At 49.7% G+C, this 41,653-nt stretch carries 40 protein-coding genes and 1 pseudogene (1 of these 41 cut by a window edge); 17 read left to right on the plus strand and 24 right to left on the minus strand.

All coding sequences use genetic code 11. From position 1 onward, the window contains the following. Positions 1-1,541: pseudogene (gene leuS, locus EHW58_RS12690) on the minus strand (leucine--tRNA ligase) (its annotated part extends 1,018 nt beyond the left edge of the window); the annotation flags it as partial. 106 nt (positions 1,542-1,647) lie between these two features. Between leuS and EHW58_RS12695 the strand changes: the two are divergent. Beyond that, complete coding sequence (locus EHW58_RS12695; RefSeq protein WP_046073731.1) at positions 1,648-2,133, plus strand: zinc ribbon-containing protein; 486 nt, start codon at positions 1,648-1,650, stop codon at positions 2,131-2,133. A 66-nt stretch (positions 2,134-2,199) separates the two neighbouring features. Here EHW58_RS12695 and EHW58_RS12700 read toward each other — a convergent pair whose 3' ends face one another. The 4 genes from EHW58_RS12700 to EHW58_RS12715 are packed head-to-tail and all read right to left on the minus strand — an operon-like array spanning position 2,200 to position 5,116. Continuing rightward, a complete protein-coding gene (locus tag EHW58_RS12700; protein ID WP_046073730.1) occupies positions 2,200-2,613 on the minus strand; it encodes a DUF2069 domain-containing protein in 414 nt (137 codons plus the stop codon). A gap of 33 nt (positions 2,614-2,646) precedes the next feature. Continuing rightward, positions 2,647-3,240, minus strand: coding sequence for an NAD(P)H:quinone oxidoreductase (gene wrbA, locus EHW58_RS12705; protein ID WP_077578608.1), 594 nt, complete (start codon positions 3,238-3,240; stop codon positions 2,647-2,649). Further along, a complete protein-coding gene (arsC, locus tag EHW58_RS12710; protein ID WP_077578607.1) occupies positions 3,237-3,593 on the minus strand; it encodes an arsenate reductase (glutaredoxin) in 357 nt (118 codons plus the stop codon). Before arsC ends, wrbA begins: the two co-directional genes overlap by 4 nt. Before the next feature lie 23 nt (positions 3,594-3,616). Further along, entirely contained in the window at positions 3,617-5,116 is a 1,500-nt protein-coding gene (locus tag EHW58_RS12715) for a M48 family metalloprotease (protein ID WP_152796845.1), read from the minus strand. Positions 5,117-5,241: 125 nt separating this feature from the next. Between EHW58_RS12715 and EHW58_RS12720 the strand changes: the two genes are divergently transcribed. The 3 genes from EHW58_RS12720 (at position 5,242) to EHW58_RS12730 (ending at position 8,093) form a co-directional block, all read left to right on the plus strand. After that, the gene (locus EHW58_RS12720; RefSeq protein ID WP_046073727.1) at positions 5,242-5,460 is read left to right on the plus strand and encodes a sulfurtransferase TusA family protein; all 219 of its coding nucleotides are present in this window, start codon (positions 5,242-5,244) and stop codon (positions 5,458-5,460) included. Positions 5,461-5,470: 10 nt separating this feature from the next. After that, positions 5,471-6,550 (plus strand): AI-2E family transporter, encoded by a 1,080-nt coding sequence (locus tag EHW58_RS12725; protein ID WP_046073726.1) that lies wholly within the window; start codon positions 5,471-5,473, stop codon positions 6,548-6,550. Between the two features lie 106 nt (positions 6,551-6,656). After that, positions 6,657-8,093 (plus strand): FAD-dependent oxidoreductase, encoded by a 1,437-nt coding sequence (locus EHW58_RS12730; RefSeq protein WP_077605822.1) that lies wholly within the window; start codon positions 6,657-6,659, stop codon positions 8,091-8,093. A gap of 153 nt (positions 8,094-8,246) precedes the next feature. Here the strand turns inward: EHW58_RS12730 and bcp are convergent, their stop codons facing one another. Further along, the gene (bcp, locus tag EHW58_RS12735) at positions 8,247-8,717 is read right to left on the minus strand and encodes a thioredoxin-dependent thiol peroxidase (RefSeq protein ID WP_046073724.1); all 471 of its coding nucleotides are present in this window, start codon (positions 8,715-8,717) and stop codon (positions 8,247-8,249) included. A gap of 267 nt (positions 8,718-8,984) precedes the next feature. On the opposite strand from bcp, the gene dapA reads away from it, so the two are divergent. From dapA to purC, 3 genes are read left to right on the plus strand one after another with little or no spacing between them, the layout of a single operon-like run. Next, a complete protein-coding gene (gene dapA, locus EHW58_RS12740; RefSeq protein ID WP_046073723.1) occupies positions 8,985-9,863 on the plus strand; it encodes a 4-hydroxy-tetrahydrodipicolinate synthase in 879 nt (292 codons plus the stop codon). Between the two features lie 15 nt (positions 9,864-9,878). Further along, entirely contained in the window at positions 9,879-10,907 is a 1,029-nt protein-coding gene (gene bamC, locus EHW58_RS12745; protein WP_046073722.1) for an outer membrane protein assembly factor BamC, read from the plus strand. 58 nt (positions 10,908-10,965) lie between these two features. Further along, on the plus strand, positions 10,966-11,679 hold the full coding sequence (gene purC / locus EHW58_RS12750) for a phosphoribosylaminoimidazolesuccinocarboxamide synthase (protein WP_152796847.1): 714 nt from the start codon (positions 10,966-10,968) through the stop codon (positions 11,677-11,679). Between the two features lie 68 nt (positions 11,680-11,747). Here purC and EHW58_RS12755 read toward each other — a convergent pair whose 3' ends face one another. The 4 genes from EHW58_RS12755 to EHW58_RS12770 are packed head-to-tail and all read right to left on the minus strand — an operon-like array spanning position 11,748 to position 14,141. Continuing rightward, positions 11,748-11,942 carry a DUF2897 family protein gene (locus EHW58_RS12755; RefSeq protein WP_046073720.1) on the minus strand — a complete coding sequence of 65 codons (195 nt, stop codon included), beginning with the start codon at positions 11,940-11,942 and terminating at the stop codon, positions 11,748-11,750. Next, positions 11,930-12,697 (minus strand): M15 family metallopeptidase, encoded by a 768-nt coding sequence (locus EHW58_RS12760; RefSeq protein ID WP_046073719.1) that lies wholly within the window; start codon positions 12,695-12,697, stop codon positions 11,930-11,932. The genes EHW58_RS12755 and EHW58_RS12760 overlap by 13 nt, the downstream gene beginning before the upstream one ends. After that, positions 12,625-13,758 (minus strand): succinyl-diaminopimelate desuccinylase, encoded by a 1,134-nt coding sequence (dapE, locus tag EHW58_RS12765; RefSeq protein WP_152796849.1) that lies wholly within the window; start codon positions 13,756-13,758, stop codon positions 12,625-12,627. The genes EHW58_RS12760 and dapE overlap by 73 nt, the downstream gene beginning before the upstream one ends. A gap of 38 nt (positions 13,759-13,796) precedes the next feature. Beyond that, positions 13,797-14,141: an ArsC family reductase gene (locus EHW58_RS12770; RefSeq protein ID WP_152796851.1), complete on the minus strand. Its 345-nt coding sequence runs from the start codon at positions 14,139-14,141 to the stop codon at positions 13,797-13,799. Positions 14,142-14,365: 224 nt separating this feature from the next. Here EHW58_RS12770 and EHW58_RS12775 point away from each other — a divergent pair, with 224 nt between their 5' ends. Further along, positions 14,366-14,644, plus strand: a complete 279-nt coding sequence (locus EHW58_RS12775; protein ID WP_152796853.1) for a helix-turn-helix domain-containing protein — start codon at positions 14,366-14,368, stop codon at positions 14,642-14,644. Here the strand turns inward: EHW58_RS12775 and EHW58_RS12780 are convergent. Next, positions 14,641-15,024: a DUF1499 domain-containing protein gene (locus tag EHW58_RS12780; RefSeq protein WP_172969990.1), complete on the minus strand. Its 384-nt coding sequence runs from the start codon at positions 15,022-15,024 to the stop codon at positions 14,641-14,643. The two genes, EHW58_RS12775 and EHW58_RS12780, sit on opposite strands and share 4 nt — an antisense overlap. A gap of 65 nt (positions 15,025-15,089) precedes the next feature. After that, positions 15,090-15,440: a DUF2956 domain-containing protein gene (locus EHW58_RS12785; RefSeq protein WP_046073715.1), complete on the minus strand. Its 351-nt coding sequence runs from the start codon at positions 15,438-15,440 to the stop codon at positions 15,090-15,092. Between the two features lie 121 nt (positions 15,441-15,561). On the opposite strand from EHW58_RS12785, the gene EHW58_RS12790 reads away from it, so the two are divergent. Further along, the gene (locus EHW58_RS12790; protein WP_158011352.1) at positions 15,562-16,011 is read left to right on the plus strand and encodes a DUF2919 family protein; all 450 of its coding nucleotides are present in this window, start codon (positions 15,562-15,564) and stop codon (positions 16,009-16,011) included. Positions 16,012-16,083: 72 nt separating this feature from the next. On the opposite strand, the gene crr is transcribed toward EHW58_RS12790, so the two are convergent. The 5 genes from crr to cysZ all read right to left on the minus strand — a co-directional run bounded on the left by crr (position 16,084) and on the right by cysZ (position 20,884). Then, on the minus strand, positions 16,084-16,593 hold the full coding sequence (crr, locus tag EHW58_RS12795) for a PTS glucose transporter subunit IIA (RefSeq protein ID WP_046073714.1): 510 nt from the start codon (positions 16,591-16,593) through the stop codon (positions 16,084-16,086). 39 nt (positions 16,594-16,632) lie between these two features. Continuing rightward, positions 16,633-18,360: a phosphoenolpyruvate-protein phosphotransferase PtsI gene (gene ptsI / locus EHW58_RS12800; protein WP_077578600.1), complete on the minus strand. Its 1,728-nt coding sequence runs from the start codon at positions 18,358-18,360 to the stop codon at positions 16,633-16,635. 50 nt (positions 18,361-18,410) lie between these two features. Then, positions 18,411-18,668 carry a phosphocarrier protein Hpr gene (ptsH, locus tag EHW58_RS12805; RefSeq protein WP_046073712.1) on the minus strand — a complete coding sequence of 86 codons (258 nt, stop codon included), beginning with the start codon at positions 18,666-18,668 and terminating at the stop codon, positions 18,411-18,413. A gap of 317 nt (positions 18,669-18,985) precedes the next feature. Continuing rightward, positions 18,986-19,954 carry a cysteine synthase A gene (gene cysK, locus EHW58_RS12810; RefSeq protein WP_046073711.1) on the minus strand — a complete coding sequence of 323 codons (969 nt, stop codon included), beginning with the start codon at positions 19,952-19,954 and terminating at the stop codon, positions 18,986-18,988. A gap of 171 nt (positions 19,955-20,125) precedes the next feature. Then, positions 20,126-20,884, minus strand: a complete 759-nt coding sequence (gene cysZ / locus EHW58_RS12815) for a sulfate transporter CysZ (protein ID WP_046073710.1) — start codon at positions 20,882-20,884, stop codon at positions 20,126-20,128. Positions 20,885-21,193: 309 nt separating this feature from the next. Between cysZ and zipA the strand changes: the two genes are divergently transcribed. The 3 genes from zipA to gltX all read left to right on the plus strand — a co-directional run bounded on the left by zipA (position 21,194) and on the right by gltX (position 25,876). Next, positions 21,194-22,156, plus strand: coding sequence for a cell division protein ZipA (zipA, locus tag EHW58_RS12820; protein WP_152796857.1), 963 nt, complete (start codon positions 21,194-21,196; stop codon positions 22,154-22,156). Positions 22,157-22,267: 111 nt separating this feature from the next. After that, positions 22,268-24,283 (plus strand): NAD-dependent DNA ligase LigA, encoded by a 2,016-nt coding sequence (ligA, locus tag EHW58_RS12825; protein WP_152796859.1) that lies wholly within the window; start codon positions 22,268-22,270, stop codon positions 24,281-24,283. 168 nt (positions 24,284-24,451) lie between these two features. Then, the gene (gltX, locus tag EHW58_RS12830) at positions 24,452-25,876 is read left to right on the plus strand and encodes a glutamate--tRNA ligase (protein ID WP_152796861.1); all 1,425 of its coding nucleotides are present in this window, start codon (positions 24,452-24,454) and stop codon (positions 25,874-25,876) included. 71 nt (positions 25,877-25,947) lie between these two features. Here the strand turns inward: gltX and EHW58_RS12835 are convergent, their stop codons facing one another. Next, on the minus strand, positions 25,948-27,198 hold the full coding sequence (locus tag EHW58_RS12835) for a uracil-xanthine permease family protein (RefSeq protein ID WP_046073706.1): 1,251 nt from the start codon (positions 27,196-27,198) through the stop codon (positions 25,948-25,950). A gap of 260 nt (positions 27,199-27,458) precedes the next feature. Here EHW58_RS12835 and EHW58_RS12840 point away from each other — a divergent pair, with 260 nt between their 5' ends. Beyond that, positions 27,459-28,628 (plus strand): DUF2066 domain-containing protein, encoded by a 1,170-nt coding sequence (locus EHW58_RS12840; protein ID WP_152796863.1) that lies wholly within the window; start codon positions 27,459-27,461, stop codon positions 28,626-28,628. A gap of 95 nt (positions 28,629-28,723) precedes the next feature. Here EHW58_RS12840 and EHW58_RS12845 read toward each other — a convergent pair whose 3' ends face one another. The 6 genes from EHW58_RS12845 to miaB all read right to left on the minus strand — a co-directional run bounded on the left by EHW58_RS12845 (position 28,724) and on the right by miaB (position 34,851). Then, the gene (locus tag EHW58_RS12845) at positions 28,724-29,302 is read right to left on the minus strand and encodes a YSC84-related protein (RefSeq protein WP_152796865.1); all 579 of its coding nucleotides are present in this window, start codon (positions 29,300-29,302) and stop codon (positions 28,724-28,726) included. 74 nt (positions 29,303-29,376) lie between these two features. Next, a complete protein-coding gene (gene lnt / locus EHW58_RS12850) occupies positions 29,377-30,942 on the minus strand; it encodes an apolipoprotein N-acyltransferase (protein WP_370517862.1) in 1,566 nt (521 codons plus the stop codon). Next, the gene (gene corC, locus EHW58_RS12855; protein ID WP_152796867.1) at positions 30,929-31,801 is read right to left on the minus strand and encodes a CNNM family magnesium/cobalt transport protein CorC; all 873 of its coding nucleotides are present in this window, start codon (positions 31,799-31,801) and stop codon (positions 30,929-30,931) included. The genes lnt and corC overlap by 14 nt, the downstream gene beginning before the upstream one ends. 18 nt (positions 31,802-31,819) lie before the next feature. Next, positions 31,820-32,290, minus strand: a complete 471-nt coding sequence (gene ybeY / locus EHW58_RS12860) for an rRNA maturation RNase YbeY (RefSeq protein WP_152796869.1) — start codon at positions 32,288-32,290, stop codon at positions 31,820-31,822. After that, complete coding sequence (locus tag EHW58_RS12865; protein ID WP_152796871.1) at positions 32,287-33,372, minus strand: PhoH family protein; 1,086 nt, start codon at positions 33,370-33,372, stop codon at positions 32,287-32,289. The genes ybeY and EHW58_RS12865 overlap by 4 nt, the downstream gene beginning before the upstream one ends. A gap of 54 nt (positions 33,373-33,426) precedes the next feature. Further along, complete coding sequence (gene miaB, locus EHW58_RS12870; RefSeq protein ID WP_046073700.1) at positions 33,427-34,851, minus strand: tRNA (N6-isopentenyl adenosine(37)-C2)-methylthiotransferase MiaB; 1,425 nt, start codon at positions 34,849-34,851, stop codon at positions 33,427-33,429. Between the two features lie 283 nt (positions 34,852-35,134). Here miaB and EHW58_RS12875 point away from each other — a divergent pair, with 283 nt between their 5' ends. The 4 genes from EHW58_RS12875 to EHW58_RS12890 all read left to right on the plus strand — a co-directional run bounded on the left by EHW58_RS12875 (position 35,135) and on the right by EHW58_RS12890 (position 41,066). Continuing rightward, positions 35,135-36,295 (plus strand): 2-octaprenyl-3-methyl-6-methoxy-1,4-benzoquinol hydroxylase, encoded by a 1,161-nt coding sequence (locus EHW58_RS12875; RefSeq protein ID WP_152796873.1) that lies wholly within the window; start codon positions 35,135-35,137, stop codon positions 36,293-36,295. Between the two features lie 21 nt (positions 36,296-36,316). Continuing rightward, positions 36,317-36,901: a hypothetical protein gene (locus tag EHW58_RS15870; RefSeq protein ID WP_227986318.1), complete on the plus strand. Its 585-nt coding sequence runs from the start codon at positions 36,317-36,319 to the stop codon at positions 36,899-36,901. Between the two features lie 275 nt (positions 36,902-37,176). After that, the gene (locus EHW58_RS12885; RefSeq protein ID WP_152796875.1) at positions 37,177-38,904 is read left to right on the plus strand and encodes a dsDNA nuclease domain-containing protein; all 1,728 of its coding nucleotides are present in this window, start codon (positions 37,177-37,179) and stop codon (positions 38,902-38,904) included. Beyond that, the gene (locus tag EHW58_RS12890) at positions 38,889-41,066 is read left to right on the plus strand and encodes a DEAD/DEAH box helicase (RefSeq protein WP_152796877.1); all 2,178 of its coding nucleotides are present in this window, start codon (positions 38,889-38,891) and stop codon (positions 41,064-41,066) included. The genes EHW58_RS12885 and EHW58_RS12890 overlap by 16 nt, the downstream gene beginning before the upstream one ends. The last annotated feature ends 587 nt before the right edge of the window (positions 41,067-41,653 follow it).

Raw genomic sequence — 41,653 nt, forward strand, 5'->3', positions numbered from 1 at the left:
GGGTCGAGCATCTGATCGGCCTGCGGCGAGCAATAGCGAGCATAGTACCAAGACGATTCCATAAAGGTATCGAAGGTGTCGGTTTCACGCAGCGCAGGCTCGCCTTGATACTGGGTTTGTGCCCATTGCTTGTCAGCTTTAATCGGGCTTTGCACCCCGTCCATTACTACATCTTCTGGCAGGATAACCGGTAGCTCATCCGTCGGAACAGGGACCACGTCACCGTCTTCGGTGTTCAGCATTGGGATAGGTGCGCCCCAATAACGCTGACGAGAAACGCCCCAGTCACGCAAGCGGAAGTTGACCGTTTTTTGCCCTTTACCCAAAGACTCAAGCTTAGCGGCAATCGCATCAAACGCGGCATCAAAGTCTAAGCCATCGAATTCACCAGAGTTAAATAGCTTGCCTTTTTCGGTATGTGCTTGCTCAGACAAATCAGGTGCGTTGCCATTTTCATCCAGGATCACAGGCTCAATATCGAGGCCATATTTGCTGGCAAATTCAAAATCGCGTTGGTCGTGTGCAGGCACGGCCATGACTGCGCCCGTCCCATAATCCATCAACACGAAGTTGGCGACAAAGATAGGTACGCGGCGGCCGTTTAATGGGTGCGTGGCGTACAAGCCCGTCGCCATGCCTTTTTTCTCCATGGTGGCCAGCTCAGCTTCCGCTACCTTGGTGTTACGGCACTCTTGCACAAACTCCGCCAAGGCTGGGTTGTTCTTGGCCGCGGCATCGGCCAGTGGGTGACCGGCGGCAATACCGACATAAGTCACCCCCATCAGGGTATCAGGGCGGGTGGTGTAGACGCCCAGCGCAGGGTGATCGCCCTCAACATCGAAGGTCAGCTCAACGCCTTCTGAACGGCCAATCCAGTTGCGCTGCATGGTTTTTACCATCTCTGGCCAACCATCCAGTTTGTCGATGTCTTGCAGCAGCTCTTCTGCATAATCGGTGATTTTGATAAACCACTGTGGAATTTCTTTTTGCTCAACCGGGGTATCGCAGCGCCAGCAGCAGCCTTCATGCACCTGCTCGTTCGCCAACACGGTTTGATCGTGTGGACACCAATTCACTGACGAGGTTTTTTTGTATACCAAGCCTTTTTTATAAAGCGTGGTAAAGAATTCTTGCTCCCAGCGGTAGTAGTCAGGGCTACAGGTTGCGATTTCGCGATCCCAGTCGTAACCAAAGCCCAGCATTTTCAGCTGGCCTTTCATGTAATCAATGTTTTCATATGTCCAAGGTGCAGGGGCGGTTTTGTTTTTGATAGCGGCCCCTTCGGCCGGCAAACCAAATGCGTCCCAACCAATAGGTTGCATCACATTCTTGCCTTGCAGGCGCTGATAACGCGAGATCACATCACCGATGGTATAATTACGGACATGCCCCATGTGAAGTCGGCCACTGGGGTAAGGGAACATAGAAAGACAGTAGAATTTTTCTTTGTTAGGGTCTTCATGAGCCACAAAGGTTTTATTGTCGTCCCAATGGGCTTGAACTTTTTGTTCAATATCTTGCGGGCTATATTGTTCTTGCATCGATGGCTTCCGAGATTCTGTGAGAAAGGTAAAACCTGAAAGAGAAATATCGTCATAGAATAACGAAAGGCAGAGACCGCAACAACACTTGAATCAGGACAGAACCATGAATAAAGAGAAAGAACCGCAACAAAGTATCATTGAGCGGGTAAAAGAGGCACTGGAAAACAGTCCAGAGGCTTTGTCTCGCTGGGTCGAGTTGTCTGATCAATATCTCAAAGCAGCTGCGGATCTTACCAAAGATGAGTGGGCGCTGATTGAGGCTTACTTCAAGCGCGATGTGAAAGCGTTTGGTGAGCAGTACGACAAATCTCAAGGCGAAGACATGGACAGTCAGGTATTTAACGATCTGATTGCCAACTCTATTTGGGAACAGCTGGCAGAAATCACCGATCGCACTCAGCTAGAGTGGCGTGAAGTGTTTGACGACCTTCAGCACCATGGCGTGTATGAAGCGGGTGAAATTGTTGGGCTGGGCGTATTGCAATGTGAGCAGTGCCACCACCAGTCACGCCACAGCCGGGTGGATGTGATTGCGCCTTGTAGCAAGTGTGGCCACCGGTATTTCTCTCGCCGCCCGTACCCGGTGTAAGCCAAGCACGGTGCTTGGCTTAGCCGAGGCGGTTAAGATACCAAGGGCGAGGATAACGGTCAGTTATCAGTCAGACGAGGCGTTATCTTTGCCCTCAAAGCGTTGGCGCTCTTCGCGTTCCACTTGAGACAGGCGTGGCAGTTTTAGCCCTTGTGATTTTCCCATCCAACGCGCGAAGACGATATTGCTGGCGAACGCACAGGCGACCAAGACAAGCTCGATAGCGGCCAACCAGCGTTCCCCCTCATCGACATAAATAAGGGTCAATGCGTGCAAAAAGTAAAACATCAAAATAAAGTTCGCCCACGCATGAGTAAAGGCCTTTCCTTTCAAGATCCCCGGTAGCGGAAGGAGCAGCGGGATGGTCCAGCCGATCGTTACCGCCCAAGCATTGAGGTGTGGGTGGGGCGATAAAGACGCATGCCAGATTATTACCCAACCAATCAGGCCGAGGTTACTCAATAGCGAGAGCCTACGCATTAATGCAAGCCGAGAGTCAGTCACAGTACTATCCTATTGTCCCAAGTGGTGGTGAAAGGTTTGTGCAAAACGTGCAAGACGTTGACCTAAGGTTTTGGCGATTTGTTTCTCGTCTGCGATTAAAGGCAGGTTCGGCTCTGCCACACTCGACGCACCATAAGGCGAGCCGCCACCTTGCGTGGTATGTAGCGCACGTTCGCTATGTGGCACACCGAGCAACACCATACCATGATGAAGCAGTGGCACTGTCATGGTGAGCAGGGTGGTTTCTTGTCCGCCATGCAGCATTGATCCGGCGCCAAACACGGCTGCAGGTTTATCGATCAGGGCGCCTGATAGCCACTCCCCACTGGTACTGTCGATAAATTGCTTCAAAGGCGCGGCCATGTTGCCAAAACGCACCGGACTGCCGAGGGCTAGGCCATGACAGTCCAGCAAATCTTGCCGAGTGACAAACGGGTCTTTCGCGGTTGTGTCTGGCACTTGGCCATCAGGGTAAGCGGGCAGCTCGGGCACCGTGCGCAATACCGCTTCAGCGCCTTGCGCCTCGATACCACGGGCGACTTGCTGGGCGAGTTTGCGTGTATTCCCCGAGCGGCTGTAGTAGAGCACTAATACTTTCGTCATTTTATTAGCGTGAGGACGTTTTCAGGTGGACGACCAATGACCGCTTTTTCGCCCTTGACGGCGATTGGACGTTCGATCAATTTGGGATTGTTAACCATGGCGTCGAGTAATTGCGCTTCGTCCACGGAGGCATCGCCCAAGTTTGCCGCTTTATAGTCTGCTTCTTTGGTTCGCATCATCTCCCGAAACGAGCTGAGTCCGAGTTGCTGTTTTAACATCGTCAACGCCTCAGCAGACAAAGGGGTGTCGAGATACTTGATGATGGTCGGCGTGACACCGTTGGACTCCAACAACTTGAGGGTTTCACGACTTTTTGAACAACGGGGGTTGTGGTAGAGGGTTATAGCGGTCACAACAATGATCCTTTTTGAGTGAATTAACGGTCGCTAAGCGCTTTAAAGCGGGCTTGTTGGCGACGAAGTTGATCAAGACGCGCATCATACCGTGCCTGCGCCAAGCTACCTAGTTCTGCGAGCTGGGCGGCTTGGGTATAATTGCGAATGGCTTTGTCCCATTGTCCGCGTAAGGCATACCGCTCACCTTGGGCGGCCAGCTCACCGTCTCGATGCGTCCCGGTACTTTCGTACGCTTGTTGTAACAAAAACCAACCGTTGCTGTCATCTGGATGCTGGTGTGTATATCGCTCCAGCATGGAGATCGCCTCGCCTCCTCGCTTGGCTTTGACGAGGGTATAGGCACTATTGAGCAATAATACGCGGTTATTAGGTTGATGGTTCAATGCGTTTTCAAGGCGCGTCAATGCCTTGTCGTACTGTTTCTCACCGATGTTTAAATCGGTCATCGCATCAAGGAAAAATCGATTATTAGGTTGCGCCTTGATAAGTGGGGTTAATTTTTCTCGTGCATCTTCAAAACGACGGGCATCAATATCAAGCAACGCCATCCCGTAGTTGAGGCTTTGCTTTTCGGCCGGCGAGGCCTCTTTATGACGCCGTTCAAACCAATCCATCGCCGAGCGGCTGGCGATGCCGCTGTAACGTGCGACGATACGGGCGCGCGCGAGTTGATAATCGGGCGAGACAGGTACCCGTTTTTGTGGGTATTGGCGGGCACGAGCGCGAGAGTCAGTGATCCGTGAAGCCGGTAAAGGGTGGGTGCTGAAGTACTCGGGCATTTGGCTGGCGTAACGGTACTCATCCGCCAATCGTGAGAAAAATCGCGGCATGGCTTGCACGTCAAAATCAGCACGTGCGAGGGTTTCAATGCCTATCCGATCGGCTTCTTCTTCATTGCGACGGGTGAAGTTTATTTGGTTTTGCATACTGCCCGCTGTCGCGGCGTGTGCCGCTGCAATCCCGGCTTCGGGAGAGGCAATCGCGAGCATCAACGATCCCACTAAGGCGGCGACGGTCAGCGGCGAGGTTTGCGCTTGCTCCTCCATGCTTCTTGCAAGATGACGCTGGGTGACATGGGCGATTTCGTGGGCCATCACCGATGCTAATTCGCTTTCCGTTTTTGCATGGAGGAACAGCCCAGAGTGCATGGCCACGTAGCCACCGAAAAAGGCAAAGGCGTTGATTGCCTGATTATCAATTAAAATAAAACGAAAGGGTGTGCGAACATCGTTGGCATTCGCCACCAGTCGATGGCCCAAGCCATTAATATACTCGTTGAGTAGAGGATCGCTGATGATGGGCTTGCTGGCTCTTAGCATCCGCATGTAGGCACCACCAAACTCTTTCTCTTTGGCAACCGATAAGGTACTGACGGCGGCGGTACCGATATCAGGTAAGTCACTTTGATATGACTCAACACGTGCCGACACAGGTGCGCTCGCTAAAACCCCCGCTAGTGCATAACAGAGCAGGCGGCGAGCGTTGTTGCCTTTGTGAGAGCCAAGTGCGCGAGATGACATAAGTATGATGACCTTTAAATGCAGGGTGTACTTAGGTACAGACCGATAAAACCCGTTAGGGTTTCGTTGGCGTTCTATCTAATGTCCATTACAATACTGACGATAATACCGACCGGTGAGCCAGAATGGAATCTCAAACACTTGATTTGCGAGAACATGTTTGTCCAATGGCGCTATTGCTGGCAAAGCGCGCCGCCGCGTTATTGCAGTCAGGTGAGCAATTGGTGATTTTACTCGGTGATCAAGGGGCGAAAGACGATATCCCCAAGTATTTTAAACGCGAAGGCTTCAGCATGAGGTGGTTAGACACGCCAGCTTCGCGGCTACTCATCACAAAGAAATAGCGGGCTTTTTATGTTTGATATGTTACATCGCTGGTATCGGCGACGTTTTTCTGACCCACATGCCGTGAGCCTGGTGGCGATCCTTCTTTTTGGTTTTATAACCATCTACTTTTTTGGCAATTTGCTCGCCCCATTATTGGTCGCGATCGTGATGGCCTATCTACTTGATTGGCCGGTAAATCGTCTCTGCCGGCTGGGTTTGCCCCGCATTTTGTCAGTGCTGGTGGTACTGACTGTGTTTGTCAGCTTAACCTTGATGGCGTTATTCGGGTTGGTGCCGACCATATGGAACCAGGGGGTCAGCTTGGTGGCCGATGTGCCAAATATGTTTAATAACATGCAAGCACTGATGCTGAGTTTGCCAGAACGCTACCCAGAGCTGATCAATCCCCATATGGTCAATACCTTTGTCGATACCTTGCAAAATAAAGTGCTCAACCTTGGCGAAACATTGGTAAAAGGTTCATTGGCGTCTTTGGTGAACTTAGTCGCGGTGGCGGTATACCTGATTTTAGTGCCCCTGCTGGTGTTCTTTTTGCTCAAGGACAAAGCACAAATGTTGGCGATGTTCAAAGGCTTGTTACCACGCAACCGTCGTCTTGCCTCTCGAGTCGGCCATGAGATGAATCAGCAGATCTCCAACTACATCCGCGGCAAAGTGACTGAAATCATTATCGTCGGGGTGACCAGCTATTTGACCTTTAGCCTGTTAGACCTTCGCTATGCGGTCCTACTCAGTGTGGCGACGGGCTTCTCTGTCTTGGTGCCTTATATTGGTGCGGCGATTGTCACCGTTCCGATAGCCATTGTTGCCTTGTTCCAGTGGGGGCTTGAGCCTGGTTTTTGGTATGTAATGATCGCCTATGGCGTTATCCAAGCGCTGGATGGCAATGTGCTTGTCCCCGTGCTTTTTTCAGAAGCGGTGAATTTACATCCAGTCGCCATCATAATAGCCGTACTGGTTTTCGGTGGACTCTGGGGCTTTTGGGGGGTATTTTTTGCTATTCCATTGGCGACCTTAGTGAAAGCGGTGTGGCAAGCGCTGCCAGTGATTGAGCTGGATGACGATCCCAAGACAGATATTGAGTGATCCATCTTGTTTTCACGCCCCTAATAAAAGGGGCTGAGCGGCAGGTAAACATCGACACGTCGTGATCAGTTTGGCCCACAGAAGTAGTAATGAAAACAGGGTTGGCATGGCACAACACAGGCAAGAACAAACGCAAGTAGAAAAGTTTCGCGTCGCGGTGATAGGTGGCGGTGTTGCGGGAACCACAGCGGCAATGCGCTTGGCTGAGCGCGGGGTGGACACCCAGGTGTTTGAGGCGGGCACCGGCTTGGTGAGTGGGCCGCCAATTTGCCATCTGCACGCGGGCGGCAATTTGTATCGTGAAATTTCACTCGATCAATGCCTGACCTTACTCGAACAGTCGGTGGCCACGGTGCGCATGTATCCGCATTCGGTCAATCGTCGACCGACTGTCCTTGCCGTTCCTCAGCAAGACCCAGGCTCATTAGACAGTGTGATTGCACGTTTAGAAACCCTGCGTGAGCGTTATGCGCAATTGGTTGAGATCGATAGCGATAATAAAGTCATGGGTGAGCCGAGTGATTATTTCCGTTTGTATCAGCAAGAGGAACTGGAAGCATTGCGCGCTCAAGACTACCACAGCGTGATCGATGCAGCCGATCGATGGATGTGGCCCGTGGCGCAATCGCTCGATTTAAGTGCAATGAAATACCCTCTGGTCCTGGTGCAAGAATACGGGCTTAGCGTGTTTCGTTTGGCGGCGGAAGCGCAATTGACCCTTGCCGACGCGCCTCATTGTCAGCTTAATTTCAATCACAAAGTGATGGATACTCAGCCCATCTCGTCAGGGTGGCGGGTAACCTATCAAGACCAGTCAGGGCAGATACAGACCACCGACGTTGACTATCTTATCAATGCGGCCGGATTCCGTACGGGGACAATCGATGATATGGCCGGGTTTGGTCGCGAGCGTTTGGTCGAATACAAAGCCGCGTATATCGCGCATTGGACACGGACTGAGTATCAGTGGCCGGAAATCATTGTCCACGGTCAACGGGGCACCCCACAGGGAATGGCGCAGTTGACCCCTTACCCGGATGGTTTTTTCCAGCTGCACGGTATGACTCAAGACGTCACCTTGTTTGAGCGTGGTTTAGTGAAAAGCTCTGCGGAGTCGGCGCAACCGACTGTCGATGCACGTTATGTGAAAAACATCGATAAAGGCTGGGACTGGCAAGAAGTGTGTGAACGCACTGATCGTGCGATTGACCATTTTGGCCAGTGGTTACCGGCATTTAAACAGGCCGAAGTAGGTGGCAAACCCTTGTGTGGTGCACAGCAAATCCCCGGGGATGATCCTTCGTTACGTGCCTCGGATGTGTCGTTTGATGGTGAACGTTATGCGCGTTTGGAAATTGTCAAAGCATCGTCGGCGCTGACGGCCATCAATAAAGTACTGACGCAATTTGAAGATTCAGGTTGGATATCTCCTACCTCTTATCAGCCACTGTCTCGTCCCAACACCGCGAAGATAATCGATACCGCTTGCGAGCTTGCGACACGCCGCGGATACCCTGAGGCGTTGGCAAAGCCTGTCGGCTAATCATACAAAAAAGCGCACGGTGTTCGTGCGCTTTTAGTCAGCAGCATGTAGGCTGCTTTGTCGCCAAAGCTAACGTGTCGCCAAAGCTAACGTGTCGCCAAAGCTAACGTGTCGCCAAAGCTAACTTGTCGCCAAAGCCAACGTGGACTGACGTTACGCTTGGTTTAAGTAATCAAGCACCACTTGGTGGTGATCCTTGGTTTTAAACTTATTGAACACATGTTCTATCTTACCGTCTTTGCCAACCAAAAAGCTTAGACGATGAATCCCATCGTATTCTTTGCCCATGAATTTTTTCGGTCCCCAGACACCGAACGCATCGGCGACGGCATGATCTTCATCGCTCAACAGCGTGAAGTTAAGTGCGTCGCGTTCAACAAAACGGGCCAGTTTTTTCACCGGATCGGGACTTATGCCAAGCACCACGGTGTCAAGTGCATCCAACTCGGCTTTCGTATCGCGTAGCGAGCAGGCCTGCGTTGTACAACCCGGTGTCATCGCCTTTGGGTAGAAATAAACCAGAACACGTTTGTCGCCTTTGAATTGGCTAAGCGTGACGGTGTCGCCATTTTGATCTTGCAGTGAAAAATCGGGCGCTTGTGCGCCTTCGGTGATTGTTTGCATGCGCTGCGTTTCCTTTTTGTCGGTAAACCGAATTCACGATGATAGAGGGTGCTCGCGATTACGCAAGTTTTTGATAATAGGATCACTGACTTGACAGGATTTGACTGCCCATTGACGCAGACTCACCCCTTCCTCGATTATAACGATAAGACACATTACCTATCGATGAAAAAATGTCGATTAAGACATGCCTAGACGCAGGGTTATTCTTGTGTTTGCCCAGCGCCAAAAGTAACATTGCAAGCATCACTAATAAGGGAGACGAACATGGTTTCTGGAAGCATTGTGGCGCTCGTCACACCAATGGATGCACACGGCGAAGTTGATTACGTTAGCCTGGAAAAACTGGTCGAGTTTCATATCCAATCGGGCACTGATGCGATTGTCGCAGTGGGCACGACGGGTGAGTCGTCGACAGTAACCGTGGATGAGCACATTAAAGTTGTGCTGAAAACCTTGGAATTTGCTAACGGGCGTATTCCGGTTATTGCGGGAACTGGCGCCAATGCCACCCATGAAGCAATCACTTTCAGCAAAATGTTTGCTGGCTCAGGTGTGGCCGCCTGCCTAAGCGTGACCCCTTATTATAATAAACCGACCCAGGAAGGTTTGTTCCAGCATTACAAAGCCATTGCTGAAGCCACCGACCTGCCACAGATTTTATATAATGTTCCCGGGCGTACCGCGGTCGATATTCAGCCTGAGACAGTGGCGCGACTGGCGGCATTCGACAACATCATTGGTCTGAAAGATGCCACCGCTGATGTAAGCCGAGTGGCGATTCATCGGGAACTTTGTGGCGACGATTTCCTCTTATTCAGTGGCGATGATTTAACGGGCTTGGATTTTGTCTTGGCCGGGGGGCACGGCGTTATCTCTGTAACCAATAATGTGGCGGCTGCGCAAATGGCTAAAATGATCAAACTGGCGCGCGCAGGTGAAGCAGAGCAAGCGCATGCTATTAACGAAACCTTGATCCCCCTACATCGTCACCTGTTTGACGAAGCCAATCCGATCCCTGTGAAGTGGGCAGTCCGCGAGATGGGCTTGATTGCGGATGGGCACCTTCGTCTGCCATTAACTGAGTTAAGCGAGCACTTGCGTCCAGATGTTCGTGAGGCACTGCGTGTCGCAGGTGCTGTTTAAGCCGTTGGAGTGTCAATGAAACCAGTATTTAAGCTCGGCCTATGTGCCATCATGGCCACCAGTGTGGTGGCCTGCAGTGGTGGCGTCGAGCAGCGCCGTCAAGCCAAAGATGACTTTGACTATTTGCAAACAACCCCGTTGTCGCCATGGCAAACCTTGCCGGATCAAGCGCCGTATTTTTCCACTAATTATCAAATCCCGACACAAGATTTTAATGGTGAAGTCGGTCAGAACGTTGATATTCGTCCGCCGCGCCAAGTGCTGGATCTGATCCCGGGCGCACGGATACAACGTGATAGCCGTGGCGTCACCCTTGCCGTTGCCAATGAAAAGCAACTTGATAAAGTATGGCAAACGGTAGAGCGTTTGGTTAGCGAGCAGACCATCCCAGTGTCGTCGCAAACGGCAGACCAAGTAGAAACCGGTTGGATTGCTTGGGAAAAAGAAGACAGCGCCCATCAAGCACGCTTCCGTTTATCGCGCCTTGAGCAAGGTCGCCGCTTTGCGTTAGGGGTGAATATGATTGACTCGCGTGCGAAAGCCAGCGATGAACCGCTCACCCCTGCGTTGCGTGAGCGCTACAACACCCTGATGACTAACCTTATCACGGTGAGTCACGATGCGGCATTGCGTGCCGAAGCGCGCCGTTTGGCGGAGCAGCGCCAGTCTGATATTCCGATTAGCTTTGGTACCGATCGCAGTGGGTTGCCGGTCATTATCGCGCGCGCCCCATATGACGTGGTTTGGGAAAAGCTGCCCGCTATCATCAAGCCTTTAGGGTTCACGGTAGAAAGTCGTAATCAGTCGCAAGGCACGGTGAAAACCCGTCACGTCGCGCCAAATGATGAGCGTTGGCAATCCCTTGGCGTTGATCCGATTTCGTTCCCGGACAACAGCTATACCTTGTTGCTGGGCGATCTAGGCAACCGCACGTCACTTAACGTGACCAACAGCGATGGTAAGCCTGTCGATGAGGCGACGTTAGAAGCGCTGAGCCCAGCGCTCAAAGCGGTCATTGCTCAAGTGAACCAAGCATCAGAGTAATTTTATAGGGACGCGGTGAGCGTCCCTTACTTTTAGCGCCTAATGGAGAGTATAGGTAATGGAAAAACGTGCTGAGTTGTATCGCGGTAAGGCAAAATCTGTCTATGCCACAGATGATGAGCACCGCTTTGTTCTGCACTTTCGCAATGACACGTCGGCTTTTGATGGCGAGCGTGTTGAGCAGCTTGAGCGAAAAGGCGAAGTGAATAACAAATTTAATCACTTCATCATGCAAAAGCTTGAGCAGGCGGGCATCCCCACCCAAATGGACCAATTGTTGTCCGATACCGAGTGTGTGGTGAAAAAGCTAGATATGATCCCTGTAGAGTGTGTGGTGCGCAACATTGCAGCCGGCTCACTTTGCCGTCGCCTTGGCGTCGAGGAAGGGACGACACTGACGCCGCCCACCTTTGAGTTGTTTTTAAAAAACGACGCGCTGCACGATCCCATGGTCAATGAATCCTTGTGTGAGTCTTTGGGCTACGCCACGCAAGCGCAATTGGCGACGATGAAATCACTGACCTACAAGGTGAACGATGTCCTCAAAGCGCTGTTTGCGGAAGGAGAGCTGTTGTTGGTCGATTATAAACTTGAGTTTGGTGTTGATCATCAAGGTAATATTGTTCTGGGTGACGAGTTTAGTCCTGACGGTTGCCGATTGTGGGATGCCAATACCCGAGAAAAACTGGATAAAGACCGTTTCCGTCAAGGCCTAGGTGGTGTTGTGGATGCTTACATCGAGGTGGCAAAGCGTATCGGCCTTACCTTGTAATTTTTGGTTTTAAAAAGCAAACGTTTGCTTTTTGCGCGCGAAAAATAGCGCCATCAATATGGCGCTATTTACTCTTTATGCTCGTCTGATTGCGCTTGATCATTCCCCGCATCGCTTTCTTTGGATGACGACTGTTTATCCGGCTTCTCTTTGTACTTAAGGCCAAACTTTGCGTTGGCGGTGTACTTGAGTGCCATGATATTACTGACCACCACGGCAACCACGATGGCAATAATGACATAAGGGTTGGTTAGCCATTCCATTGTTCCACCTCGCAAAGATTGGTGACGTAGGTTGAATATATCCAATCCAATTGGTCAAGAATAGTACGTTTACCACAAATAGGCGCATTGCCGATCGCGTTGGCAAGCATGTCTTGGCTAAATGCTGACAAAAGGGTGGCGCTGGTGGCGATATGGCTGATATGCCAAGGCTCCCTCGCAACACCGCCCTTATCCTCGGCATAAGGAAGGAAGAACCCCCATTGCGGGGCGTGGGTTTTAAGCCACTGAGAAAACGCGGCCTGAGGGCCATCATCATATTCCGGTGGGGTGAGCGCCAACCTTTGATGTGGAGCCAGTGCACGCTTGTCATACACGTCTAAATCTGTTCCCCAATGATGGCGGCTTGCCCCAGGCAAAGCTGACCAACGCAATATTGCCTTGACGCGCGCATCATCAGACAGTTGCGTGATATCCAGTGGCTGGCTGTCGGCATCTAGCACCGGTTTTTCGCCATTAAATTTACCATTCCAGATAGCCAACTGACGGGCAAACGAGCGATAGCCGCTGGCGACCATTAGGGTAAAGCCCGCTTGTGATGCCGCCTGTTGTAAGGCGGCAAAATCAGCCAGTACAGCCTGATGCAAGCATGGTGCATTAGGTTGGTTGTTGATCGGTGCGAGCACTGAGCCGTCTTGGCCAGTGAGCTGTGCGGACGTTGGGGTCAAGGGAGTGCTTTCTCCAACACCTTTTGATACATGTCCGTCAGCTTTTCTAAATCCGGGATACTGACACATTCATTCACCTTGTGGATAGTGGCATTCACCGGGCCCAGCTCAATCACTTGCGCACCCATTTGCGCAATAAAACGTCCGTCGGAGGTGCCGCCAGTGGTCAGCAGTTCCGGTGTTTGATGATTCACCTCTTCCACCGCCGCCACCACCGCGTCCAATAACGTACCTTTATCGGTTAAGAAAGGGTCACCACTATGCGTCCACTCAAGGGTATAGTCGAGCCCATGGGCGTCTAAAATCGAGTAAACCCGCTCTTTGATGGTTTCACTGTCCAGCTCTGTGCTGAAGCGGAAGTTAAACTGCGCATGGCATTCCCCTGGGATGACATTGGCCGCGCCTGTGCCAGCCTCGATATTGGGGATTTGGAAGCTTGTGGGGGGAAAAAACGCATTGCCTTTGTCCCAGAGTGTTTGCGCAAGCTCGGTGAGCGCTGGCATCGCCTGATGCACTGGGTTGTTGGCAAGATGCGGATAGGCGACATGGCCTTGTGTCCCTTTGACGTAGAGATCCCCGGTGATGGACCCGCGACGGCCGTTTTTCACCACATCACCGACATGGTGTGTGCTAGACGGTTCGCCAACAATACACATATCGATCTTCTCGCCGCGCGCCATTAGGGTATCGACGACGCGGGTAGTGCCGTTAATAAACGGGCCTTCTTCATCTGAGGTGATTAAAAACGCGAGAGAGCCAGAGTGGTCAGGGTGCTGGGCAATAAAACGCTCAACCGCGACAACCATGGCGGCCAATGAGCCTTTCATATCCGCGGCGCCACGCCCATGGAGGTGATCGTCAATCACTGTCGCTTCAAACGGCGGTGTATGCCATTGTTCGCGCGGCCCTGAGGGAACCACGTCAGTGTGGCCGGCAAAAGCAAACAGAGGGCCTTCCGTCCCCCGTCTGGCCCAAAGGTTAGTAGTATCTTCAAACACCATGGTCTCAATGGTGAAGCCCAAGGCTTCTAACCGCGCAATCATTTGATCTTGGCAGCCGGCATCTTCCGGCGTGACCGATTCTCGGTTTATCAGATCTTTCGCTAAAGCCAGCGTGGCAGAGTCAGTCATCGGGGTTTCCTTACAACAAAAATGAATCGACTATCACATTACGCGAAAATATCAGCGTATTGGTTCTCTTTAAAGCCGAGGTAATAGCTACCTTTGTGTACGAGCAATGGGCGTTTAATGATCGCTGGGTTGTCGAGCATGATTGCGATAGCGCTGGCTTGGTCTAAATGGGCTTTTTGCTCATCGCTTAGTTGGCGGTAGGTGGTGCCACGTTTGTTGATTAACGCTTCCCAGCCCAGTTCGGCAACGAAAGTTTGCAGCATTTGTGCGTCTAAGCCATCTTTCCGGTAGTCGTGATATTGGTAGTCGATACCTTGGTTATCCAACCACTCTAGGGCTTTTTTTAGGGTGTCGCAGTTTTTAATCCCAAATACAGTTGTCATGGTCTTATCGTGATTGTTGGCAAAGGTTTAAGAGTGACACCACTGGTTAATGAACGCAATACTTGGCGCGGCAGGGATGTACGCCATGTGATGGCGCAAAACCGTGTGAAATGCGTGGGTAAATGCGCCTGCAGCACGTCGATTTGATGGCGTTTTGATCAAACGCAAAACCTCTTAGCAGGCGCCATGAATAATGGGATCATTCGTAATTGTTGGAGGTTCGTATGGAACTCAACCCGGTATTCGCTCGGCGCTTGTATCTCGCCGCACTGGTAGAAGAGATGGAGCGCCCAAATGTTCCGCGTTTGATTGAGGCAACAGGCTGGCCGCGCCGCACTATCCAGGATGTGCTCAAATCTTTGTCAGGGCTAGGCATTGATATGACATTTATCCAAGATGGCAAGCGCCATAACGATGGTTATTACCAGCTAAAAGACTGGGGCCCGTTTCGTCGCGATTGGGTCGCGGATAAAAAGCGAGACATTCGCTCGTATATCAACTAGTGATCGCCTGAGGGACGACGGACCAGTTTCGCCTCGACCAGTGTGCGTCGAATGGCATCAGCACGCCGACGGTTTGCGCCAAAGTCGTAATAGCCAATACGAGAGGCAGAGCGAAGCGCGAGCTGGTTATCACTGAGTGAGACTTCAACATCATCGACAAAGCGCAGCACCCGGGTGGTGAAGCGTAAGTGTGCGTAGTTTTCTTGGGCTGCAACCACTTGAGCACCTGGCATTGAGGCAATTTTCTCAACAATGGTCGCCAAGGCAACATCGGTGTTAGCCAGCGGCAAGGGCGCTAACTGAAATGTCGCGCGCGTGTCTTCTGTTGAAACACAATTAGGGCTGTCACCACAGGCAGTGACAGGCGGTTGTTTTGCCATGGGGCCTCCTTTCGAGCAGCCGAACAGTGTAAAAAGTACAATGAGGCCGAGCAGATTTTTTCCCATTATGCCCCCACGAGCGTGTAACCAATAAACCCTATCCAGCTTACGACGAGTAAAAGCCAAGGTAAACGGCTGTGCCCTTTATCTTGTGCAGTAGGCTGCGGTGAAGAGGCAGGCTCGCTGAGTTGGTCGACAGCCGGTGTCGGTTTTTGCTGTTTCTTGCGCGCTTTGTCCTGCGCCCGCGCCTTTGCTTTTTGTTCTTTTTTGTACTGCGCAATCCCTTTCTCAATCCCTTGAGCAATCAGTTTCGTCTGAGCCTTGGTTTGTCCAGGCTTTTGCGTGGCTTTGGCAACGCGCATGGCGTCTTGTTGCGTCTCTGGCGAAATCGTTGCTTTGGCTTTTGTTTTGGCCATGAGGGCTCCATGTAACGCTAAATAAATGGCTCGTCCCTAGGATAACAAATTTTGCTTTTGCGCTTGCAGTTTTTATCGCATGTCGCCATGGTAAATGCGTGACTTCTCAATCAAAAATCTTATGGACACGTTTCATCATTTCGACGACAAAGGGTATATCAAGGCCCCCCAGATCGCCGTACTGTGCCTGCTACTGTTAAGTCGCGCATGGTGGCTACTGGCGATGGCCGGTGTCAGCCGAGAGCAGGGCAGCGAGCTGCTTGCGCTGGTTTATCCGGACACCGCTGCGTTTTATCTCAGTTTAGGGATTGGCCTGGTGCCGCTTGGGCTATTACTGTTGGTGGGGAACTGCGACAAGGCGCCTGAATGGTTAACACAGCATTGGCACTTAGGTTATTGGTGGGTGTGGCTATTGTGGACGTGGGAAGCCTATCAAGTGGTGCATACGCTCACGATGACGGGGGGACGGTTTGATTGGTTGCTTGCCTTGCACGGGCTTTGGTTAGTGTGGGCAAGCCTTTATTGGCTGAGAAGCCAGCGCGTAAAGCGCTTTTTTTATCAGTTCACATAAACTGGGCAAACTCGGCCGGGCATAAAAAAACGCAGCACGAGGCTGCGTTTTTTCCTCACTAAGTAAACCTAATTACTTAGTAACGCGCAATACAGATGTTTCACCCACAGTGACGGCACCAGAAAGCTTAGTCAGCTCTTTGATTTCGTCCATGTTAGAGATAACAACCGGCGTTAGCGTTGATTTGGCTTTCTCTTCGAGCATGCCTAAATCAAATTCGATCACGGTATCACCGGCTTTCACCGTTTGACCTTCTTCCGCAATGCGCTTAAAGCCTTCGCCTTTTAGCTCGACAGTGTCGATGCCAAAGTGCACGAACAGCTCTACGCCGTCATCAGACTCAATTGAAAAAGCGTGGTTGGTTTCGAAAATCTTACCGATTGTGCCGTTTACTGGCGCAACCATCTTGTCGCCCGATGGTTTAATCGCAACACCATCACCGACGATTTTCTCAGCAAACACAACGTCAGGCACGTCTTCGATGTTGACGATCTCACCCGACAATGGGGCGATAATTTCAATGGCACTAGCGTCGTTGCTGTCTTCAGACACCAACTTCTTCAGTTTGTCGAACAGACCCATAGTGTTGCTCCTAAGCAGTGATTCTTTGCTGATTGTATATTAGCAAGCGGTTTTTTCCGCAATAAATTTTTCGACATAGGCCTCGATTTCTGCCGCAGTTGGCAGAGTGAGTGCTTTGTCGGCCATCGCTTTCACATCAGCAAAGTTGGCATTACGGATAATCTTCTTGATGCGAGGGATAGAGATGGCACTCATACTAAACTCATCCAAACCCATTCCCATCAATAGTAACGTTGCTTTCTCGTCACCTGCAAGCTCTCCGCACATACCCGTCCATTTACCTTCCGCATGTGAGGCATCAATCACTTGCTTGATAACCGTCAATACAGCAGGAGACAGTGGGTTATACAGGTGCGAAATCAGCTCGTTACCACGATCGACCGCCAAGGTGTACTGGGTCAAATCGTTGGTGCCAATGCTGAAGAATTCCACTTCTTTTGCGAGGTGGTGAGCGATCGCAGCCGCGGCTGGCGTCTCAACCATCACACCGATTTCCAGATCAGCGTCGAAGTCGTGACCTTCTTGGCGCAATTCTGCTTTATAGGTCTCGATCGCTTCTTTCAGCTCTCGGATTTCTTCCACAGAAATAATCATCGGGAACATCACACGGATTTTACCGTGTGCCGATGCGCGAAGAATGGCACGAAGCTGATCGCGGAGAATTTCGCGACGATCGAGGCTAATACGGACTGCACGCCAACCCAAGAATGGGTTCATTTCTTCCGGCAAGTCCATATAAGGCAGATCTTTGTCACCGCCGATATCCATGGTGCGGATGATCACTGGGTGACCATCAATCGCTTTCGCTACCGCTTTATAAGCTTGGTATTGCTCTTCTTCGGTAGGAAGCGAGTCGCGATCCATAAACAGGAACTCGGTGCGATAAAGACCGACACCTTCACCGCCGTTACGGTTCACGCCGTCACAGTCTTTGACTGTACCTACGTTACCGCACACTTCGACTTGGTGACCGTCCAGCGTGATGGCTGGCAGATCTTTAAGCTTAGCCAGTTCCGCTTTTTCGGCGATATGTTGATCGCGAATCGCTTTGAACTTGCTGAGCTCTTGGTCTGATGGGTTGATAACGATTTGGTTGTTAATCGCATCAAGCACCAGCATGTCGCCGTTTTTTACTTTGCTGGTTGCATCATTGGTGCCTACAATCGCTGGTAGCTCAAGCGAGCGCGCCATGATTGAAGAGTGTGAAGTGCGACCACCAATGTCGGTGATGAAACCAAGCACATAATTCAGGTCAACCTGTGCTGTTTCTGAAGGCGTCAGATCGTTTGCAACCAGGATCACTTCTTCGTTGATAGCGCTCAACGACACCATGTTGATGCCAAGTGCGTTTTTGACGAAGCGTGAACCGATATCACGGATATCCGCGGCACGCTCTTTCAGATAATCGTCGTCGAGTGACTCAAGCGTCACCGCTTGTTCTTCGATAACGCTGTAGATTGCGTGATCAGCGGTTGCTAGGTTTGACTTAATGAAGCTGACGATCTCTTCTTCGAGTTCTTCATCTTCAAGCAGCATGATGTGACCTTCGAAGATAGCTTCTTTCTCTTCGCCAAAGGTCTCCCTTGCTTTGTCTTTGATCGCTTCAAGTTGCGTCTTAGACTGTTCGCGAGCATCCAATACGCGCTGAATTTCTTTGTCGATTTGAGACGCAGCAATCTTATCTTTATTGATGACAACGTCTTCTTCTTGCAGCAGCAGTGCTTTACCAAAAGCAATACCAGGTGATGCCAGGATGCCTGAAATCATAGCTTTACCTTACGTTTATCCAACTTAAAACCGATAGAAAAAGAGCCGGATTACTCCAGCTCGTCCATCAGTTTTACTAGGTGATCAACGGCCTGTTGTGCTTGCGCACCTTCAGCAGAGATAGTCACCTTAGTGCCTTTGGTCAAGCCAAGGGTTTGAAGTTTAAATAGGCTTTTTGCGCTCGCGCTCTTACCGTTAGATTCAACAGTGATGTCAGCGTCGTAGCTTTTCGCTTCTTTGACGAACTGCGCCGCTGGACGAGTGTGTAGGCCGTTTTCTGCAGTAATCTCAACTTGCTTCTGATACATGATTCACCCCGTTTCTCTATTTTTTTAAATCTATGTATTAAATATAAGGTTAGCTTAACCGCTAACGGGCGACTTCGCTATCCGTTGACGCTAACCTAACCAAGAAATCGACCCGATAGCTTAATCCATGTCAATTTCGTGTCATCTTTTTGCCATTTTTGACCTTCCACTCATTAGGCGCGAGGGCTTTTATTTTGATGCGGAAAATAAAAAGGCAGACGTGTTTTACTAAAGCTTAATATAAAAATCAAACAAAAAAGGCCCAATTTGGGCCTTTGCGAATAGGGGGTTATGGAGGCTGGTTGGCTAACCTGCTGTTACTGCTCGGTTTCCAGCTCGGTGAACATCCCAGCAAACAGTGGCGAGCTGAGATAACGCTCTGCTGCACTTGGCAAAATTGTGACGATCTTCTTATTTGCGAACTCGGGAAGCTCAGCAATTTTGTTTGCCGCAACCACGGCTGCACCTGAAGAAATCCCGCCCAAGATGCCTTCTTCTTCCATCAAACGGCGAGCCATCGCAATGGCTTCGTCTGAGCTGACAGAGACCACCTGGTCAACAAGCGTGACATCCAAGTTTTTTGGCACAAAGCCCGCGCCAATACCTTGAATTTTGTGAGGGGCAGGCTGCACGTCTTGGCCCGCGATCGTTTGTGCAATCACTGGCGATTCAGCGGGTTCGACCGCGACCGTGGTGATGGCTTTGCCTTTGGTGTTTTTGATGTAGCGGCTAACACCGGTTAGGGTGCCACCTGTGCCAACACCGGCAACAAATACATCGATTTCACCGTCGGTGTCTTCCCAGATTTCAGGCCCTGTGGTTTTTTCATGGATCTCAGGGTTGGCGGGGTTATCAAACTGTTGCAGCATCAGGTATTTGCCTGGCTCTGCTGCCATGATTTCTTCGGCTTTGGCAATCGCCCCTTTCATGCCTTTTGGCGCTTCGGTGAGCACCAGCTTCGCGCCCATGGCTTTAAGCAGTTTACGACGCTCAAGGCTCATTGACTCCGGCATGGTAAGGGTCAGCTTATAACCACGTGCCGCCGCGACATAAGCGAGTGCGATCCCCGTGTTACCACTGGTTGGCTCAATCAATTCGATACCGGGTTTGAGGGTGCCTTTTTTCTCTGCGTCCCAGATCATATTGGCGCCGATACGGCACTTGACGCTGAAGCTTGGGTTGCGTGCTTCAACTTTGGCTAACACGTTTGGCTTCGCCACGCGGTTTAGGCGAACTAGCGGTGTGTTTCCGATGGTTTGTGTATTGTCTTCGTAAATCTTGCCCATTGTATCGTTCCTTCATGACACCGATTTTAATCACACTCCAAGCATATCTCTGCTGCTTGGTTTTGAAAGGATCGGTTGGTTATATCTTATTGTGACATTAACCAATAACTGATTGGTTAACCGAAAAAAGCCCACACCGATGATGTGAGCGTTCGCGTAGACGATCACAGACTAATTGCGTCCCAATGACGCTTTGTGCTTATCCACCCACATGGCGGTCGCGCCGCATACGGCCGCAGGCATCACCAGTAGATTGAGAAAAGGGGTCATGGTAAATAGCATCACCACGGCGCCAAAGCCAAGCGATGCGCCCCGCTGTTGATTTAAGGTCTGGCGCATGGCGGGAAACGATACCTTGTGATTGTCAAACGGGTAATCACAGTATTGAATCGCCATCATCCACGCGCTAAACAAAAACCAGATCACTGGCCCCACAGTTTGTCCGACCGCTGGTATCCACAGCAGTAACAAAAAACCTATTGCTCTGGGGATGTAGTAAGCGAGCTTTTGCCATTCTCGTTTCATCACCCGCGGGATATCTTTAATGATGCCAGCCAAGCCATCATCAGGCGCACGCGTTCCCGACAGCTTTGCCTCCACGTGTTCGGCCAATAGACCATTGAACGGCGCCGCTATCCAGTTGGCCAACGTGCTGAACACATAGGAGAACACGACCAAGATAGCAACCACCACCAAAGGCCAAATCAAAAAAGAGAGCCAGGACAACCACTCAGGCAGGCTGGCCATCCAATGATCGATCCAGTCACCAACTTGTGAAAGCAAATAGATGAACGCGCCGCCAAGCAGCAACACATTGATCAAAATAGGAATGATCACAAACCGGCGTAAGCCGGGGGCCATCATCAGAGAAAAGCCTTGGAACAGGTAGCCAGCACCACTTTGGGGACGGGGGCGAGCATTATTCGCCATGATATCTCCTTGAGAACAATGTAGGTCACAACAATCCGCATGCATGCGGTCGATACAAAAATAACGATGTGCGCTATATTACGGGGGGAATCCTTGCGATGACAACGACCCAATAATGGGAAAGTTTAACGATTTGTGTGTCTTGATTCGTTAAATTCTCCCCAACTTTTGATACAGTTAACTAAGTTGACCATTAACGCATTGCGTCAGCCAACGGGCCCCGCTTATGATCACACAAACCTTTGCAAACTGGTTGGCGTTGTGACATAAGCGAATCAAAACGCTGAACATAGATAGATTTGAGAATCGATGATGCAGGAATTGCGCCTTGTACTGATTGTGTTGGGAGCACTAGCAATCGCAGCTTTGCTTTTGCATGGCCTCTGGACAAACAAGAAAGAAAAGACGACCAAGTTTGGTGAAAAGCCGTTGGGAAAACTGGATGACGACAGTGACGAACAAAAGTTTGACCAAGATGGTATTGGTGCCGTCAGAGTTGTCAGTCGCGCTAAAAGCGAGAGCGATAAGCCTGCGCGCCAAGAGCCCGCGATGAACTTTGGTGATAAACCTGAAGTGGATCCATTATTCGCAGGGCAAACTGGCACCGTGTCTGAATCTGAACAGACCCTGTATCCTTCAATGTCTGCGACTGATGATGAGCCTTCGCTTTCAGCCGCCACTCCGCACGTAACCGGTCAAGCTCACGAAGAACCAGAGGCGCCGCAGGCACACGCTACGGTGGCCGATGATGAGCCATCAGAGCCTGCGCCAAGCGTGCATCAAGGTGATACAGAGACGGCTGAACAGGGCGAGCCGCAACCCAGTGATGAACCACCAAAGGCAGATGAACCCGCGGATGAGACCGAGGTACTTGTGTTGCATGTGCATGCGAACAATAGCGACGTGTTCAGTGGTCTTGAGCTGATCCCGACCCTTGAGCAATATGGCCTCCGTTTTGGTGATATGGGCATTTATCACCGTCACTCTGATCTATCGGGGAGCGGAAAAGTCTTGTTCAGTGTGGCCAATATGGTCAAACCCGGTACGTTCGATGTCAGTCATAGCGAAAGCTTTGAAACGCCTGGCATTAGCTTTTTTATGACGCTGCCGTGTTACGGTGAGCCAGAGCAAAACTTTAAGCTTATGCTGCAAACGGCCCAGCAAATCGCGGATGAGTTAGGTGGATTAGTGCTGGATGACTCACGCACGATGATGACGCCATCACGATTGGATGAATATCGCGAGCGCGTCAAAGCCTTCATGGCCAAATAGCCTGCGCTAACGCGACCACGGTTTAAGCATACAGCGGGACATGGCTCCCGCTGTATGTGATTTACAGATATACTTGCCCGCAACCGACTCTGCTCAGACGACGAATCAAACATGGCTTACACCAAACAACAACTCGATGATTTAAAGTATCAGCTCAACTATCATGCCTATCGCTACTATGTAGAAGACAGCCCAGAGCTGCCCGACGCTGAATACGACCGCCTGATGCAAACCCTATTGGCCATCGAGGCCGAGCATCCCGAATGGGTAACCAGTGACTCGCCAAGCCAACGGGTAGGGGGCGCGCCCCTGAGTGCATTTGAAACCGTGACTCACGAGCTGGCGATGCTGTCACTTGATAATGCCTTTGAACCCGCTGATTTGGATGCGTTTGAACGTCGTTTGAAAGAGCGCCTATCGCTAGACGCTGAGCAAGCGGTGACCTACACCTGTGAACCCAAGCTCGATGGCTTAGCGGTGAGCCTGATTTATGAAAACGGTGAGCTGGTGCAAGCGGCGACGCGGGGAGATGGCACTACCGGCGAGAACATCACCCACAACGTCAAAACCATTCGCAATGTTCCCCTCACGCTACAAAAAGGGGATTGGCCAACGCGGCTCGAAGTGCGCGGTGAAGTCTTCATGCCGAAAGCGGGCTTTGAAGCACTCAACGAAGCGGCATTGAAACGAGGCGATAAAACCTTTGCCAATCCGCGCAATGCGGCGGCAGGCAGCCTGCGTCAACTTGACCCCAAAATTGCCGCCAACCGACCATTGAGTTTCTATGCCTATGCGGTGGGTGTCATGTCGACCCCGTTTGGGCAAGGGCAAAGTGAGCGCTTACAAAAGCTGAAAAAATGGGGTCTAGCGCTCAGTCCGGAAGTGAAACGGGTGGAAGGGTTAGACGGCGTGAAAGCCTATTACCAAGACATTATGGCGCGTCGTGATGCGCTGCCCTACGAAATTGATGGGGTGGTGATCAAGGTTGATAGCATTACCAGCCAAGAACGATTAGGTTTTGTGGCGCGGGCACCGCGTTGGGCCATTGCTTACAAATTCCCGGCGCAAGAAGAAATCACCACCCTTAACGATGTGGAATTCCAAGTGGGCCGTACCGGGGCGATTACGCCCGTCGCTAAGCTTGAGCCGGTATTTGTAGGCGGCGTGACGGTCAGTAACGCCACCTTGCACAACGGTGATGAAATCGAACGATTAGGCGTTCATATTGGTGACACGGTGGTGATCCGCCGTGCCGGTGATGTGATCCCGCAAGTGGTGGGTGTGGTGGAAAGTCGACGCCCTGAGCAGGCGAAACCGATTGTGTTTCCCGATGCGTGCCCCGTTTGTGATTCAGCGGTCACTCGCATCGAGGGAGAAGCAGTGGCACGATGCACCGGTGGTTTGATTTGTCTGGCGCAGCGCAAAGAAGCGATCAAACACTTTGCGTCACGTAAGGCAATGGATATTGACGGTTTGGGCGATAAAATCGTCGAGCAGCTAATCGAAAAAGAGCTGATAGAAACCCCCGCTGATCTCTTTACCTTGACGCCAGGTCGGGTGACGCAGCTAGATAGAATGGGGCCAAAGTCAGCCCAAAACTTGGTTGATGCATTGGAAAAAGCCAAAGCCACCACCTTGCCACGCTTTATTTATGCCTTGGGGATTCGTGAGGTAGGCGAGGCAACTGCGCAAAATCTCGCTTTGCATTTTCACACCCTTGAGGCGTTGCGCGCGGCCGATGAAGACGCACTCATTAACGTGCCGGATGTCGGTGCGATCGTCGCGGGTCACATCGTCCGCTTCTTTGCCGAGCCGCACAACCAAAGTGTGCTAGAAGCCTTGCTGGATACTGGGATCCACTGGCCGGAAATCAGTGCGCCTTCTGAGCCAGATGCGCAACCGTTAGCCGGTAAAACCATTGTCCTGACTGGCACCTTATCGCAAATGTCTCGCAGTGATGCCAAAGCGGCGCTACAGGCGTTGGGCGCAAAAGTAACCGGCAGTGTCTCGGCAAAAACCGACATGTTAGTGGCGGGAGAGGCGGCAGGCTCCAAACTGACCAAAGCGCAAGATTTGGGCGTTACTGTGCTCGATGAAGAGCAGATGATTGCCATACTCAATCAGTAGCTTGTACCCATCACGCTGTGCGCTTCGCCGTGTAAGCGAATAACCGCGCACAGGCGCAATAGTTTACATGGCCATGTTCCGTGTCTGGGCATGGCCGGATTGTGGAATTTACCTGTACTGGTAAACTAACCGTTACATATTATTCTCAGCACTGGGATAGGGATCCTAATGACGATTAAAACCCGCTTTGCCCCCAGCCCAACCGGCTTTTTGCATGTTGGTGGCGCGCGTACCGCACTTTACTCTTGGCTGGCAGCACGCAGCCAAGGTGGTCAATTTGTGTTGCGTATTGAAGATACAGATATCGAACGTTCAACCCAAGAAGCTATTGATGCCATTCTAGAAGGCATGAAGTGGCTGGGCCTTGATTGGGATGAAGGGCCGTACTACCAAACGAAACGCTTTGATCGCTATAACGAGCTTGTTGATCAGCTGTTGGCAGAAGACAAAGCCTACAAGTGTTATGCCCCCAAAGAGCTGCTAGAAGAAATTCGTGAAGAGCAAAAAGCGAATGGCTTGAAAGCACGCTACGATGCCAATCATCCTAAAGTGATGGCGGCCAACAGCCAAGCAAACGCTGACGACCCACACGTCATTCGTTTCCGTAACCCCAAAGAGGGCAAGGTGGTGTTTGACGATAAGATCCGCGGTCGGATTGAAATTGCGAACAGCGAGCTTGATGACTTGATCATCCGCCGTACCGACGGCAGCCCAACCTACAACTTCTGTGTGGTGGTTGATGATTGGGATATGGGGATCACCCAAGTGGTGCGTGGCGAAGACCACATTAACAACACCCCGCGTCAGATTAATATTTATGAAGCGCTGGGTGCGCCTGTCCCTGAGTTTGCCCATTGCTCGATGATCCTCGGCGACGATGGTGCCAAGCTGTCTAAACGTCATGGTGCAGTGAGCGTCATGCAATACCGCGATCAAGGTTTCTTGCCACAAGCACTGCGTAACTACTTAGTGCGCTTGGGCTGGTCTCACGGCGACCAAGAAATCTTCTCGATGGAAGAAATGATTGATTTCTTCTCCCTAGAGGCGATCAGTAAATCAGCCTCTGCCTTCAATACGGAGAAGCTGCGTTGGCTGAACAACCATTACATCAAAAACGGTGATCCAGCTGAGGTCGCGTCACACTTGCAATGGCACCTGGATCAGCAAGGCATTGATGCCTCGACAGGACCAGCTTTGACCCAGGTTATCCAGCTGGTGGGTGAGCGTTGTGACACCCTGGTTGAGCTGGCCGAGCAAAGCCGTTATTTCTATCAAGACTTTGATGAGATTGAGGCAACCGCCGCCAAGAAACACCTTCGCCCAGTGGCGCTTGAACCACTGCAAGTGGCAAAAGGCAAGATTGAAGCGCTGGACGAGTGGACGGTTGATGCTCTGAAAGCGGTGATTGCGGATACCTGTGCAGAGCTAGACGTGGGCATGGGCAAAGTCGGGATGCCATTGCGTGTTGCGGTTACAGGCGGCGGTCAATCTCCGTCGGTGGATGCGGTGATGCACCTGATTGGTAAAGACCGTGTGGTGGCGCGTATCGATCAAGCCATCAAAGTGGTTGAAGCTCGAGCCGCACAAAGCTAAAAAGTCGTGACACTGCGGCACAATCAAAAAAGGGCGCTGCGGCGCCCTTTTTTAGTTTGTCATCGCCTGTCTTAATGTGACTCTTCTTCCATCTGCGCACTATCAACAATGTGGTTCTCGCCCATTTTTCGCGGTAGGACAAGATTGAGCACGATGGCCACTAAACCACACAAGCTGATGCCTTGTAAGCTGAAATCACCAATGCCGAAGGCCATCCCGCCAATCCCAAAGACCAAGGTGACGCCGACAATCGCGAGGTTGCGCGAGTCGTGGAGATCAACTTGATTGCGAATCAAGGTATTGAGGCCCACGGTGGCGATAGAACCAAACAGTAGGATCATGATACCGCCCATCACCGGCAAAGGAATGGTTAATAGCAGTGCACCCAGTTTACCCACAAAGGCGAGCACGATGGCAGTGATCGCCGCGTAGGTCATAATCTTAGGGTTAAATGCTTTGGTAAGCATCACCGCCCCGGTGACCTCACTGTAGGTGGTATTGGGCGGGGCACCAAACATTGATGCGGCGATAGTGGCCGCGCCGTCACCTGCCATGGTGCGATGAAGGCCGGGCTTTTTAAGGTAGTCTTTGCGAGTGACGTTGGAAATGGCCAGCATATCGCCCACATGCTCCACCGCGGGCGCTATCGCCACGGGGATCATAAATAAAATGGCGTTAATGTTAAATTCTGGCAAGGTAAAGGCGGGCATCATCAACCAGCTGGCATTTGTCACCTGAGTAAAGTCGACAATCCCCATCACTAGGCTCGCCACATAGCCAATTGCAATGCCAGCCATAATCGGAACCAGCTTGAAAAAGCCTTTGGCGAAGACGCTGACCGCGATGGTGGTCAGTAATGAAAGCAGGGAAATCCAGATAGCGATATCACCGGCGATGAGTTGCTCACTGCCGTCGCCACTTTTACCCAGCGCCATATTGACGGCGGTGGGGGCTAGACCAAGTCCAATCACCATAATCACAGGGCCAACCACCACGGGTGGAAGTAGCTTGTGAATAATGTCGACGCCTTTGAGGCGAATGATGCCTCCCATAATGAGGTAGATAACCCCGGCGGCCATCAGTCCACCCATGGTGGCAGGAATACCGAAATTGTTAACGCCGTACAGAATGGGGGCAATGAAGGCAAACGAAGAGGCGAGAAAAATAGGAACAGAGCGGCGGGTAATAACTTGAAAGATTAGCGTACCTATCCCGGCCCCGAAGAGTGCGACGTTGGGGTCAAGCCCGGTTAACAGTGGCACCAACACCAAGGCTCCAAATGCGACGAACAGCATTTGTGCCCCTTGTAAAACTTGCATCATGATCTCACCTCCAAAAAAAATCGCGCAATGCTAGCACAAAGCGTTTCTGTGATTCCTGTCATGTTTTTAAATGTGAGACCGATAGCAAATAAATGATGTAACGGATTTCATTGGCAAGGGGTAATTGTGAAATACGCCTTTTTGCAGCGACGACTATCACTTTATCGCGTTTGCCCTATCTTTTTTACAAATGAGGATTGCTGAACCTAGAGCTGTCAGCTTATGATCGCTCCACGCCCATTTATCCATGTGGAAAGACTATGAATCGATTTGTGTTGGCCTTAATTGCCTGTCTATGGTTGCCAAGTGCGCTGGCAAACGATCTTTATCACGCCAGCATTCCGCTCGAGAATGGCGCGCAAACCTCGCAACAAGCAGCCAAAAAACAAGGGTTAAGCGCGGTACTGACCAAGGTATCCGGTCAGCGGAATCTGTCCGACAATCCGGCAGTTAAACAAGCGCTACAAGAGGTAGATAGCTTGATTACTCAGCTTGGGTACGGCGAGAGTGATACGGCAGGTGGGGCACCGACGCGTACGTTAGAAGTTGGGTTTGACAGTCAACAAGTACGGGAAATATTGCGTCAAGCGGGGCTACCTTTGTGGGGAAGCCCGCGCCCGTCGGTACTGGTGTGGCTGGTGGATGACCGCGGCCTTGAGCGACAAATTATTTGGGAGCAAAGTGAGCGTCCCGTGATTGATAAGCTGCGTCAAGCGTCGGCATTGCGTGGGTTGCCTGTTCTGATCCCTGTGGGCGATTTTGATGATTTGATGGCGATTTCGAGCAGTGATTTGTGGGGCGGATTTATTCAGCCCGTTGAAGAGGCCAGTGAGCGTTACCAGCCAGACGGTATCGTGATTGCCAAACTGACTGACCAAGGCATGCGTTGGCAGCTTTTCCCTGAAGCAAACCAAATGCAAACCAATCAAACCCGTGGTCAGGCGCGTAACGCAGCCGCAATGATTCATTCACTTGCTGATTATTACGCGCAGCAAACCGGTGTGATCCTCGATCAAAACGATGAAAGTGCGTCTGTCGTGATCGCGGTCGGTGGTATTAATAACGGCAATGATTATGTCGCACTCGAGAAAACACTGGCAAACTTAAATGCGGTACAAGGTGTACATTTACGCAAGCTTAATGATGACACCCTGGTATTCGATGCGCAGTTGGCCGCGTCACAGCAAGCACTGATTAAAGAGCTAACCGCCAACCGAGAAGTGCGCTTAATGACTTCTCAGGAGCAAGAGGCTTATACGGCGAACACATCGCCAACTGCCAGCGATGCGCAACATACCACACAGCCGGCTGTTGAGCTGGAGCAAGGTGAGAAGGCGGGCGAACAGGGGGAGAGCGATAGCACACAAACGCTTGTTCCCGACCCACAACCGTCGGCGGAAAAGCGTCTGTGGTTTGTTTGGCAGCCGTAACGGTGCAGTGACAACCCAATTTAAAAAAGGCTAGCCAACACGGCTAGCCTTTTTGATGGGCAGATGAGGCGTTTACGCTCTGTACGCGTCAATGACTACCAGTTGGCAGGACTAAATTGTTGACCGGCGAGGGCAGCTTCTACCATCAGTCCTCCCTTTGCATGGGTAAAGACAGTCAGGCCATTGACGTAATAAGCTTTCGACTGACGGTTACTGGCGGAGGCTGAGGTGCCAGAGGTACCTGTTTGCGCCGATGCCCCCTCGGTCAATGCGGTGGCAGACGCTTGCGCGCCTAGCTCCACTTGTCCTTGCATAAAGCGGTGATACGCTGTTTTGTCTTTAAAGAAAACAATTTCACTGAACGCTTGACCACCAAAGGTCAGCCCGACCGATACCTGTTTGAGCTCCGCGGCACTCACTGGGGAGCCTTGGCGATAAACGACGCCCTTACCATAGGCACCGCCTACCCAAAAACCCCCTTTGCCGACAGAAGGGAAGACGGCATAGCCGTAGGCGTTATCAAAAAAGGGCTGTGTTTGTGGGTACTGCTTAAATTGTTCACGCGCGAGGTTGGCTTGACGAACCTGATCTTGCTGCGAGCTAGCCGCACAACCGGTTAATGCCGTCAATGCGACAATGACCAACGCTAACCAGCGATGAGAAAGACGTAACATGTTTGATCTCCTTATGGCGTCAATGAAAATGACCAAAAGCGCAATCAGATTACGTCAGTTTCTCGCGGATAATGTCAGAGGTTTGTCGATATTTTCGCTTGCCGGCTGGGATCGCGACGCCACGCAATGAAACCGATACACCCGCTTATCAGTATCCAAAGCCATAGCGGGGCATTGCCCCATTGGCGGTAAGGCGTTTCCCCTCGGGTGCGGGTGACTTGCGTGGTGAGCACCTGGGTTTCAAATTGCGGCAAGGTAGTTTGCATCTGGCCGTGCTCGTCCATCAAGGCTGTCACACCGTTATTGGTCGCGCGTATCACTGGCAAGCCAAACTCGAGTGCGCGCATGCGTGCAATTTCAAGGTGTTGCCAAGGGCCAATCGAGCGACCAAACCATGCGTCATTCGACAGTGTAATGATGGCGTCACTGTCGGCATTCAAGTTGTCGCGGATCTGCGCGGGAAAGGCAATTTCATAGCAAAGCGCGGTGATATAGTCCCAGCCGTTGGCGGGCAGGGCAGGTTGAACCGGCTCGCCCGGTGAAAATGACGACATCGGCAGGTTAAACAGCGGGGCGAGCGGGCGTAATAGTGCCTCAAATGGCACAAACTCGCCAAACGGTAGCAAATGATGTTTGCTGTACTGGGTGGGGGCCGGATAGCGATACTCGGGTGTCCCTGCACCCAGTGCCAGTACATTGTTAAAATACGCGCCCTGTTCATTTTGGTCGAGCGCGCCTGTGATCACCGTGGTTTGGTTATGCTTGGCGGCTTGGTCAAGCTGAGAGAAAAAGCGAGGCAGTTCGCGCTCCAGGGCTGGGACGGCGGCTTCTGGCCAAATAATGACATCACTGTCCCAATGCTGGCGGGTTAAATCTAGATACTTCATCAGCGTTGGCCAGCGCTGATCGGGACGCCATTTCAGCGCTTGCGGCACATTGCCTTGAATTAACGAAATCTGCTGCTGTTGGTCGGTTTTTGTGACCCATTGAATCGTACCGAGGCCATAGCTAACCGCGATAAGCCCTAACCCGGCGGCGACGGCACCATAGCGTGCTTGTCCTTGCCATTGGCCCCAGCGAGGTGTGATGAGCGCGAGTAGGCCAGCCAGTATAGCCAAGACAAGCGTGATCCCCTGCACGCCGAGCACAGGGGCAATGCCAGCCAGTGGACTGTCGATTTGGCTGTAGCCAGGCCAAAGCCAAGGAAAGCCGGTAAATACCCAGCCTCTAAGCCAATCAATCACAAGCCATAAGGCGGGTGCGAGGATTAACCACTTGATACCGGGCTGGCGACTGGGCAGTTTATTGATCAATGCCCCGAATAACGCCGGATAGAGGGAGAGGTAAGCAATCAGCAGGCCCATTAATGACAAGCCAGCAATGGCCGGCATGCCACCAAAATGGTCAATGCTCACGTAAACCCAGCTAACGCCGGTAGTAAATTGGCCCAGCCCCCAGCAAAATCCCAACCACGCACTGCGCTTGGGCGAGGCGTTTTGTAGCAGGGTGAATAAGCCCCACAAGGCAACCAGCATCAATGGCCAGTACGAGAAGGGAGAAAAGGCGAGGGTGGCGCTGGCACCAAAAGCGGCAGCCAGTAATGACTGCCCGCTTTGGCGTAAACGGTTAGGCGTTTTCACTGTTTGTTTCGCTACTGTCTGGGACGGTGACTTGTAGCTGAATGATACGACGACTATCGGCGGCCGTCACTTTAAAGTGATAATCACCAATATCGACTTCTTCACCACGATCAGGGAGATGGCCAAAGCTAGTCATTACCAGACCACCGATGGTATCGACCACATCGTCTTGGAACTGAGCGCCAAAGTGTTCATTAAAGTCTTCCAAGGTCGTCAGGGCTTTGACCGAGAAAGTATGACGGCTGAGCTGGCGGACTTCCTGCTCCTCTTCGTCGTCGTACTCGTCTTCGATTTCACCGACGATCTCTTCTAAGATATCTTCAATGGTCACTACCCCTGACACGCCCCCGAACTCGTCAATGACAATCGCCATGTGGTAGCGCTCTTCTTGGAACTCTTTGAGTAGGCGGTCAACCCGTTTACTCTCAGGTACCACCACAACGGGGCGTAACACTTTTTCGATGTCAAAGTCTTCGGCATCTGGGCGCAGGTAGCGCAACAAATCTTTCGCAAGCAAAATGCCTTCAACATGGTCTTTGTCATCGCTGATCACAGGATAACGAGAGTGTTGGGCATCAATAATAATATTAATGATCGCTTCCAATGACTGCGATCGTTCAACGATTACCATCTGCGAGCGGGGTATCATGATATCTCTCACACGCATGTCAGAGATTTGCATTACACCTTCCAGCATGTCCCGAGTGTCATGATCGATCAGGGCGTTTTGCTCTGAGTCTCGAAACAAGTCCACCAGTTCTTGTCTGTCTTTTGGGTCAGCTTGGAAAAACTGACCCAGCCGCTCGAAGAAGGTCTTCCTACTCGGACCGTCTGAGTTTTGCGAATTATCGTCGTTCATTCAATTTCATTCAGTTGGTTAACGCTCGATGAAGTCGTTAGCATAAGGGTCACTGACCCCCATAGCGGCGAGAAGCTCTCGCTCCAATGCCTCCATTTGCTCGGCTTCATCATCCTCAATATGGTCGTAACCCAGTAAGTGTAAGCTACCATGAACAACCATATGTGCCCAATGATCCATCAGTGCTTTGCCTTGTTGTTGGGCTTCTTGTTCAACAACTTGACGGCACACGATGAGATCACCAAGCAAATCAATTTCCACTCCAGGAGGGGCATCAAACGGAAAAGATAACACGTTTGTAGGCTTATCTTTGCCGCGATAGTCGCGATTTAGGCTTTGGCTCTCACCTTCGTCGACAATACGTATCGTCACTTCCGCTTGGGGCCGAGCGGTGCGCACCGCCTGCTCAAACCAAGTTTGGAGCTGATCGTCACTGGGCAAGCCTTGTTCGCTTTCACAGGCAATTTGCACATCGACATAGTAGCTCATGACGGATCCTGTGAGTCAGTGGTGGCAGGCTGCGCAGCCACTTGCTGGGCTTCACGCGCTTCTCGACGACGTGCCTCGGCTTCTTTTCGCGTTTTGGCGTCTTCCGCTTCCCACTTATCGTAGGCTTGAACAATGCGGGTGACCACATGGTGGCGGACGACATCATCTGCTTGGAAAAAGTGGAAGCTAATTTCGTTCACGTCCGCGAGTACCTCAATCGCATGGCGCAGGCCTGAGCGCGCATTGCGCGGTAAGTCGACCTGAGTCACGTCACCGGTGATCACGGCCCGTGAATTAAAGCCAATCCGCGTCAAGAACATTTTCATCTGCTCGACCGTGGTGTTCTGGCTCTCATCCAAGATAATAAAGGCATCGTTCAAGGTTCGGCCACGCATATAAGCAAGAGGTGCCACCTCGATCACGTTACGATCGATCAATTTCTCGACCCGTTCAAAGCCGAGCATTTCAAAGAGCGCATCGTAAAGGGGACGCAAGTAGGGGTCGACCTTTTGGCTCAAGTCACCGGGCAAAAAGCCCAGTTTTTCACCGGCTTCAACCGCAGGACGCGTCAGGAGGATACGACGGATCTCTTGACGCTCAAGCGCATCCACCGCCGCCGCGACGGCAAGGTAGGTTTTCCCCGTCCCCGCTGGGCCGATACCAAAGGTGATGTCATGATTGACCATGTTGGCGATGTACTGCGCTTGGTTGGGCGTGCGCGGTTTGATCACCCCTTTTTTGGTCTTGATGTTGATTTCTTTACCGTAAGGAATGCTCGACTCGGTGTTTTGCTCCAACACGCCCGACTCTTTGATCGCCAAATGAATCGCTTCGGGCTCAATGTCTGGAGAGCTACCACGCACAGGGGCGGTGTCGACGTATAAGCGCTTTAAAATATCGACCGCGGCATTGGCTGTATGGGGTTTGCCCATCACAGTAAATGCATTATGGCGGTGGCTAATTTCCACACCCAAGCGGCGCTCAAGCTGTTTGATATTATCGTCAAACGGGCCACATAAGTTGGCAAGACGGGTGTTGTCGGCAGGCTCTAGGTTCAGGTCAAGAGAGATGATTTTAGACAAGATTATCCTCGCTTTCGGCGCCGGCTATCCGGCGCCGTTGAATTGATGAACGCGTTATGGCGTGAAAACACCAACACCAAGCTCGTTTTCATTGCGCGTCTTCGCCATGATCTCGGTTGGCGAGACGGCGACCCGCAAGTCCATATCTTTTTCGGTACGAACCAGCTCGCCGCGCAGCGAGTTTGGCATCACTTCAGTTATTTTGACGTCAACAAATTGGCCAATCAAATCGACAGAGCCTTCAAAGTTGACCACTCGGTTGTTCTCGGTACGACCACGCAACTCCATCAGGTTTTTGCGTGATGGGCCTTCAACCAAGATACGTTGTTCGGTATCTAGCATCATGCGCGAGTAGCGCATGGCTTGGCTATTCACTTGTTGTTGCAAGCGGTACAAGCGCTCTTTTTTCACTTGCTCTGGCGTATCGTCAGGCATATCGGCAGCCGGTGTGCCTGGACGAGATGAGTAAACAAAGCTAAAGCTCATATCGAAATCGACATCTTTAATCAATTTCATGGTCGCTTCAAAATCTTGCTCGGTTTCGCCAGGAAAGCCGACGATAAAGTCAGAGCTGATAGTGATATCAGGACGCGCCTGACGCAACTTACGGATTTTTGATTTGTACTCAATCGCCGTGTGCGGGCGTTTCATCATGGTCAAAATCCGATCTGAGCCGCTTTGTACCGGCAGGTGCAAGAAACTTGCAACCTCAGGGGTATCACGATACACCTCAATGATATCATCGGTAAATTCAACCGGATGGCTGGTGGTGTAACGGATACGGTCAATACCATCAATCGCCGCGACATAGCGCAGCAGCTCCGCAAACGTGCATACATCACCGTCATGAGTGTCACCACGGTAGGCGTTCACGTTTTGTCCCAACAGGTTAACTTCACGCACACCTTGTTCGGCCAGCTGTGCAATTTCGAACAAAACGTCATCCAGCGGGCGGCTGACTTCTTCGCCACGGGTGTAAGGCACCACGCAGAACGTACAGTATTTTGAACAGCCTTCCATGATCGAGACGAAGGCGGTCGGCCCTTCTGCACGAGGCTCAGGCAGACGATCGAATTTTTCGATCTCTGGGAAGGTAATGTCCATCACTGGCGCATGATCCGAGCGTGACTGCTTGATCATCTCTGGCAGACGGTGCAAGGTCTGTGGGCCAAAAATCACATCCACATAAGGCGCACGCTCACGAATATGGTCGCCTTCTTGGGTTGCCACACAGCCACCGACACCGATCACCAGCTCTGGGTTTTTATCTTTGAGGGTTTTCCAACGCCCGAGTTGATGGAATACCTTTTCTTGTGCCTTTTCTCGAATCGAGCAAGTATTGAGAAGGAGAACATCTGCGTCTTCTGGTTGTTCGGTCAGCTCATAGCCACCGGCAGAATTGAGCAGATCTGCCATTTTGGATGAGTCATACTCATTCATTTGGCAACCCCAGGTTTTGATCAGCAGTTTCTTAGCCATGTAACTTCACGCTCATTGTTAATCTTATGGACGACATTACCCTTTCAAGCTGTATGGTTTTTAATCAGTCAATCAGCTTGGCAAGCCGCGTATTGTACTGCTTTCCAATATCGCTGACCAGATCACAGGCTCGGAGAAATCGTGTCGATCCGGCTAAACGTTTGAGCGGATGCGACAAAGGCCAACTCGGAAAAGCGAATTTGCCCTCACTTTGATCGGATTGATATCGAATTCTCGTTTACCTTCAGTAGAATGCTTGCATCAACGGCACAAAGAGACGGTCATGAATCAATTTGAAGTTATTATAGTCGGTGGTGGCATGGTTGGCGCCGCGGCCGCACTCGGGCTTGCTCGCCAAGGCCGCCAGGTGGCGTTAATTGAGCGCCAGCCCCCTGAGCCTTTTGAACCTTCACAACCGATGGACCTGCGAGTGTCCGCGATTTCTCAGGCATCGGTGAGCCTGCTCAAGGATCTCGATGCGTGGGCGAGTGTTGAAGCCATGCGTGTTTGCCCCTACCGCCGCCTAGAAACCTGGGAAGCGGAAGACAGCCGAGTATGTTTCAGTGCCGACCAACTCGACTTGCCACAATTAGGATATATGGTCGAGAATCGCTTGATTCAACTCGGCCTGTGGCAGCAGTTTGCTCGTTTTGACAATTTGCACCTCGTCTCACCGGCCTCGATCACGGGTATGACGCAGGCGGGCGAGCTGCATCAAGTCCAATTAGACAGTGGTGACACCCTGAGTGCTCCTTGGCTTATCGGCGCAGACGGTGCCCACTCCAAAGTGAGAGATTACGCGCAAATCGGCCTTACCAGCTGGGATTATCGCCAGCACTGCATGCTCATCCATGTTGAAACGGCCGCCCCCCAACAAGACATTACCTGGCAGCAGTTTTTCCCCACCGGGCCGCGCTCGCTGTTGCCGCTTTGTGGCCACAATGCCTCGCTAGTGTGGTATGACAGCCCAGCGCGTATTCAACAGTTGTGCCAGCTCAATGCCGAACAGCTCAAAGCCGAGATCGTGAGCCATTTCCCACCGGAAGTGGGCGACGTCACTCCCATCAATTGGGGGGCATTCCCGCTGACACGCCGTCATGCGCAGCAGTACCATCGCAATGGGGTTGTGGTAATTGGTGATGCCGCCCACACCATTAACCCGCTGGCAGGGCAAGGCGTGAACTTAGGCTTTAAAGACGTCGCCGCATTGCTGGATGCGTGTGCGGATGCAGGCGCACAATGGCAAGCGGCGTCAACGTTAGCGGCATACGAAAAAGCACGCCGTACGGATAACATGATGATGCAAACCGGGATGGATGTGTTTTATGCCGCATTCAGCAATCAGTTTACGCCGCTAAAACTGGCCCGTAATGCGGTGTTTAAACTGGCTGAACACAGTGGCCCGGTGAAAAAGCAGGTGTTGAAATATGCACTTGGGCTCTAGTCTTCGCGACAAGGAGGTGAAATGACGGGCTACCAGACTATTATTTTTGATATTGGCAATGTGATCGTGCGTTGGTCACCAGAAGAAATTATCCGCTTAACCTTAGGGGACGCGGGGGATGCCCACGCGCATGCCAATCAAATCTTCCAGAGTGATATCTGGCAAGCGCTGAATCGTGGCACGCTCACCGAGGCGCAAGCCAAGCAACGTTTTGCCGATGACACGGCGCTAAGTCCCGCGCAGCTTGAAACGCTGTCTGCTGCACACACCGAGCGTGAGAAGTTAAAGAGTCAGTCCAAACCTATGTTCTACGGTAACAAGCTCTATCCATCTGCGCGCCATTTGTTGCTTGCTAATCCAGATCTGGTTGCTGGTGGTGATTTGGGTAAGGCTGTTACCTCTCTGAATGACAAGGCTCGTCGAGCTAAGAATCAGGGTGAAGTTCGCAACCTATCACTGGATCGAGTTGGTGCTGAGTATGACTTGGCGAAAATTGGGTTTGCTGATGAGTTTGATGGTTTTGTTGCTCAGTTAGTCGAGCTGGTTGGTGAAGTGGCTTTGACCGAATTGTTTTATGAGCTGAAGTTACGCACATTGCTGTCTTGAAGGGAGTAGTTACGTTGAGTGGCTGCTCCCTTTTTTGTTGTCTGAGAATCATCGTTGGTGTGCTCTAAACCGGTTTTCTCTTTGCTTACGATGCTGCTCTGCTGTATCGCGAATGTGTGTAAATACATGACTAAGTAGATGGAAATCTATTTGCGAAAGTCTCTTTAAAAGCCAGAGCTTGCTACTTCTCATAGTGCTCAGATACAACTGGTTTTATATCGTATTGGCGATGTACACTTACTGGCATCGAATCAAGTCAGACTAATTGGAACGTCATGAGTACATCTGAAATGGAATTATCCGATAGTGGGGGCCCGGCAGCTCTCAAAGGGTTTGTCTATCAAAATTTTGTAGCAGCTTACTATGCGCTACGAATGCTAGAAGACAAAAACTTACTATCGGTTCGCTGTGAAGCAGTTGATGACGTCGATGCTATATACACTGATAAGGTGGAATACATACAGGTCAAAACTACAGATAAGGATAGCAAATGGAATGTTTCTGAATTTGCTGATGCTGATACAAAAAGCGTCCCGCCTACAGGACAGCAAAGAAAAAATCAGACCGTTAGTAAGGAAGATTCTATCTTACATAAGTCAATTCTATGTGATAAAGGTAAACTTCCTAGTTATTTCCGCATAGTCACCCCAAGAGATGTTACTGATTCGCTTAGATACCTGAAAACATCTCTAAATACTCGTAATGAAAAAGCTGACTTAAAGGCTCCTTTGCTGAAAAGGTTGTGCAGTTCTGTTGAGCGTAACCGACCTAAAAAATCAGCACCTTTTACATCACCAAATGGAAACGGTGTTGAATATTGGCTTGATCATGCTGAGTGGGAAGTGATTCCCTTACAAGAGGTACTTGAATCACGCTGCACAAAGTTAATACGACAGGCTGCGCAAAGGAAAGGTATATATCTCATTGAAAATGGTGATCCAGAAAGGATTTTATGTTCTTTGCTTAATAACCTGTTTAAAAAAGGTGCTGCGTCAAGAGTACTAAAGTCCACCGATGATAAGTCTTATCTTCGAGAAGACTTTATTCCATGGTTTGAGTCTGAAATTGAACATTATGCACATTTAAATAATGAACATGTAAAAATCTACACCACTGATAGTGCACGGCTTCAAGCCGTTCTTTCGGTGTTTTTTCAAGACAGTGATATCTATAAAGAAGAAAAATATGATGGAAGGAAAGAGTGTACAGGACTACAAGGTGAGTACCATAGAAGAAAGTATTGCTATGATTTAATTGCTCGTAATTTATACAAATGGTTTCACGAAGTATTATTATTACCTAATGAAATTGCTGATAATGCACCAGATAAAATTACAGATAAATTCAAACTGTTAACTCGGAGATACAAAAGAGAAGCTAATTTTATCAACAACCTCGTAGCTAAAGCTTTATTGCACTCTACTGTTAGAACTACCTATAAATCTCAACCAATAGCTGCAAACCTTCATGTAGATGATAGTAATAGTACCTGTTTTGACAATATTCATATTTTGCTAAACGACCATGAGCCTGACAATTTAGTTATGGGCTTTAGTCGGATAATAAATAAAGTTGATGATCTTTCGATCGCTAGTATTGTCACTGAGTTTAGCAATCTATTAGAATCTGAGGCTTTTTCAGTACAGAAAGAAAAAGTATTAATTGCTAAAAAAGATAATTACCTACTTGATCATGATATTGATGATATCCTTTCATCGAGCAGTTCCTTGGATAAAAATATAGATAGGTTTCGTTTTGTGTTTTTTATTGGTTATGAGTCCGACCATCTTAGTTGTAACGCTAAAGAGTTAGTTGATGGTTATGAAAAACACTTGAAATCTGAATTGAAAATGAAGTTTAAATCATTGGTAGACAAGATGATTAGTGAAGATGATTATTTTGAAGATCTTAATGTTGAAGTGTATTTATATCCTATTCCATCACTAAATTCTCTTGTTAGTGAAATAAAATCTCAGGTGGAGTTGAAATGGACAACAGCTTAGAACCTAAACAATATCTAGAGAATGTTCGTAATGAAAAGTTAAGTCCATTCTCATATCTAAAAAAGGCTAATGAGTGCTTATCTTCACCTGATTTAGTTCCTATCGGTCAAGAATTTATTATTCGAGCATTAGAAGCGCTGCCGCTTTTTGAGAAGCAAAGTCTATTACTACAAAACCTGCTACGGACTGCTGGATTATACCCTTATTTAAAAAAACACTTCACAGAACTTTCGCCTGAAAAAGAGTTTGTTCTCGATATATATAAGAGTAATTTTGATGACAACTTTATCTTCCATTCAATGCAAGCTAGAGTCTTTAACTTACTCTTATCTGGAAGAAATGTTGTTTTGAGTGCCCCTACTAGTATGGGGAAAAGTGCTATAGTAGATGCTTTGTTGACTTCAAGTAATTTCAATAAAATAGTTATTGTCGTTCCAACAATAGCACTTATAGATGAGACAAGAAGGCGAATTCAAGCTCGTTTCGGTAGTACATACCAAATTATCCACCATGGCTCTCAAGTAAAAAGGAAAGATAAAGTTATTTATGTATTTAATCAAGAGCGAGTTAATGAGAGAGATGACTTAAAGAATATTGATCTATTTATTATTGATGAGTTTTATAAACTTGCTGACACAAAAGATGCTCAGTCTAGATCTAGAGCTTTTGCGTTAAATATAGCACTTAGCAAATTGCTTACAGTGTCTAAACAGTTCTACATGATTGGCCCATATATAGATGCGGTTCAAGGTATGAGTGTATTGACGCATGATTTTGTGTTTATTCCTTCCAATTTTAAAACTGTCGCTTTAAATATACATAAATACAATATAGAACCTGATAATATAGAACAGAAAAACAAAAGGTTGTCAGAAATTTTTGAATCCTACAAAGGTCAGACAATTATATATTGTAAATCATCAAACTCGATTTCAAATGTAATCGATTTTTTAATTTCAAATAAAAAATTAAATCAAGGTGATTCGTATTTTTCTTCTGATAGATCATTGAGAAAATACTATAAATGGTTAAAAAGAAATTATGGATCCGATTGGGGGTGTACCAGGGCTTTGGCAAGTGGTATAGGTATTCATCACGGTGCATTACCACGTGCGATACAACAAAAGAACGTCGAAGTATTCAATAGTAAAAAAATTAAATACTTAATATGTACTTCAACAATGATTGAAGGGGTTAATACATCAGCGGAAAATATTGTTATTTATGATAATCGCAATGGCACTCCAAAAGTTGATAGCTTTACACATAAAAACATTTCTGGCCGAGCAGGTAGAATGGGACAATATTTAGTCGGAAATGTTTTTTGCTTAGAAAAATTACCTGAAAAAGAATCACAAATTGTTAATCTTCCTATAGGTCAACAAGATGATGACTCATCGATTAATTTATTAGCCGGAATTCAACCAGATCATCTATCAGAGCAAAGCAACCATAATCTTCTTCAGTTCATAAAAGCATCAGATATACCAATAGAAATAGTTCGTAAACATTCATCGTATGATATTGAAATATTGGAGCAAGCTTATGAGTTGATTGAAGAACTATCAGTTATCGATATGGAGCAAATATCGGTCATAACGAAGCCAAAAAGGTACCAGTTGGAGATACTGACTCGCTTTATCAAAAAAGTTGAAAGTCGAGTACTAAGTAGACAGAAACTTCATTATGAGGATAGTGATGAACTTTATAATAAATTGCGAGCATACATATATGCTGATAATCATACCTCATATATCAGAACGCAGATAAGTTATATCTATAACGCAAATTGGTCTGCTTCCATGCGTTCAAATGCAACAGATCGAGAGTTGACTGTCGTACGAAATATTTTTAAGCATGCTGTCGCTAGAGCAATTGCATTACTTCAAGATCTGTTGAACTACAAATTCGTATCAAATGGTCTAGAGCCAAAAGCTAACTTAGGTTGGCTTTTACATATATTTGAAAATAGTCACTTGCCAGCTTCATTTTCTGCATTAGAGGAGATGGGAATTCCTATAGAAACATTAGAAAAACTTGTCACTAACAGACTAAGTGAAGTAGATATTGACATTTTAGTCCGTTATTTACGAATGAATTTAAAATATTTTGAACGACTTAATTCAGTAGATAAAATGTTTATTAAGCAAGCCATTTTCTAATTTTCTATGTGTAAAACATGAAGGTTATAAAAGAAAAAAATCATTCTGTGCACGACGTGTGCAAAAAAGATTCAATGAAATCCTATTTCATGATCCTTGATATCCAAAGAAATCCTCTTGAATGCAAGTAATTACAATAGCTTAAGAGGAATTCAAAATCCGTTTCCTTCGGGCGTGGCGGTTCAAGTCCGCCCACCGGTACCGCCTATTTTTATATTCTAGTCAACTGGTTAGAGTCAAAATTGGTTCGATGTCGCTGGGAAAGTGTTAACCTCAAGACGCGCACCATTAATTTAGGCACCACGAAAAATAGAGAGCGACTCCTACTGACGTTGACCCAGGAAGTAATTGAAAAGTTGATGAGAATTCGCCGCTCCAGCGGTTATGTCTTCCCATTACCGAAACAACCCGATATATACTTCAAAAACCCGGATGACTACAGGAAGGAAGCGATGAAAATGGCGTTGTTGATCAAATCATTCATCTAACGTACTGATCCCAATGGGGTTACTCCCATCAATCAACTCGATAGCTAACAGGCATACCAAGTCTTATGACTTTGTTCATCACTTTCACGTTGGCTAATG

It is taken from the genome of Salinivibrio sp. VYel1, from assembly GCF_009377945.1.
Classification (GTDB): domain Bacteria; phylum Pseudomonadota; class Gammaproteobacteria; order Enterobacterales; family Vibrionaceae; genus Salinivibrio; species Salinivibrio siamensis.

What these genes read in the sequence shown, in the direction of transcription:
- EHW58_RS12695 (WP_046073731.1), top strand. Translation starts at nt 1,648, where the DNA reads ATGAATAAAGAGAAAGAACCGCAACAAAGTATCATTGAGCGGGTAAAA.
- EHW58_RS12700 (WP_046073730.1), bottom strand. Translation starts at nt 2,613, where the DNA reads ATGCGTAGGCTCTCGCTATTGAGTAACCTCGGCCTGATTGGTTGGGTA.
- wrbA (WP_077578608.1), bottom strand. Translation starts at nt 3,240, where the DNA reads ATGACGAAAGTATTAGTGCTCTACTACAGCCGCTCGGGGAATACACGC.
- EHW58_RS12715 (WP_152796845.1), bottom strand. Translation starts at nt 5,116, where the DNA reads ATGTCATCTCGCGCACTTGGCTCTCACAAAGGCAACAACGCTCGCCGC.
- EHW58_RS12720 (WP_046073727.1), top strand. Translation starts at nt 5,242, where the DNA reads ATGGAATCTCAAACACTTGATTTGCGAGAACATGTTTGTCCAATGGCG.
- EHW58_RS12725 (WP_046073726.1), top strand. Translation starts at nt 5,471, where the DNA reads ATGTTTGATATGTTACATCGCTGGTATCGGCGACGTTTTTCTGACCCA.
- EHW58_RS12730 (WP_077605822.1), top strand. Translation starts at nt 6,657, where the DNA reads ATGGCACAACACAGGCAAGAACAAACGCAAGTAGAAAAGTTTCGCGTC.
- bcp (WP_046073724.1), bottom strand. Translation starts at nt 8,717, where the DNA reads ATGCAAACAATCACCGAAGGCGCACAAGCGCCCGATTTTTCACTGCAA.
- dapA (WP_046073723.1), top strand. Translation starts at nt 8,985, where the DNA reads ATGGTTTCTGGAAGCATTGTGGCGCTCGTCACACCAATGGATGCACAC.
- bamC (WP_046073722.1), top strand. Translation starts at nt 9,879, where the DNA reads ATGAAACCAGTATTTAAGCTCGGCCTATGTGCCATCATGGCCACCAGT.
- purC (WP_152796847.1), top strand. Translation starts at nt 10,966, where the DNA reads ATGGAAAAACGTGCTGAGTTGTATCGCGGTAAGGCAAAATCTGTCTAT.
- EHW58_RS12755 (WP_046073720.1), bottom strand. Translation starts at nt 11,942, where the DNA reads ATGGAATGGCTAACCAACCCTTATGTCATTATTGCCATCGTGGTTGCC.
- EHW58_RS12760 (WP_046073719.1), bottom strand. Translation starts at nt 12,697, where the DNA reads ATGTGTCAGTATCCCGGATTTAGAAAAGCTGACGGACATGTATCAAAA.
- dapE (WP_152796849.1), bottom strand. Translation starts at nt 13,758, where the DNA reads ATGACTGACTCTGCCACGCTGGCTTTAGCGAAAGATCTGATAAACCGA.
- EHW58_RS12770 (WP_152796851.1), bottom strand. Translation starts at nt 14,141, where the DNA reads ATGACAACTGTATTTGGGATTAAAAACTGCGACACCCTAAAAAAAGCC.
- EHW58_RS12775 (WP_152796853.1), top strand. Translation starts at nt 14,366, where the DNA reads ATGGAACTCAACCCGGTATTCGCTCGGCGCTTGTATCTCGCCGCACTG.
- EHW58_RS12780 (WP_172969990.1), bottom strand. Translation starts at nt 15,024, where the DNA reads ATGGCAAAACAACCGCCTGTCACTGCCTGTGGTGACAGCCCTAATTGT.
- EHW58_RS12785 (WP_046073715.1), bottom strand. Translation starts at nt 15,440, where the DNA reads ATGGCCAAAACAAAAGCCAAAGCAACGATTTCGCCAGAGACGCAACAA.
- EHW58_RS12790 (WP_158011352.1), top strand. Translation starts at nt 15,562, where the DNA reads ATGGACACGTTTCATCATTTCGACGACAAAGGGTATATCAAGGCCCCC.
- crr (WP_046073714.1), bottom strand. Translation starts at nt 16,593, where the DNA reads ATGGGTCTGTTCGACAAACTGAAGAAGTTGGTGTCTGAAGACAGCAAC.
- ptsI (WP_077578600.1), bottom strand. Translation starts at nt 18,360, where the DNA reads ATGATTTCAGGCATCCTGGCATCACCTGGTATTGCTTTTGGTAAAGCA.
- ptsH (WP_046073712.1), bottom strand. Translation starts at nt 18,668, where the DNA reads ATGTATCAGAAGCAAGTTGAGATTACTGCAGAAAACGGCCTACACACT.
- cysK (WP_046073711.1), bottom strand. Translation starts at nt 19,954, where the DNA reads ATGGGCAAGATTTACGAAGACAATACACAAACCATCGGAAACACACCG.
- cysZ (WP_046073710.1), bottom strand. Translation starts at nt 20,884, where the DNA reads ATGGCGAATAATGCTCGCCCCCGTCCCCAAAGTGGTGCTGGCTACCTG.
- zipA (WP_152796857.1), top strand. Translation starts at nt 21,194, where the DNA reads ATGATGCAGGAATTGCGCCTTGTACTGATTGTGTTGGGAGCACTAGCA.
- ligA (WP_152796859.1), top strand. Translation starts at nt 22,268, where the DNA reads ATGGCTTACACCAAACAACAACTCGATGATTTAAAGTATCAGCTCAAC.
- gltX (WP_152796861.1), top strand. Translation starts at nt 24,452, where the DNA reads ATGACGATTAAAACCCGCTTTGCCCCCAGCCCAACCGGCTTTTTGCAT.
- EHW58_RS12835 (WP_046073706.1), bottom strand. Translation starts at nt 27,198, where the DNA reads ATGATGCAAGTTTTACAAGGGGCACAAATGCTGTTCGTCGCATTTGGA.
- EHW58_RS12840 (WP_152796863.1), top strand. Translation starts at nt 27,459, where the DNA reads ATGAATCGATTTGTGTTGGCCTTAATTGCCTGTCTATGGTTGCCAAGT.
- EHW58_RS12845 (WP_152796865.1), bottom strand. Translation starts at nt 29,302, where the DNA reads ATGTTACGTCTTTCTCATCGCTGGTTAGCGTTGGTCATTGTCGCATTG.
- corC (WP_152796867.1), bottom strand. Translation starts at nt 31,801, where the DNA reads ATGAACGACGATAATTCGCAAAACTCAGACGGTCCGAGTAGGAAGACC.
- ybeY (WP_152796869.1), bottom strand. Translation starts at nt 32,290, where the DNA reads ATGAGCTACTATGTCGATGTGCAAATTGCCTGTGAAAGCGAACAAGGC.
- miaB (WP_046073700.1), bottom strand. Translation starts at nt 34,851, where the DNA reads ATGGCTAAGAAACTGCTGATCAAAACCTGGGGTTGCCAAATGAATGAG.
- EHW58_RS12875 (WP_152796873.1), top strand. Translation starts at nt 35,135, where the DNA reads ATGAATCAATTTGAAGTTATTATAGTCGGTGGTGGCATGGTTGGCGCC.
- EHW58_RS15870 (WP_227986318.1), top strand. Translation starts at nt 36,317, where the DNA reads ATGACGGGCTACCAGACTATTATTTTTGATATTGGCAATGTGATCGTG.
- EHW58_RS12885 (WP_152796875.1), top strand. Translation starts at nt 37,177, where the DNA reads ATGAGTACATCTGAAATGGAATTATCCGATAGTGGGGGCCCGGCAGCT.
- EHW58_RS12890 (WP_152796877.1), top strand. Translation starts at nt 38,889, where the DNA reads ATGGACAACAGCTTAGAACCTAAACAATATCTAGAGAATGTTCGTAAT.